The sequence below is a fragment of the Bacteroides sp. AF20-13LB genome, from assembly GCF_003603065.1.
Lineage (GTDB): Bacteria > Bacteroidota > Bacteroidia > Bacteroidales > Bacteroidaceae > Bacteroides > Bacteroides uniformis.
On record NZ_QTMH01000021.1, the window covers coordinates 1 to 57,671 of the forward strand.

The 57,671-nt window shown below is 46.8% G+C and carries 40 protein-coding genes (1 of these 40 running past the window's edge); 19 read left to right on the forward strand and 21 right to left on the reverse strand.

Annotated features, from left to right (window positions below; genetic code table 11):
- Positions 1 to 636: 636 nt before the first annotated feature.
- The 9 genes from miaA to DWX62_RS20010 all read left to right on the forward strand — a co-directional run bounded on the left by miaA (position 637) and on the right by DWX62_RS20010 (position 12,139).
- Positions 637 to 1,554, forward strand: a complete 918-nt coding sequence (miaA, locus tag DWX62_RS19970; RefSeq protein ID WP_005828843.1) for a tRNA (adenosine(37)-N6)-dimethylallyltransferase MiaA — start codon at positions 637 to 639, stop codon at positions 1,552 to 1,554.
- A 66-nt stretch (positions 1,555 to 1,620) separates the two neighbouring features.
- Positions 1,621 to 2,547 carry a YegS/Rv2252/BmrU family lipid kinase gene (locus DWX62_RS19975; RefSeq protein WP_005828845.1) on the forward strand — a complete coding sequence of 309 codons (927 nt, stop codon included), beginning with the start codon at positions 1,621 to 1,623 and terminating at the stop codon, positions 2,545 to 2,547.
- 23 nt (positions 2,548 to 2,570) lie between these two features.
- The gene (gene kdsA / locus DWX62_RS19980) at positions 2,571 to 3,371 is read left to right on the forward strand and encodes a 3-deoxy-8-phosphooctulonate synthase (RefSeq protein ID WP_005828848.1); all 801 of its coding nucleotides are present in this window, start codon (positions 2,571 to 2,573) and stop codon (positions 3,369 to 3,371) included.
- Positions 3,372 to 3,474: 103 nt separating this feature from the next.
- Positions 3,475 to 6,303: a M16 family metallopeptidase gene (locus DWX62_RS19985; protein ID WP_005828850.1), complete on the forward strand. Its 2,829-nt coding sequence runs from the start codon at positions 3,475 to 3,477 to the stop codon at positions 6,301 to 6,303.
- Positions 6,304 to 6,386: 83 nt separating this feature from the next.
- Entirely contained in the window at positions 6,387 to 7,874 is a 1,488-nt protein-coding gene (locus tag DWX62_RS19990) for a DUF5687 family protein (protein ID WP_005828852.1), read from the forward strand.
- Between the two features lie 25 nt (positions 7,875 to 7,899).
- Complete coding sequence (locus DWX62_RS19995) at positions 7,900 to 8,703, forward strand: ABC transporter ATP-binding protein (protein ID WP_005828854.1); 804 nt, start codon at positions 7,900 to 7,902, stop codon at positions 8,701 to 8,703.
- Positions 8,700 to 9,212 (forward strand): C40 family peptidase, encoded by a 513-nt coding sequence (locus tag DWX62_RS20000; protein ID WP_005828855.1) that lies wholly within the window; start codon positions 8,700 to 8,702, stop codon positions 9,210 to 9,212. The genes DWX62_RS19995 and DWX62_RS20000 overlap by 4 nt, the downstream gene beginning before the upstream one ends.
- 77 nt (positions 9,213 to 9,289) lie before the next feature.
- Positions 9,290 to 10,174: a TraB/GumN family protein gene (locus tag DWX62_RS20005; RefSeq protein WP_005828856.1), complete on the forward strand. Its 885-nt coding sequence runs from the start codon at positions 9,290 to 9,292 to the stop codon at positions 10,172 to 10,174.
- 438 nt (positions 10,175 to 10,612) lie between these two features.
- Positions 10,613 to 12,139 (forward strand): ATP-binding protein, encoded by a 1,527-nt coding sequence (locus DWX62_RS20010; RefSeq protein WP_005828859.1) that lies wholly within the window; start codon positions 10,613 to 10,615, stop codon positions 12,137 to 12,139.
- Between the two features lie 78 nt (positions 12,140 to 12,217).
- Here DWX62_RS20010 and DWX62_RS20015 read toward each other — a convergent pair whose 3' ends face one another.
- From DWX62_RS20015 to DWX62_RS20075, 13 genes are all read right to left on the reverse strand, one after another.
- Positions 12,218 to 14,461 (reverse strand): GH92 family glycosyl hydrolase, encoded by a 2,244-nt coding sequence (locus tag DWX62_RS20015; RefSeq protein WP_005828861.1) that lies wholly within the window; start codon positions 14,459 to 14,461, stop codon positions 12,218 to 12,220.
- Between the two features lie 295 nt (positions 14,462 to 14,756).
- A complete protein-coding gene (locus DWX62_RS20020; protein ID WP_005828866.1) occupies positions 14,757 to 15,728 on the reverse strand; it encodes a glycoside hydrolase family 130 protein in 972 nt (323 codons plus the stop codon).
- Between the two features lie 23 nt (positions 15,729 to 15,751).
- A complete protein-coding gene (locus DWX62_RS20025) occupies positions 15,752 to 17,062 on the reverse strand; it encodes an MFS transporter (RefSeq protein ID WP_016272635.1) in 1,311 nt (436 codons plus the stop codon).
- Between the two features lie 21 nt (positions 17,063 to 17,083).
- Positions 17,084 to 19,354, reverse strand: coding sequence for a GH92 family glycosyl hydrolase (locus DWX62_RS20030; RefSeq protein ID WP_005828868.1), 2,271 nt, complete (start codon positions 19,352 to 19,354; stop codon positions 17,084 to 17,086).
- Between the two features lie 166 nt (positions 19,355 to 19,520).
- A complete protein-coding gene (locus DWX62_RS20035) occupies positions 19,521 to 21,503 on the reverse strand; it encodes a DUF1735 domain-containing protein (RefSeq protein ID WP_120173116.1) in 1,983 nt (660 codons plus the stop codon).
- Between the two features lie 38 nt (positions 21,504 to 21,541).
- The gene (locus DWX62_RS20040) at positions 21,542 to 22,696 is read right to left on the reverse strand and encodes a DUF1735 and LamG domain-containing protein (protein ID WP_005828870.1); all 1,155 of its coding nucleotides are present in this window, start codon (positions 22,694 to 22,696) and stop codon (positions 21,542 to 21,544) included.
- Between the two features lie 9 nt (positions 22,697 to 22,705).
- Positions 22,706 to 23,719, reverse strand: a complete 1,014-nt coding sequence (locus tag DWX62_RS20045) for a glycoside hydrolase family 18 (protein ID WP_120173117.1) — start codon at positions 23,717 to 23,719, stop codon at positions 22,706 to 22,708.
- Positions 23,720 to 23,741: 22 nt separating this feature from the next.
- Positions 23,742 to 25,331: a RagB/SusD family nutrient uptake outer membrane protein gene (locus tag DWX62_RS20050; protein WP_005828876.1), complete on the reverse strand. Its 1,590-nt coding sequence runs from the start codon at positions 25,329 to 25,331 to the stop codon at positions 23,742 to 23,744.
- Positions 25,332 to 25,342: 11 nt separating this feature from the next.
- Positions 25,343 to 28,729: a TonB-dependent receptor gene (locus DWX62_RS20055; protein WP_005828878.1), complete on the reverse strand. Its 3,387-nt coding sequence runs from the start codon at positions 28,727 to 28,729 to the stop codon at positions 25,343 to 25,345.
- 303 nt (positions 28,730 to 29,032) lie between these two features.
- A complete protein-coding gene (locus DWX62_RS20060; protein WP_005828880.1) occupies positions 29,033 to 31,309 on the reverse strand; it encodes a GH92 family glycosyl hydrolase in 2,277 nt (758 codons plus the stop codon).
- Positions 31,310 to 31,374: 65 nt separating this feature from the next.
- Positions 31,375 to 32,364, reverse strand: coding sequence for a FecR domain-containing protein (locus DWX62_RS20065; protein WP_005835480.1), 990 nt, complete (start codon positions 32,362 to 32,364; stop codon positions 31,375 to 31,377).
- Positions 32,365 to 32,375: 11 nt separating this feature from the next.
- On the reverse strand, positions 32,376 to 32,969 hold the full coding sequence (locus tag DWX62_RS20070) for an RNA polymerase sigma-70 factor (protein ID WP_005828885.1): 594 nt from the start codon (positions 32,967 to 32,969) through the stop codon (positions 32,376 to 32,378).
- Positions 32,970 to 32,980: 11 nt separating this feature from the next.
- Entirely contained in the window at positions 32,981 to 35,212 is a 2,232-nt protein-coding gene (locus tag DWX62_RS20075) for a GH92 family glycosyl hydrolase (protein WP_120173118.1), read from the reverse strand.
- Positions 35,213 to 35,385: 173 nt separating this feature from the next.
- Here DWX62_RS20075 and DWX62_RS20080 point away from each other — a divergent pair, with 173 nt between their 5' ends.
- The 4 genes from DWX62_RS20080 to serS all read left to right on the forward strand — a co-directional run bounded on the left by DWX62_RS20080 (position 35,386) and on the right by serS (position 39,650).
- A complete protein-coding gene (locus DWX62_RS20080) occupies positions 35,386 to 37,398 on the forward strand; it encodes an HAD-IA family hydrolase (protein WP_005828889.1) in 2,013 nt (670 codons plus the stop codon).
- A gap of 226 nt (positions 37,399 to 37,624) precedes the next feature.
- On the forward strand, positions 37,625 to 37,942 hold the full coding sequence (rplU, locus tag DWX62_RS20085; RefSeq protein ID WP_005828892.1) for a 50S ribosomal protein L21: 318 nt from the start codon (positions 37,625 to 37,627) through the stop codon (positions 37,940 to 37,942).
- Between the two features lie 22 nt (positions 37,943 to 37,964).
- Positions 37,965 to 38,234: a 50S ribosomal protein L27 gene (gene rpmA, locus DWX62_RS20090; RefSeq protein WP_005828893.1), complete on the forward strand. Its 270-nt coding sequence runs from the start codon at positions 37,965 to 37,967 to the stop codon at positions 38,232 to 38,234.
- A 141-nt stretch (positions 38,235 to 38,375) separates the two neighbouring features.
- Positions 38,376 to 39,650, forward strand: coding sequence for a serine--tRNA ligase (serS, locus tag DWX62_RS20095; protein WP_005828896.1), 1,275 nt, complete (start codon positions 38,376 to 38,378; stop codon positions 39,648 to 39,650).
- A gap of 147 nt (positions 39,651 to 39,797) precedes the next feature.
- Here serS and DWX62_RS20100 read toward each other — a convergent pair whose 3' ends face one another.
- The 3 genes from DWX62_RS20100 to DWX62_RS20110 are packed head-to-tail and all read right to left on the reverse strand — an operon-like array spanning position 39,798 to position 43,655.
- Positions 39,798 to 40,499: a LytTR family DNA-binding domain-containing protein gene (locus tag DWX62_RS20100; RefSeq protein ID WP_005828898.1), complete on the reverse strand. Its 702-nt coding sequence runs from the start codon at positions 40,497 to 40,499 to the stop codon at positions 39,798 to 39,800.
- 1 nt (position 40,500) lies between these two features.
- Complete coding sequence (locus DWX62_RS20105) at positions 40,501 to 41,514, reverse strand: histidine kinase (protein ID WP_005828900.1); 1,014 nt, start codon at positions 41,512 to 41,514, stop codon at positions 40,501 to 40,503.
- 5 nt (positions 41,515 to 41,519) lie between these two features.
- Positions 41,520 to 43,655 (reverse strand): TonB-dependent receptor, encoded by a 2,136-nt coding sequence (locus DWX62_RS20110; RefSeq protein WP_034533151.1) that lies wholly within the window; start codon positions 43,653 to 43,655, stop codon positions 41,520 to 41,522.
- Positions 43,656 to 43,851: 196 nt separating this feature from the next.
- Between DWX62_RS20110 and DWX62_RS20115 the strand changes: the two genes are divergently transcribed.
- Together DWX62_RS20115 and DWX62_RS20120 are read left to right on the forward strand one after the other, a co-directional pair.
- Positions 43,852 to 46,158, forward strand: a complete 2,307-nt coding sequence (locus DWX62_RS20115; protein WP_005823564.1) for a bifunctional dihydroorotate dehydrogenase B NAD binding subunit/NADPH-dependent glutamate synthase — start codon at positions 43,852 to 43,854, stop codon at positions 46,156 to 46,158.
- Positions 46,159 to 46,265: 107 nt separating this feature from the next.
- On the forward strand, positions 46,266 to 47,912 hold the full coding sequence (locus DWX62_RS20120) for a S41 family peptidase (protein WP_005823566.1): 1,647 nt from the start codon (positions 46,266 to 46,268) through the stop codon (positions 47,910 to 47,912).
- A gap of 64 nt (positions 47,913 to 47,976) precedes the next feature.
- Here DWX62_RS20120 and panD read toward each other — a convergent pair whose 3' ends face one another.
- Together panD and panC are read right to left on the reverse strand one after the other, a co-directional pair.
- Positions 47,977 to 48,330: an aspartate 1-decarboxylase gene (gene panD, locus DWX62_RS20125; protein WP_005823568.1), complete on the reverse strand. Its 354-nt coding sequence runs from the start codon at positions 48,328 to 48,330 to the stop codon at positions 47,977 to 47,979.
- Between the two features lie 32 nt (positions 48,331 to 48,362).
- Positions 48,363 to 49,220: a pantoate--beta-alanine ligase gene (gene panC, locus DWX62_RS20130; RefSeq protein WP_005823570.1), complete on the reverse strand. Its 858-nt coding sequence runs from the start codon at positions 49,218 to 49,220 to the stop codon at positions 48,363 to 48,365.
- A gap of 246 nt (positions 49,221 to 49,466) precedes the next feature.
- Between panC and DWX62_RS20135 the strand changes: the two genes are divergently transcribed.
- Positions 49,467 to 50,291: a glycogen/starch synthase gene (locus tag DWX62_RS20135; RefSeq protein ID WP_005823572.1), complete on the forward strand. Its 825-nt coding sequence runs from the start codon at positions 49,467 to 49,469 to the stop codon at positions 50,289 to 50,291.
- A gap of 23 nt (positions 50,292 to 50,314) precedes the next feature.
- The gene (locus tag DWX62_RS20140) at positions 50,315 to 51,898 is read left to right on the forward strand and encodes a DUF4270 domain-containing protein (protein ID WP_057282031.1); all 1,584 of its coding nucleotides are present in this window, start codon (positions 50,315 to 50,317) and stop codon (positions 51,896 to 51,898) included.
- Positions 51,899 to 51,978: 80 nt separating this feature from the next.
- Here DWX62_RS20140 and DWX62_RS20145 read toward each other — a convergent pair whose 3' ends face one another.
- The 3 genes from DWX62_RS20145 to DWX62_RS20155 are packed head-to-tail and all read right to left on the reverse strand — an operon-like array spanning position 51,979 to position 56,635.
- Positions 51,979 to 53,394 (reverse strand): glycoside hydrolase family 57 protein, encoded by a 1,416-nt coding sequence (locus DWX62_RS20145; RefSeq protein ID WP_044467536.1) that lies wholly within the window; start codon positions 53,392 to 53,394, stop codon positions 51,979 to 51,981.
- A gap of 17 nt (positions 53,395 to 53,411) precedes the next feature.
- Positions 53,412 to 54,680 carry a glycosyltransferase family 4 protein gene (locus DWX62_RS20150; protein WP_008666090.1) on the reverse strand — a complete coding sequence of 423 codons (1,269 nt, stop codon included), beginning with the start codon at positions 54,678 to 54,680 and terminating at the stop codon, positions 53,412 to 53,414.
- Positions 54,681 to 54,694: 14 nt separating this feature from the next.
- Positions 54,695 to 56,635 carry a glycogen debranching enzyme N-terminal domain-containing protein gene (locus DWX62_RS20155; RefSeq protein WP_005823580.1) on the reverse strand — a complete coding sequence of 647 codons (1,941 nt, stop codon included), beginning with the start codon at positions 56,633 to 56,635 and terminating at the stop codon, positions 54,695 to 54,697.
- Positions 56,636 to 56,805: 170 nt separating this feature from the next.
- Here DWX62_RS20155 and DWX62_RS20160 point away from each other — a divergent pair, with 170 nt between their 5' ends.
- Positions 56,806 to 57,495 carry a rhomboid family intramembrane serine protease gene (locus DWX62_RS20160; RefSeq protein ID WP_005823585.1) on the forward strand — a complete coding sequence of 230 codons (690 nt, stop codon included), beginning with the start codon at positions 56,806 to 56,808 and terminating at the stop codon, positions 57,493 to 57,495.
- Between the two features lie 101 nt (positions 57,496 to 57,596).
- On the forward strand, positions 57,597 to 57,671 hold the 5' portion of the coding sequence (locus tag DWX62_RS20165; protein WP_005823588.1) for a Crp/Fnr family transcriptional regulator. It continues 588 nt past the right edge of the window; 75 of the gene's 663 nt are visible here — the first part of the coding sequence; the start codon lies at positions 57,597 to 57,599; its stop codon lies off the right edge, out of view.

Consider the following 57,671-nt stretch of genomic DNA (forward strand, 5'->3'; position numbering starts at 1 on the left):
TTTAGCACAAGGGGGCAGAATCGCTTGGTTTTAGGGGGCAGCTTACACTGGATTTTCCACCATCCTGCAAATTCATGAATAAAAGGATACACAATCTCTGTGGCAAACGGGTCATCGTTTGCCAGATAGCTGAATAGCTTTATCAAGCAGGGCTATTCGTTGAGCGTAGCTATATACAGAGCTTCATAAGAGGTGAATATGTTTGTTCATTCAATATATAGTGTAAAAATATAGAAAAAAAGTGCCAAAGTTCAGTTTAGGGCATAAAAAAAGGAGTACCGCTGTACTCCAACCTTTGTTAACCTTAAATCTAATACTATGAAAAACACATTGCAAATGTACGGACTTTTGGGACATTGACAAACTTTCCAAGAAAAAAAGCATGTTTCATAACACATTTTAATAAGATTAATGCTCGTTTTCACGTCCTTTTTCACTTTTTCTGCTTCAAAGTAGAAAAGAAGGTATAGCATCACGTAAAAAAATGAGCAAGTTCTTTCCATTATACTCCCAGTTTGCATTATCTTTGCACTAACACGAAGATAAGCTGCACCTCAGCATAAAAAATGAACGAGTTCATTTTATTCTGCATTCGGTTTGCACTATCTTTGTAGTGAGATTAACAAGAACTTATATATGCCAGACTATGATTTAATCGCCATATTAGGGCCTACCGCTTCAGGAAAGACTCCATTTGCAGCCGCCTTGGCCGCCGAACTCCATACGGAAATCATCAGTGCCGATTCACGGCAAATCTACCGGGGGATGGACCTAGGCACCGGCAAAGACCTTGCTGACTATACCGTCGACGGGAAACAGATTCCCCATCACCTCATCGACATAGCCGCCCCGGGCTATAAGTACAATGTTTTCGAGTATCAGCGTGATTTCTTGAATGCTTACGAGACTATTAAACAAAAAGGTTGCCTGCCCGTTGTATGTGGAGGAACCGGAATGTATCTCGAATCAGTACTGAAAGGCTACCGTCTGCTGCCCGTACCCGAGAATCCCGAGTTGCGCACCCGTCTGGCAGACAAATCGCTGGAAGAACTGACCGACATACTGAAAGGTTACAAAAGCCTGCACAATACCACGGACGTGGACACAGCCAAACGTGCCATACGAGCCATCGAAATCGAAGAGTATTATGCCCATACCCCAGTAGACGAACGTTCCTTCCCCCAGATGAACAGTCTCATCATAGGTGTGGACATCGACCGGGAATTGCGTCGGGAGAAAATCACCCGCCGCCTGCACCAGCGCCTGGAAGAAGGAATGATAGACGAAGTGCGCCTTCTGATAGAGCAAGGCATCCAACCGGATGACCTCATCTATTACGGACTGGAATACAAGTATCTGACACTTTATCTCATCGGCAAGTTGACCTATGAAGAGATGTTCACGCAACTGGAAACAGCCATCCACCAGTTTGCCAAACGCCAGATGACCTGGTTCCGCGGTATGGAACGGCGTGGATTTACCATCCATTGGATGAATGCCCGGTGGCCGATGGAAGAAAAGATAGCTTTTGTAAAGAAGAAGTTGGAAGGATGATGAAACGATAAAGTGACCGGGTGATTTAAATCGTAAATAGTAAATAGTCAAATTGTAAATAGAATCATGAGTGCAGAACCCGAAAAGTTGGGAGTAATATACAACCCCAAAGCCGGAACACGGAAAGTGCAGAAACGGTGGAAAGAAATCAAAGAATACATGGACAGCAAAGGTGTGCCTTACGACTATGTGCAGTCCGAAGGGTTCGGTTCGGTAGAGCGTCTGGCAGGTATCCTTGCCAACAACGGCTACCGCACCATTGTTGTAGTAGGCGGTGACGGCGCACTGAATGACGTCATTAACGGCATCATGCTTTCCAATGCACCGGACAAGGAGAATATAGCCATCGGCATCATCCCCAATGGTATAGGAAATGACTTTGCCGACTATTGGGAAATGAGTTCGGACTACAAGAAAGCGGTGGATTGCATCATCAACAACCGCCGCCGGAAAATAGACGTGGGTACCTGCTATTATTACGACGGTGAAAAGCATCTGACACGCTACTTTCTCAATGCCATCAACATAGGCCTGGGAGCCCGTATCGTGAAAATCACCGACCAGTGCAAGCGTTTCTGGGGAGTGAAGTTCCTCTCTTACTTCATGGCACTGCTATCCATTATCTTCGAACGGAAGCTGTACCGCATGCATCTCAAGATAAACGGCGAGCATATACGCGGACGCATCATGACTGTCTGCATAGGCAGTGCGTGGGGATACGGACAAGCGCCTAGTGCAGTGCCCTATAATGGCTGGCTGGATGTTTCCGTCATTTACCGTCCCGAATTGCTGCAACTATGGTCGGGATTGTGGATGCTTATCCAAGGGCGGATTCTGAACCATAAGGTAGTGATGCCCTACCGTACGCAAAAAGTAAAAGTGCTGCGTGCGCAAAATGCCTCTGTCGATTTGGACGGACGTATTCTCGACCGTCATTTTCCACTGGACATCAGCGTACTGCATGAAGCAATAACATTGATTATACCCAATTGAAAATACTTAATCAGTAACAACCTATGATTGAATTAAAGAATAATCCCGCCGGAAACTTCTTCCTACTGGCAGGTCCATGTGTCATCGAAGGAGAAGAAATGGCAATGCGCATTGCCGAACGTATCGTGACTATCACCGAAAAACTGCAAATCCCCTATGTATTCAAAGGGTCGTACCGCAAAGCCAACCGCTCCCGCCTGGATTCCTTTATGGGCATCGGCGACGAAAAGGCGCTGAAGATACTGCAAAAAGTGCACACCACCTTCGGAGTACCTACCGTGACCGACATTCATGCAGCCGAAGAAGCCACCATGGCTGCCGAATATGTGGATATTCTGCAAATTCCCGCCTTCCTCTGCCGGCAGACAGACCTGCTTGTAGCCGCCGCCAAAACCGGAAAAACCATCAACATCAAGAAAGGGCAGTTCCTCTCTCCGCTTGCCATGCGCTTTGCGGCTGATAAAGTAGTGGAAGCAGGCAATAGGAACGTCATGCTGACGGAACGCGGAACTACTTTCGGTTATCAGGATTTAGTCATCGACTATCGCGGCATCCCCGAAATGCAGACCTTCGGTTTCCCCGTCATCCTGGATGTAACCCACTCCTTGCAACAGCCCAACCAGACCAGTGGCGTCACGGGAGGTATGCCGCAACTTATCGAGACCGTAGCCAAAGCCGGTGTTGCCGTAGGTGTAGACGGACTGTTCATCGAAACCCACGAAAATCCCGCCGTAGCCAAGAGTGACGGCGCCAACATGCTGAAACTCGACCTGCTGGAAGACCTGCTGACCAAATTGGTCCGCATCCGGGAAGCAGTCAGATAAATTCCATTTATCCGGAATGGAATCCGAAAAAAACAACAGAAGTTGTGATTTATCCAAGGGCTGTCCGACAGATAGTTCAAGAACAATTTAAATTCATAATAATATGAAACATCTATTACGTGGTTTATGGATTGTAGCGTTAATTCTTTGCTGCAATTTTCAGCAGGTATTTGCACAGCAAATGCCGCCTATCCCGGTCGACAAAAATGTCCGTATCGGAAAGTTGGACAACGGATTGACCTATTATATCCGCAAGAACAGCCAGCCTGCAAACCGGGCCGACTTTTACATTGCCCAAAAGGTAGGCTCCATTCAGGAAGAAGCCGACCAGCGCGGCCTTGCCCACTTCCTGGAACACATGTGTTTCAATGGAACGACCCACTTCCCCGGTGATGCACTGAAGCAATACCTGGAGCGTATCGGGGTGAAATTCGGTGAGAACTTGAACGCCTATACTTCCGTAGACGAAACCGTATACAACATTTCCAATGTGCCGGTCACTACTCCGGGAGCCATCGACTCCTGCCTGCTGATTCTGCACGACTGGAGTAACGATTTGACCCTGGACCCGAAGGAAATAGACAAAGAACGCGGAGTCATCAACGAAGAATGGCGCACCCGTATGAGCGCCATACAACGCTTCCAGGAGAAGATGCTTCCAGTCATGTTCGAAGGAACGAAGTATGCCACTTGTTTCCCTATCGGAACGATGGAGGTCGTTATGAACTTCAAACCGCAAACTTTGAGAGACTACTATGAAAAGTGGTACCGTCCGGACCTTCAGGGTATTGTGGTAGTTGGCGATATAGATGTGGACGCCATCGAAGCCCAAATCAAGAAAATGTTTTCTGATATTCCCGCCCAGCCCAATGCTGCCAAACGCGAGTACTATCCGGTAAACGACAACAAGGAGCCTATTGTATTGGTTTATCAGGACAAGGAACAGTCCAATGTACAAGCCCTCATCTTCAACAAGCACGAAGCCACTCCTGACGAGCAGAAAGGCGACATGGGCTATCTGGTACAGAATTATGCAACCACGCTCATCAACAATATGCTGAATGCGCGTCTGAACGAATTGGTACAGACCGCCAATCCTCCTTATATATATGCCGCCACTTATGACGATGATTTCTTTGTTGCCAAAACCAAAGATGCCTTCACCGGTGTCGTTGTCTGCAAGGAAGATGCCATAGAAAATGGAATAGCCACTCTCCTGCGCGAAACAGAACGCGCCCGCCAATTCGGCTTTACGGAAACGGAATACAACCGTGCCCGTGCCGAATATCTGCGCCAACTGGAATCTGCTTATAACGAGCGTGACAAACGCAAGAATGAAGAGTACGTGGATGAATATGTCCGTCATTTCCTCGATAACGAACCGATTCCGGGCATCGAAAACGAATACGCCATCATCAATCAGATAGCTCCCGCCATTCCGGTTGCCGCACTGAACCAGATGATGCAAGCCCTCGTGACAGACAGTAACCAGGTAGTCGCAATTCTCGGTCCGGATAAGGAAGGATTGAAAATGCCGACAGAAGATGCAATCAAGAAGATTCTGAAAGATATTAAAGCTGAAAAACTGACTGCCTACGTAGACAAGGTGTCGGATGAACCTTTGATGGCCGAAGCCCTGAAAGGCGGAAAGATTGTATCCGAGCAGACAGATGATACATTCGGCACTACAACGCTGACACTCTCCAACGGAGTCAAGGTCATTATCAAGAAGACAGATTTCAAGGCAGACGAAATCCGCATGAAGGGAGTCAGCCTAGGCGGTAGTTCCCTGTTCCCCGACTCGGAAATCATCAACATCAACGGACTGGATGCAGTGAGTGTCGGTGGTCTGGGTAATTTCAGTGCCGTAGACCTGGAAAAAGTTCTGGCCGGCAAGAAAGCTTCCGTCAGCTATGGTATCGGTGACAAGACAGAAACCGTCAATGGCAGCTGTTCACCGAAAGACTTCGAAACAATGATGCAGCTCACTTACTTGACGTTCACCGCTCCACGCCGTGACGACGATGCCTTCGCATCCTACAAGAACCGCAACAAAGCTGCTTTGCAGAATATGGAAATGAATCCCCAGGTAGCGTTCAGTGACTCTGTCTCGGCCGGTATTTACATGCACCATCCCAGAAGAGCCAGAATAAAGGCGGACATGATTGACAAGATGGATTATGACAAGATTCTGTCCATGTATCAAGACCGCTACAAAGATGCCAGCGATTTTACCTTTATCTTTGTAGGAAATGTGAATGTGGAGGAAATGAAACCACTCATCGCCGAGTACCTGGGTTCACTGCCTGCCATCAACCGCAAGGAAACATTCAAGGACAATAAAGTGGACATGCGCCAGGGAGTTTATAAGAACGAATTCGTACGGAAGCAGGAAACTGCCAAAGCGTCGAACTTTGTCCTGCTGAACGGTGACTGCAAGTACGACCTGAAAAATGACATCCTGCTGAGTATGACCAGCCAGATTCTCGACTTGGTTTATACAGCCAAGGTACGTGAAGACGAAGGGGGCACTTACGGTGTATATGTAGGCGGCCAATTAAGCAAATATCCGAAAGAAAAGGCTCTCTTGCAGATTGTATTCGAAACCGCTCCGGCAAAAAGAGAAAAGCTGATGCAGATTATCTTTGCAGAACTCGACAACATCGCCAAAGCAGGTCCGTCGGAAGGAGACTTGAATAAAGTGAAGGAGTTCATGCTGAAGAAACATGCCGAAGACTTGAAGGAGAACAGCTACTGGCTGGGAAGCATTGACGAATACCTGTTCACCGGTATGAATCCGATAAAGGATTACGAACAGATTGTCAACAGCATCACCGTGAAGGACATCCAGAAGTTCACCGACGACTTGTTCAAGCAGAAGAACGAGATTGAGGTATCAATGATCAGTCCTGAAACTCCTGACAAAGAATAAGAGAGCCATACACACAGAAGGCTGCGTTGTTCGATGAAAGGCAGCGCAGCTTTTTTTATACAAACTCTATATATACAAATACTATGAGTCTTTTCTTAGATTTGCGCAAGCACGGAAAACTGGCAGAAAAACGAAATCCGATGTACGAAAAAAGTAAATTCGGAAAATTCTGGATGTACTTCATGTTTGTCTTCTGGGCCGGTTACCTGATATTCTTCGGTACGACCTTTGCATTCGCCTTTGACGGCGGTGCCACAGAAGCCTATCACGTAATGAATTCCGGATTGATATTTGTCCTTGTGCTGGATTTCCTGATACGCCTGCCTTTCCAAAAAACACCCACCCAGGAAGTGAAGCCCTACCTGCTGCTTCCCATCAAGCGGAACCGTCTTATCGACTTCCTGCTGATCCGTTCCGGACTGGATGGCTTCAATCTGTTCTGGCTGTTTCTGTTTGTTCCGTTTTCCATCATCACCGTCACCAAATTCTATGGAATCAGTGGTGTGCTGACCTATTGCATTGGCATCTGGCTGCTGATGGTATTCAATAACTACTGGTTCTTGTTGTGCCGCACACTGATGGGTGAGCGCATCTGGTGGCTGGCACTACCGGTAGTAGTATATGGTGGCATTGCCGCCGCACTATTCATTCCGGACAACAGTCCGCTTTTCGACTGTTTTGTCAATCTGGGAGAAGGGTTCATCACCGGCAATATACTGTCATTCATCGGTGTACTGGCTGCCATCGCCCTCATGTGGTTCATCAACCGCACCCTGATGCAGAAACTCATCTACAATGAACTGAACAAAGTGGAAGATACACGGATAAAACATGTATCCGAATACAAATTCCTCGACCGCTACGGCGAAATAGGCGAATACATGAGACTGGAACTCAAGTTATTGCTACGCAACAAGATTTGTAAGCGTTCGCTCTATTCCATCACCGGTGTAGTGATAATGTTCAGTAGTATCATTAGCTTTTCCGATGTGTATGACGGAGGTCTGAGAGATTTCTTCGTCCTTTATAATTACATTATCTTCGGCATCATGTTCCTCAGCACACTGATGGGTTACGAAGGCAATTACATTGACGGACTGATGAGCCGCAAGGAATCTATCTACTCGCTGCTGCGTGCCAAATACATACTGTACAGCATTGCATTGCTCATTCCTACGATTCTGATGATTCCCGGTATGGTTACCGGGAAGGTATCCGTACTCGGTTGCATCGCATGGCTGATATTCATTCCGGGAGCCGTATACTGCTGTCTGTTCCAACTGGCAGTCTACAACAACAAGACTACCGACCTGAATTCAAAGATGACCAGCCGGCAGAATATAGGCACCGGTCTGCAGAATCTGATTTCAGGAGGTGCTTTCGGCATACCTTTACTGCTGCTTTTTGCACTGAATGCCATCTTTGGCAAAGAGGTCACCCCCTGGATACTTATCGGCATCGGCGTGACATTCATCGCCACTTCCAAATTCTGGCTGATGAATGTATATCACCGGCTCATGAAACGCCGCTACAAGAATATGGAAGGCTTCAGGGACAGTAGACAGAAATAGAAATCATTAAACATCAATCACTAACATGATACGCATCAATAATTTACAGAAGAATTTCGGCACAAAAAAAGCCGTAGATATAGAGAACTACACCATCGGGCAAGGCGATATGCTGGGACTGGTAGGCAACAACGGTGCAGGCAAGACCACCCTCTTCCGCCTTATTCTTGACTTGCTACAGGCAGACCGGGGCAATGTAACCATCAATGACATTGACGTCAGCAAAAGTGAGGACTGGAAGAACTTCACGGGAGCCTTTATAGACGACGGTTTCCTGATAGACTACCTCACTCCCGAAGAATACTTCTATTTCATCGGCAAGATGTACGGTCTGAAGAAAGAGGAGGTAGACGAACGCCTGCTTCCCTTCGAACGCTTCATGAACGGCGAAGTGATGGGGCAGAAAAAATTCATCCGCAACTATTCTGCCGGAAACAAGCAGAAAATCGGCATCATCTCCGCTATGCTACATCACCCGCAACTGTTGATTCTGGATGAACCGTTCAACTTCCTTGACCCCAGTTCACAGTCTGTAATCAAACACTTGCTGAAAAGATACAATGAAGAGCACGGAGCCACCGTCATCATTTCCAGCCATAACCTGAATCACACAGTGGACGTTTGTCCACGTATTGCATTGTTAGAAAACGGTGTTATTATCCGCGATATACGAAATGAGAACAACTCTGCCGAGCAGGAATTGGAAGCTTACTTCAACGTCGGTGTGGAGGAAGAAGCCGTGGTAGAAGAAACAGTAGTAGAAGCAGCCGTAGAAGAAATAACGGAAAAAGAAGATAAAACGGTAGAAGAAAAAAATTCGGAAGCATGAAAAAATATCTTTCTTATATAGTAGCTCTTACCATCATATTGATAGGCTTAAGTTCCTGCCATACTTCCGCGCCACGCCTGGACTACAAAGCCCTGGCGCAAGCATCCGTCCGTTTGGGGGTGGATATTGAACTGCAGGACAACCACAAGCTGTACATCCATGCCTCCGAATGGATAGGCACCCCCTATCGCGCAGGTGGCGACAGCAAACGTGGAACGGACTGCTCCGGACTGGTATCGCAACTGTATAAGAAAGTTTACCACACCCGTCTGTCGAGAAGCACAGACGGGCAACTGAAAGAGAGCAGTAAAATCTCCCGCCGCAACTTGCGTGAGGGAGATTTGGTGTTCTTCACCAGCCGTGCTTCCCGCAAAAAAGTGGCACACGTAGGCATCTACCTCAAGGACGGCAAGTTTATACATGCCAGCACCAGCCAGGGAGTCATAGTCAGCAACCTCCGGGAAAAATATTACACCCAACACTGGCTCTGCGGAGGAAGAATAAAATAATACTAATTTTTCCCTTCTTGTGATTTTCTTTACTCTGTCCCGACTGATAGTCCAGAAACTATTAAAAGAAGAAAACAATGAAGAAACTTTTAGGCATCCTCTTATTCATCAGCATTGCGCTGAGCGCCAATGCACAACTTTTATGGAAAGTATCCGGTAAAGGATTAGAGAAACCATCCTATATTTTCGGTACTTATCACCTCTCTCCACTCAGTATAAAGGACAGCATTGCCGCCATGCCGCAGGCCATGAGCGAAACCGCCCAAGTCTACGGGGAAGTTGTGATGAGCGAAATGGCGACTCCCGCCTTCATGCAAAGCATGCAACAGCAGATGATGATGCCCAAAGACACCACGCTGCAAAGCCTCTTTACTCCCGAACAATACGAAGAAGTAGGCAAAGCCATCAAGGAAAACATGATGGTGGACATTGCCATGCTGGCACAACTGAAACCGGCTGCCATCAACCAGCAGCTTGTCGTCCTGCTCTACATGAAACACACTCCGGGCTTCAACCCGCAAGAACAGCTCGACACTTACTTCCAGCAGCAGGCCGGACAGCAAGGCAAGAAAGTTGGCGGTCTGGAAACAGCCCAGTCACAAATAGACATTCTGTTCAACAGCCAGACGCTGCAACGCCAGGCAAACCTCCTCTACTGCGCTATCAGTGACATCGAGAAAGGTATCGAGCAAAGCAAGCGCCTGATTGCCGCTTATGAAAAGCAGGACCTGGATGCCATGCTGCAACTGATGGAAGAGCGCGACGGCAATTCATGCGACCCGCTGCCCGGAGAGATGGAAGCCATGCTGGACAACCGCAACAAGGCATGGGTTGAAAAGATGCCTGCTATCATGACAGAAGCCCCTACCCTTTTCGTAGTCGGCGCCGGACACCTGCCCGGAGACAATGGAGTGTTGAACCTTCTGAAGCAACAAGGATACACTATAGAAGCCATGAAATAAATCCTCTAACAATTCTCTCTAACAATTTTTAATGGCAAGCTATACAAAGCGTGACGGTCAAATACCATCACGCTTTGTTTGCATATACACTTTATTCTCCTCATCATACCGTACATCCAAAAAAATATACTACTTTTGCACCAAAGTCTTGGCAGTTATAGTGATAACGGCCATTTTTGACTTGATTCGATAAGAACGCAAGAAGCGAAAGTTATTATCCCTGCCTATTCGGAATCTGGAAAATTCAATAAACGTCATGGGATGATAGCAACAGTTTCTTCACGTCTATGTTATTATATACTTAGGCGTGGGGACTGTTGTCTATTTATGACGTGGGCATTTTCCAGAGCCTCGAATGCAGATAGGCAATAACAGTCCTCGCGCTTTTTATATAATAACCTTCGTCAATGGGGACAGACGAAATGAAAGACACCGCGTATGCATCTTACATTATTTGGAGAAGTACAGTTATTTCTGTTAATTGCCGTTACATCTGCAAGCTTTCTATACTGGATAAATCATAAATACAAAAGTCTGAACAGACAGATTATCCGGGCAATAGACATTCCAGTATATCTGCTGAACAGACAAGGTATTGTCGTAAAACTACTTAATACACCTACCGAAAAGGCAAACAGACTTCCGTTCCTGAATCCGGGAGTTCTAAATATCAATAATTTAGTGACAGACGCCGATGAATGCCGGAAATACATGACGTCGCTGTTACGCGTACTGAATACCCGCACTTCGGACAGCCTGACCCTAAAGATAAGAATAGAAAGTGGTGAGAAACTATATATCGCAGTGCGCATGGTCTACCTCAACAGAAATTATGTCATAGCCTTCATACGCGACATTACGGAAGATGAAGTCCAACGCCGGGAAAACGAAAAATACCGTTTCTTCCTTGAAAGTATTCTGGAGAACCTCCCCATCGCCACTACAGTAAAAGATAAAAACGATGAAGGACGTTACCTGATATGGAACAAAAAAGCGGCAGAGATGATGGAAGTCCCCGCTGAGGATATTGTGGGACACTATGAAGAGGAGTTCAACCCCCTAATGCAAGATAATTTCATTCAGGAGACAGACAAAGAAGTTGAAGAGTCGGAAATTCCCCAGTCCTACATCAAACACTTTGTCAATCCCAAAGGCAGAGAGTATATTCTGTCGTTTCACAAAACGCTGGTGTCCTACAACAAAGGGAAAGAGAGGTGGATTGTCAGTTCTGCACTGGACATCACCGAACTGCTGGCAGCCAAAGAGAAAGCAGAAGAAGCCAACCGCCTGAAATCGGCTTTTCTCGCCAACATGAGCCACGAGATACGTACTCCGCTAAACGCCATCGTCGGATTCTCCTCCATACTTTCCGATTATATACAAGACGAAGATACAAAGGAATACATACATATCATCGAAGAAAACACCCAACTGCTGCTGCAACTGATTAATGATATTCTCGACCTGTCACGCATCGAAGCTGGCATTCTCGAATTCACAGAAGGAGATATGGATGTAAACAAGACGCTTGATGAAATGCAGACGATGGCAAAACTGAAACTTCCGTCCGAAGTCAGTATACGTCTCCTGCCCGGTGCGGATTACTGTATTATTCACACAGTCCCCAAACGGGTAAGACAAGTACTGAACAACTATCTGTCAAACGCCCTCAAGCATACGGAAGAAGGTTTCATCGACATTGGTTATCACCTGCCGCAAGAAGACAGGATTCGCTTCTTTGTCCGTGATACCGGTTGCGGCATTCCTCCTGAAAAGCAAAAGGATGTATTCGAACGCTTTGTCAAGCTAAACAGCTTTAAACAAGGCACGGGCCTCGGACTCTCCATCTGCACCATGATTGCCGAGAAAATGAACGGAAAAGTGGGCGTCAGCTCTATTCCGGGGAAAGGTTCCGAATTCTGGTTCGAAATACCCTATCAGCCTGCCGGAAGCCAACCTGCATAGAAAAGCCCGCCACTGACATGAACTCTGTCAACGACGGGCAACCTAAACCATCACCGATGCTATCCTGACTCACAATACCTATCGAAGCCTAAATCGCAGTTTTCCACTCTGCACCAGTTCTTCATGAGTGATACGATATCGGGACAGTTTTTTTCCTCCCAGTTCCATTTCACGGATATAAAGCGACTCTGCCGACGGGCGTTCCGTCTCTATCACCAGTTGGTCGCGTCCCCAATACTTAGGGTCGAGCTTTATGGTCACCTTATCAAATACCGGAGTAGACAGCGTATAAGCCGGTTCTCCGGGACAATCCGGATAAAAGCCCATCATATTGAAGATAGCCCAAGCGGACATCGTTCCGGTATCATCATTGCCGGGAATTCCGTCGGGGGCATTCTTGAAATACTTCTGCAAAAGGCGGTGCAGCTCTTTCTGCGTGCGCCACTCCTCACCCTTGAAATAAGAAAAAAGATGGGCGTATGCAATGTCCGGTTCGTTGGCAGGGTCGTACAGTCCTTCGTCGAACACACGCTGAAGCTTGTCTACGAACGGCTTCTTTCCACCCATGAGCCGGGCAAGCCCTTTCACATCGTGGGGAACATAGAAAGTATAGTTCCAGGCACAACCTTCGTGAAATCCGGGGTTCGGCTCAAAGTTCTCTCCCTGCCTCGGGTCGAAAGGAGCATAGAATTCACCGTTAGGCAGGATAGGACGGAAAGTACCGTACTCCTTACAGTAATAATGCTTGTAGCCCAGCGAACGTTCGTGGAACAGACGGGCATCCTCCTTCTTGCCAAGCGCAGCAGCTATGCGCGACAAGGCATTGTCGGCTATATAGTATTCCAGGGCATGTGAAACGGAATTGTCATACTGCTCCCGCAGGGGCACATATCCCAATGACACGTAGTCGTCATTGTCCGGACGGAGCAGGTTCTCCGCTCCCGGCAGGGTGGCTCCCTTGCGCATGGCCTCGTAGGCCAGTTCTATATCAAAGTCGCGCAGACCTTTCAGCCAGGTGTCGACGATGACGGGAATGGAAGGGTCGCCTTCCATGGTCAGCGTCTCACGTCCGTAGAGTTCCCATTTGGGAAGCCAGCCGTGTTCGCGGTACATGTCGAGCATGGAGCGCACCATCTGCAATTGCCGTTCGGGATATACCAGCGTAAGAAGCTGGTGCACATTGCGGTAAGTGTCCCACAAGGAAAAGACGGTATAACGGTCTCCTTTGGTGGTCAGAATTTTGTCACTCTCCATAGCAGGATATTCCCCGTTCACATCTTGCAGGATATTGGGATGTATCAGCGTATGATAGAGTGCCGTATAAAAGACGGTTTTCTGCTCTTCCGTACCTCCTTCCACAAGGATGCGCGAGAGGTCATCGTTCCAGCGGCGACGGGCTTCCTCCAGCACTTGGCTGAAATTCTTTCCCTGCTGCTCGGTATCCAGATTGAGCCTGGCATTCTCTATACTCACAAAAGAGACTCCCATCTGTACTTCCACTTGCTCGCCCTCTTCGGTATGGAATGTAAGGTAAGCGCCGATGTCATCTCCTGCCAGCTCTTTCCCGTAGCCGGTGTAAAGTTTGTAGCGTCCGTTATCGGGATCCCATTCAGCCTCCACACCGGTCATGGGGCGTTGCTTCTTCCAGTAGCCCGAAGCGGCAGGCTGCTTGTTGACACGCATCACAAAGTAGATGGGGAAAACGGCCTGCGGGTTGTAGCAGAAAGTACCCAGCAGCTTCATACCTTCAAACTCGCACTCACCCGTCCGGCGCAGAAAAGCTCCCGATTCATTAGTCAGGCCTTCGCCCAGGTTCAGCAGCACATGGCTTTGTCCTGCAGGAAAAGTGAAACGCGCCACACCCGTGCGGGGAGTTGCCGTCACTTCCGTCTTCACATTGTAGCGAGTCAGGAAGTTGCTGTAATATCCAGGAGATGCCTGCTCGTCCTTATAGCGGCTTCCATACTCCTTGTAATCCACGGACAGCTCTCCCGTAGTGGGCATCAGCAGCAAAGAGCCCAATTCCGGACAGCCCACACCGCTCAAATTGACATGCGAATATCCGGTGAAGAAACAATTGTGATACTCATAGGGAGTGGACCACCAACGGGCATCTTTATCGTATTTGTTGTCCTCCGAGCCCATCACGTTGAAGGGCACTACGGACATCATTCCGTTGGGACAGACGGCTCCCGGATTCGTAGTGCCGAAGTTGGTGGTACCAATAAAAGGATTCACATAGTCCGTCGGCTGTTTCTCCGCAGCCATAGATGCCGTGAGCATTCCAAAGGAGATGATACAGAAAGTAATCAGTCGTTTCATAATATAGTAAGGATTTGTTCTTTATTAGTTAGTGAGCACGCTACCCATGCCGGTGTCATTGCATGCACTCTGCAAAGTTATTGCAAACGGTCTGCAGTGACACTGCAAACTACTTTGCAGTAGCACTGCAACAGTTTTGCAGTGACGCTGCATCAGCTTTGCAGTGGCGCTGCAACGGCTTTGCAGTAGCACTGCAAAAAGCATGCAGTATCTTTGCAGTGATATTACACTAAGTATAAAGCAGTTACGGCAGGCGCTTTTCAGCAATACCGAGCGCCTGCCAACTGCTTGGTACTTACAAAATACTTGTGCGCTTCGTGAACTCCAGAATCTCGCGGATATACCCAAAGGCAAGCCCCACTACCGTATCGGCTGCACCGTAGTATACAGCTACACGTTCTCCATCTTGCAACGCTGCGCAAGGGAACACCACGTTGGGAACATCACCTTGCAACTCATAAGGAGCAGCAGGCGCAAGCAGATACTCACGGGTGCGGTAGAGCAACTTGGCAGGATTGTCCTTATCCAGAATAGCTGCTCCCATGGAGTAACGGAAACCGTTACAAGTGGTTATCACGCCATGATAGAACATCAGCCAACCCTCGTCCGTGAGGAACGGTACCGAACCTGCCCCTATCTTGGTACACTGCCAGGCACTTTCGGGGAAAGGCGTAGGAGCCATCACATGGCGGTGTTCGCCCCAGAATTTCATGTCAGGGCTGAAGCTAATGTAGATGTCGCCAAAAGGAGTATGTCCGCTATCGCTGGGACGGCTCAAGAGCGCATATTTGCCATCGAACTTCTGAGGCAACAACACACCGTTGCGGTTGAAAGGCAAGAAAGCATTCTCGCACTGGAAGAACTCCTTGAAATCGAAAGTATAGCCGATGCCGATGGTGGGGCCGTAGTAGCCGTTGCACCACGTAATCCAGTAGCGGTCCTCAATCCATGTCACGCGCGGATCGTATTTATATTCGGACTCTATCATGTCCGTATTCCCGGCCTTGAACTTGATTGGCTCATGCTCTATTTCCCAGTGGATGCCGTCCTTGCTGAAACCGGCAAAGATATTCATCTGCACCGCCCGGTTGTCACAACGGAACACACCGGCATAACCATCCTTAAACGGAACCACCGCACTGTTGAAAATGCTGTTCGACGACGGAATATGGTAGCGGTCTATTACGGGATTCTCCGAATAACGCCACATTACATCCTTACAGCCTGCCGGCCGTTCTTCCCAAGGCATTGTGATTTTGTTGCTCATAATTGCTCTATATTATTAATTGGTTATTGTTGTTTCTTCTCATCGGCATACGTAAATGGTATGAAGTACGTAATGAGGAACGCCGGAATGGTGGCAAACAGCGTGAAGGTAAAGAACGCCTCGTACCCCAACCAGTCGCTGACAAAACCGCTGATTGTGCCCGGCAACATCACACCCAGATTCATGATGCCCGAAGCAAAGGCATAATGTGCCATCTGGTGCTTTCCCGGCGCCACCTGCTGCATCATGAACAAAGTCAGTCCCACAAAACCAAAACCATAACCGAAGTACTCGAGCACGATGGCACTACCTATCAGCAACCCGCTTTCCGGCTGGTACATGGCAAGCAGGGTATACGCCACAAAAGGCAGATTGAAGATGCAGCACAGAGAGAACAGCGTCCGCCGCAATCCCCGGTGCGAAATGTAATAGCCTGCCAACAGTGACCCCAGCACAAAGGCGGCCGCCCCATAAGTGCCGTAGTACAAACCTATCTGCTGCTCATTCAGTCCCAAGCCACCTGCCGAACGCTCCGCCTTCAAGAAAAGAGGGACAATCTTCATGACAAAACCCTCGGCAAGGCGATAAAGGATAATGAACGCTATATAGTACCAGATGTGCTTCTTCAAGAAGAAATCCTTGATTACCGCCACCAACTGCTCCCACGTCTCTCTTGCCGACTTGGCGCCGGATGCGGCAGCACCGCCCGATGGCAGCATGCGCATGTGGTAGAAGCCAAGCAGCAGCATCACCGCCGCCAATATCAGCATCACCGTCATCCATGCATGCCGGGTAGCCTCGTGGCGGACTGCCTCTGTGGCACCCTCCACCCCACCGAAACCTACCAGCAAGGCACCTGCCAGCCAGACCAACCCGCCGGACGCCACAATCTTCGCTATATTGTAGAAGGCTCCCTGCCAACCGATATACTTGGCCTGGTCCTGCTTGTTCAGTTCCGACATGTAGACACCATCCGTAGCCACATCGTGCGTGGCTCCGCTGAAAGCAATCACTGCCAGCAGCGCAATGCATATCGCAAAAAAGAACGGTAACTGCAACGCCAAAGCCACCAGAGCAAAACCTGCTCCGGTAACCATCTGCGTCAGTACCACGAAAAACTTCTTCGTCTTGAACATTTCAAGGAACGGACTCCAAAGGAACTTCAGCGTCCAGGGCATCATGATGAGCGACGTCCACAGAGCAATCTGCGCGTCACCGATACCCAGCCCCTTGAACATCAACACAGAAACCATGTTCAGCACCACAAACGGCAATCCCATGGCGAAATATACGGTGGGGACCCACGATATAGGATTATGATTTTTTCGGCTCATCCCTTCTGTATATTATCTGTGTCACTTCAACGGTTCACTGCCCATAGTCAGCTCCAGCGTACCGCCGTCCACTATATCCTGATGCGTGAAGAATGGAGTCTCCAACTTATTGCCGTTCAGCACAATGCTCCGCACATACTTGTTGTCGCGGCTGTTGTTGTGGGCTATCACCTTGAACGACTTGCCGTCTTTCAGATGAACGGTCGCCTCGTTGAACAGCGGGCGTCCGATGGAATATACCGGCTTGCCGGGGCATACCTGATAGAAGCCCATCGCATTCAGAATGTACCATGCAGACATCTGTCCGCAGTCTTCATTGCCCGAAAGTCCGTCGGGGTTGTTGAAGTAAAGCGTATGCAGCACCTCATCCACAATCTCCTGCGTACGCCAGGGCTGGCCTACGTAGTTGTAGAGATGGGCAATGTGATGGCTTGGCTCATTGCCGTGGGCATACTGGCCTATCAGACCGGAAATATCCACCGAGGTCGATTCACCTTCCAGCTTGGAATCGGCCGTGAACAGAGAATCCAACTTGCCGATGAAGGCGTCGCGTCCTCCCATCAGTTCCACCAGTCCGTCCACATCGTGGGGAACGAACCAAGTCCACTGCCATGCCGTACCTTCGCAATAGTCATCGTTACGGTGATTGGAAGCGCGGGGGTTGAAAGGCGTACGCCAGTTGCCCTCACTGTCCAGTCCGCGCATGAAGCGGGTACTCGGATCGAAATAAACTTTATATCCCTCGGCAAAAGCCGCATACTTATCGCGGTTGGCTTCGTCGTCCAAAGCACCTGCCAGTACGGAGATACACCAGTCATCGTAAGCATATTCCAAAGCTTTAGCCACAGATTCATTGTCTTTATCGCAAGGCACGTAGCCAATCTTGTTCTTCCAGTACTTGGCCTGCGGCATCAGATGCGGCACAACCAAAGGATGGGTGATAATACCCGTCGTATCGTATTCTGCCGTACGGAGGCAAGCCTTGTAAGCCTCCTGCACGTCGAAGTTACGGTATCCCTTTACATAAGAATCCGCTATGAGGGAGGCTGCATGATAACCAATCATGGTACCCGTATAGTTTCCGGCCAGTTCCCACATAGGCAGGACGCCGCCCTCGCGGGACTTCTGGATGAGCGAACGGATGAAAGCCTCGTTCAGTTCAGGATCAATAATCGTCATCAGCGGATGATAGGCACGGAAAGTGTCCCATAAAGAGAAAATGGTGTAGATAGGCTCGTCCACCCTGCCTTGATGGGGCTTCAAGTCCATACCAAAGTAACGTCCGTCAGCATCGGTAAACAAGTTGGGCTGCATACCCGTGTGGTAAAGTGCCGTGTAGAACATGGTACGCTGGTCGTTGTCCTTCGTATCGATGTCAATCTTGGAAAGATAAGTGTTCCACTGCTGGCGGGCAGCACGGCGCACACCGTCAAAATCCCATCCGGAGATTTCGGCTTCCACATTCTTGCGGGCACCGTCCATATCCACGGCAGACACACCTACCTTTACCAATACCTCCTCATTGGGCTCCGTCTGGAATTGCAGTAAAGCTTTAGCTGTAGGCAGAAGCGGACCGCCTTCGTCCAATGCCATGGAGTCCGTGACCAGCGTATAGGTGAATGGTTTGGAGAACTTGGCATAGAAGTTGATATACTGGTCGAAAGCCCAATATACAGTCTTCTTGCGTCCACGGATTTCAGTATCGCTGATTACTTCCAGCTCCATCTGTTCATTCTTCTGGCGCTGGATACTGTAATCCAGGTCGAGGATAAAACCTGCATCTTCCGCTTTCGGGAAGGTATAGCGATGAATCGCCGCACGTTTGGTAGAGGTCAGTTCGGCTTTCACCCCGTAGCGGTCCAAAAATACGGAATAATATCCCGGTTCGGCTGTTTCATTCTCGTGGGAAAAGGCAGAGGCGTACGCCATCTGCTGGCTCTTCGAGCCCATGGAGTGGTAATCCTGCCGACCTACAGTGGGCATCAGCAGCACATCCCCGTAATCGGCACAACCCGTACCGCTGACGTGGGTATGTGAAAATCCGTTGATAGTAGTATCTGCATAGTAATATCCGGAGCAGGCATCCCACTCGTAGATACGCGTGTCGGGGCTGGGCTGAATCATCCCGTTGGGAACTACCGCTCCGGGATAGGTATGCCCATGTCCACCCGTACCGATGAACGGATTGACGTAAGACGCATAGTCCGGTGCCGTCTGGGTACAGCTGCAAACCGCCCCCAGCAGAAAAAGTCCGCCCAACAGTATGGAACTAGATTTCATGTTTTTCTTCATATTGTTTATTGTATAAGTAGGTGTATAGCTTCATAATAGAATCTTGTTATATGAGAATGCTTGAGGAGGGCCGCCCTATTACTTTGAGCAAAGCCCTCCTTTGTTTCATGTATGAAAAGGTTCAAGCATCCGTTTTCCGAAACCTCAGTTTACGGAAAACACGGCATCAGCGTACCTTCTTCATCGTATAGTTCTCACTCACGAAGTAAGGAACATCGGGGAAGATGTCGGTCTCAATCTCACCGCCTACATACTTATAGGGATTGATAGCCCATCTGTTGCCTAAGCCATAGATATGCATATCACCGTTAGGAGCAATAGCACCATCCATATAGTAATCATCATAGTTAGGATATGCTTTCCACTGGAAATTCTTGCTGTAAGTACCGAAATGCATCTTGTAGGTAGCAGGGTCTTCAGCATCGCCCTCATGAATGGTTTGCGGATAGATGAGCAGTGCACCGTTATAGTAATCGCAATGCATCGGATACTTACCGGTGATTTCGGGGAAAGTACCCCAGTTGTAAACCACATATCCGGTACCTTCTTCATCCTTCTCTATAATTACATTCTTCTCAAACTCCTGACTGCCTTTCCAATCCCACCAGCGAGGATTACCTTCTTCATCCACATAGGTAAAGAGGGAATTGCTGGAAGTTACCTTCCACTCGCCGACCAAATCTTCATAACCCAACATTTTGCCCTGATAAGCTTCACCGGTACGGCTCCAGTACTTGCCACTCCATTCCACTCCATCATCAAAGAGCACCTCACTTATTTCCGAAAGCAACACGTAATACTGATACATCAGTGGTTTGGGGTTGTAGAACATCTGAATACCATAACCTTCATCCTTCACTTTTTGGAATTTGCTTTTGTCAAATCCGCTCCAGCCTCCGTTCAGCTCATCATTAATCTTCCAGGGTAACGGAGCATACTTGGATTTGGGCAGGTTCTCAAAATGAGACTCTTCACGGCCAAAGGCTCCATTAGGATTCTGATTCTGGTAATAACCGTAGGTCATATAATCCACAATATCACCTACTTTCACACCTTCTACCTCGCCGTCGGGAGAGTCGAGAGAACCATATTCATACACACCAATCAACTTTTTGCCAAACACTTGGCGGCATTCGTAAACCAAGCGCGCGAAGTTGGCACGTGAACGTTTTTCGAAGCCGGGACTGGGATTGGAGTTATTATAACTGGTGTACTCATCATCAAAGTCAATGCCATCCAAACCATAAATATCCAAGTAGGCTTTCAGTTCCTTAGCAAAGTCTTTGGCAGCAGCTTCCGAAAGGTTGCCCATACCTGCCTCGTCATGGTTACCAAGAATAGTCATCACCACCTTAATGCCTTTAGCCTGCAAAGGACGGATGAACTTATCCGCATTTCTCAGCAAGAAGGAAACCTGGTCATTGCAGAAAACATGTACGCGACCGGTCTTGCTATCCACATTGATGTTGGCAGCAAAAATGCTGACTACATCAAAGAAAGGCTTTCCGTTGCTCTTCATGGTATATTCACCCATATTCAAGATGTTCTCGTCATTTACTTCCACAAAGCAATGTGTAAGTATATCACCCTTACTGATACTCTCAGGAATAGCAGCCAAAGGCTTTACCAAGTAAATATATTCCTGATTGTTTGTAGAAACTTCCACACCGTTATTGGCAGATGCAGAAACGGCAACAGCATAAGTCTGTCCGATTGTGCCTCCGGCATTGATATTCAGTTCCACAGAAGCCGACTTCTGTTCGCCCGCCTTGATAGTGGCAGTTCCACCGTTCGCCAGGCTCAGCTTATCGGCGGGATACATTTTATAGCTTGTTCCATTCTTCTTATTGTAAGCCTCCAAAACGTCTTCGTCCACTTTGAAGGTCACCGTAACATCCTGCTCTGCAGCTTTGCTCAGTTCAAAATAGAGATGTCCGGTAGCAACCTTGTCGCCAAAAACAGAAATCGGAGTAAGTTCACGTGCACCGGCGGCAGACTTTACATAGCCATACACGCCATCCACAGTATCCAGCTTGTCACTGTTGCCGGTGTTGATGACAACATCATCTTCACAACCGGTGAAGCATATTCCTGCACATGCAAAAGCCATTGCCAGCAAGCCTGATTTTACATGATTCATATATTTCATAATCAATATCTTTTTATTTGAATTAAGGTATAACTAAATTATTTAGCGGGCAGTTCCACAGCAGTCCAAGTCAATGATTCCACTGCAGTAGCATTGTTCTCATTTCCGCTATAATCGTGAATGGCAGTACCGGCGCCCTCATCGAACTTCCAGTAAGAAACCAGTCCGTCAGCATCCGGCTCTACCTGGTAGAAGTGGTCCTTTGCATTGATTTCTGCTGATGTCAACACCTTGTTCCAGATACGCACCTCTGAGATATTACCTTCCAACCAACGGTCACGATTGTATGAATGGCCAATCCAGAATCCGTTACCTTCATCGGTCATGGTCTGGCCCCAGTTCACGACTCCGCAGTCCAAAGTAGTCTCCAGCATATTCTTACCATTGATGTAGATTATAACTGTTTTTGCATCCGCATCGTAGGTCACAGCGATATGTGTCCATTCGTTTGTCGGAATAACCAGACTCTCATCGGTCACATTGCCGCTACTTGTAGCCACCTGCAACTGGTTTTGAGGAATTCCGGCATCACCGATGCGGAGCAGGAACTTACCTTCGATACCCATAATGGAAGTCAGCATCTTGTCAAACTTGCTTACACGAATCAACGCTTCTGCCGTCAGCTTATTCATATTATTGGCTACATCTGGATTGGTCCAAGTTACGTAAACCAGATTCTTGGTAATATCAGGAACCGTATTAATCAATGCGGCACCCTTCAGCACGTAGTACATGGTACCGGAGCTCTTCAAGACTCCGATGCTTGCCTGGTCTACCGTAACCGGCAATACATATACCTTCTCACGGTCCAGCTCCGTCAAGTTCTTGAAGCTGACAGTGATGTCGTCTGAAATGACAGCACCGGCCAAAATGGTAGCCTGCGGAGTTTCTACCGTATAATAGTTTTCCGGCAGAGCCTCGGCTGTGTCATAATAGGTAGCGTTATAAGTAGCTACCAGTGAAGGGTCCGCCTTCAAGGCAATAGTTATATCCTGCGATTCAGGACGGGCCATTGAAATCCGGAATGAACCTTCCGTATCGGAAACAGTGTTTTTCAACAACACAGTACTGGTCATCGCCGAGCCGTTGATATACACCTGATTATCGAAATTCTCAACGTCATTATCATTACAAGCAGCAAATACACCTGCCAATAATGCCATCGATACTAAATATATACTTTTCAGTTTCATGATATTCTTTTATTTTTTAGGAGCAGGATTCATAATATTGATAGCTTCTCTCACGTATTGATAGGTATTGGTAGCATTGTAATAATCATTCTGCATGTTCTCAATAGCCAGACCAGCTTTTGTAAACTCTGCAGACGGTTCTGTCACCCAATAAGCAGCTTCCGACAGAGCTCTCAAAGCATTGTAATATCCGGTAGTCTTATCTGTTGTATCCAGAGAGACGGTAGATGCCGATACAATGAAGCGGTCAGCCGGAACACCGTCTGCCATCAAGGCCTGAAGCGCTTCTATCCCCAGTTGGGCAACATCCGTGACATCATTTGTAATCAAGATGATATGGTCACAAGAAGAGAGCACAGACTGGCCTATCAGGTTGGCAGGATACCCCTGGAACACCAGTTGCTTACCTGAATTGGCACTCTTCCAGTTGGATATCACACCGAAGAAAGTATCCTGATTTGTCTTTGCTTCAGCCTTGTCGGCTTCGGACATGTAGATAGGATTGCTACCACGATACTCGGCTACAATACCGTCGAAAGGTGCTTCAAGAGCTATCAGTCTGTTCAGCTCAGCCGACAGATAAGCCGAGAATGCAGATGTTTCTGTTCCTTCTTTCACCTTGTCGGTATGTTCCTTCAAGATATTGTCATAGCTGATGGAATAGAATACTTTCGTTCCCTTCTCATGTACATTTGCAATATCTTCCAATTCGAATTCCGCCAAATCGGGAGTAGTTGCGATAATTACGTCCAGGCTGTCGGGAACATCCGACATGTGCTGCCCGCGGCTGAAAGGAACTTTCTCACTATTATCAAACCAGCCGTATACAATCTTATGGTCAGAATTCTTGTATTCCTGCAAGTTCTTCAGATACTTGGCATACAGTTCGGGAGACTGTTCGTCGATTCCGGGTTCTTTCAGTTTAATACTCTCTGAATCCGTCCAGTCGGAGCAGGCAGACAATGCCAATACGGAAAAAGCTGCCAGCGCGATTCCTTTGAATGATTTCTTATATAATTTCATAATTATTCAGCATTTATTGTTATTATTTGCGTGCCCACCATACGTCAGTAGCCATGTTGTCCGGTCCACCCAGATAGCTGTTTACTGCCTCTTGCACGTTTTCAGTATTACTTGTATATTCTTCAGAAGGATAAGGCATACGGCGTGCACCTTTCTCGCTATCAACAATTCCACCACTCAAGTTACCTTCACTGGTTGCAGGCAACAGTTTGGGATAGCCTGTACGGCGATAGTCAGCCCAAGCTTCGTTACCTAACGGCCAATTCGCAATCCACTTCTGGGTAATGATACGTTCCTGTTTTTCTTCCTTGGATGCCCCTTCATTCCACTTGACAGTAATGGCTGAAAGGTTCTTTTCATAAGTATTAAGACCGGCGGGATCTTTGTAAAGAGCAGGTACACTGCTTTCATCAGCCAGATAGCTGTCTACACCGGTAGCTCCCCACTGTTCGAAAGAGAGACGGACACCTTGTTCATAAAAATCAGCAGCGGTTCCTTTCATGTTGAAACCATAGATTGCAGTGGCTTCAGCACGCAAAAAAGCAACTTCTGCCGCATTCATCCAAAGCACGGGATCAGAAGAGGAAATCTTCACACGTGAATAATTGATGAAATACTCCTTCATCTTACTGAGGTTGATACCGCGACGTAATCCTACATAAGTCTCTCCAGGCCATTTTGATTCCTCAAAATAGCTGGCACGACGATTGTCGTTGTAACCGTTCATGTAGCAGATGATGTCGGCAGCAGGATGGGTATCACCACCTGAAGCTTCTTCATTGTAACGTACTGCCACAAACAACGGATTGCTAATTGTACCGAAATACTTCCATGTAGCATTGTCTGCATTTGTTTCAATCAGACCCAACTCGTGATTCACTGCACTTTCAGCCATTTCTTTAGCCTTAGCAGGGCTTACATTGGCAATACGGATAGCCAAACGCAGTTTCAATGAATTGGCAAACTTCACCCACTTCTGTACATTACCACTGTACACGAAATCTGCAGAAGCAACCAACGCCGCATTTCTGTTTTCAGTCAGCACCTCGATGGATTCGTCCAGTTCCTTGAAGAATGCGTTATATACTTCTTCCTGCGTATCATAAGGAATGGTAATCTTGCCATCCTGACCGATTTTAGAATAAGGAATAGGACCATACGCATCAGTCACGCGACTCATGGCAGCAACCTTTATGATTTGAGCAATGGCATAAGGAACCGGATTATTGGTATTCTCCGATACTTGTTTCACTGTGCTCAAGTTACCGTAAAGTGTTGAAATGATACGGTCACTTATCAAGAACACACGCGTCCAGTCATTTGTAGCATTAAAATTGGATATTGTATTGGACCAGCCGGCATTTGAATCGGCAAAATAACCTCCCAACGGTCCACCCAACAAACAATCAGTAAACTGTGCCGTATTGACATCTGATGAGATAACCGTACTTGCCAAGTTACTCATGGCAGAACCCAGTGCATAATCATCCGGAGTCAAATCACCCGGTTGATAAGGATTGGAGTTGATATCCATATAATTGCCGGTACAGGACATAAAGCCCATAACCAACGGAGCAACAATCAATTTATTTATAATATTTTTCTTTTTCATATCGTTTGGTATTAAAATTTAAAGCTCAAGCTAAAGCCGATGTTACGCAAAGCCGGCATCATGAAATAGTCTATTCCCTGATAAAAGTTATCGGTAGAAGCTACACTTTCGGGATCGAAAGGAGCCTTGCTGTAAATCATCCACAAGTTGCGGCCTACCAACGAAACCTTGATATCGCACACATCATTCAACAACTTTCTGGGGATGGTGTAACCCAAAGATACTTCCTGCAGACGAACATTGGTAGCAGAATAAGTGTAGTATTGGGGAACAGACGTGCCGCTACCTACTACACCGTACCATGTTTCGGGGTTTACCTTATCTCTACCATTCACCAACACGTAACCTAAATCACGTGCATCGGCAGAAGCCTCGGACACACCGTAATAGTCCAACATAGCTTGTGTACGTGAGTAAACCACACCACCCAAACGGGCTGAAATCAAGAAACCTGCTGTGAAATTCTTCCAAATGAAGTTATTACGCCAAGCCAAATTACCTTTAGGAAGTACGCTTCCCAACTTGATGTATTTATCCGGGTCCGTTATGGCTTCCGTAGCAACCGTTCCATTTTGGTCCACAAAAATCTGTCCATTGGCATCACGTTTCATATCTCGCAGTGAGTAAAGGTCACCCATGCTCCCACCTTCTTTCAGCAAGAAGCGGGCATCACCTAAGCCACCCATATTCAACGTGCTCAAAGAGAACAGCTCACCGGTAACGGGATTGATGGCATTGTCTGCCAAAGTCAGGATTTTATTCTTGTTACTGGAGAAGGTTATACCGGTATCCCATGTAAAATCTTTCCAGGTATTCTTGTAATTCAGCGACAACTCAATACCGGAGTTACGTACGGCACCAGTCTGGATATACATAGCCGACCAACCGCTGACAGGCAACTGCGGGTTGAATGTCTGGTTCATAGTCTTGGCATTGTAATATGTCACGTCCAATTCAAAGTTCTTGAGGAAACGCATGTTCAAACCGATTTCCCAAGAATTGGTACGTTCAGGTTTCAAATTGTACAACGGATATTGGGTCGTGATACTCCACTGGCCGGAACTTGAATTCCATTCATAGTGAGGATTAGCCAAATATCTGGAGAAAGCACTACCAACAGATGCCCATGAACCACGAACCTTTATAAAAGAAAGATAATCTTTGTTCAAGTTAGGCATTAGCTCAGACAGTACAACAGAACCACCGACTGAAGGATAGAAGAATGATTTGCTGTTGGAGTTGGGACCTGCCAGCTGTGAAGGCCAGTCGTTACGTCCGGTCAGCGTCAAGAAGTAAGTGTTCTTGTAACCAAGCTCAGCCGAAGCGAAGAGAGACTGGGTCTGTTCACGCCATCCTTCCTGCAAACGCTGTGTCTTGCTGGCACTCAGGTTCTGGATGGCAAAGTAGTTGGTCAAACCTACCGGTTCGCCGCTGAAGGCATCGCCACCATCAGCAATCGGACCACGTGTTTTCATTGCATCCGAACGTATATCGGAGAATGAACCACCAACGTTGGCCTGGAGTGACCAATCTTCACCGAAATATTTGTTGATACTCACCAGGAAGTCTGCATACAACTGTTTGTCCTGCATCTTGGTAATACCATAAAGACCTCGTGAAGAGCTCTCGGTGAGCTGTGTATTGGTAGAAGCATAGAACTTTTCTGTATAATCATTGTTGGAGTTATCCAAACGTACACGTCCTGAAACAGTCAGCCAGTCCAGAATCTTATAGCTCAAACCGGCATTCAGCATATAGCGGTCCTTCTTGTTCTGGCGCAGATTGCGGTAGTTAATCCAATAAGGATTCTGCATTACCATACCTTCGTCACCTACCGGCCAGTATTGCGTATAAATCTTACGGGCAGCGTCATAGCGCTCATACATGCTGATATCAGACCAGTCGTTGCTGCGCGGGAACAAATAAGCACCCACCAACGGGTTGTTGTAAGTACCCTGGTTCGTCATGTTCTGGTCATTCTGCAGAATATAGCTTGCACCGAAGTCCAGAGTCATCTTGTCGTCCAGGAAAGTAGTGGTGTTACGTACCGTGAAGTTGTAACGGTTGTATTTGTTGTTGGGAACAATCCCCTTGGAGTTTACTGCAGCAGCCGATGCATACGTCTGATTTTTCTCTGTACCGGTTGACAAAGAAATACTTTCCGTACCTATAATACCCGTCTGGAAATAATCATCTTTCGGGCTGTAATTGTAATTATTGGCAGCAGACAAAGGTGCTCCCCAGCTCATGGCTCCTGAAGTACTCATCACACCACCGGTTCCCGTACCGTAACGGTTTTGGAAGCTCGGCATCACAAACGGATTGGTGAATTCGGTATTGCTGCTGACAGTAAGGCTCACCTTACCTTCTTTACCTTTCTTTGTAGTAATGACAATGGCACCGTTGGCAGCTTCCGAACCATACAAGGCGGCAGCGGCAGCACCGGTCAAGACTGACATAGACTCGATGTCTTCCGGGTTGATGTCGGCAATCGGTTCTGAAGAACCCTGAGAGTCGAACTCCTTACCTCCGGCAGTACCACGTCCGGAGAAAATAGGCACACCGTCAATAACATAAAGTGCATTGGAAGACTGCATGATGGATTTCGTACCACGCATCACTACCTTTGATACGCCACCCACACCGGATGAAGAAGCATTGATATTCACACCCGCTACCTTGCCACTCAATGAATTTACAAAGTTGGCGTCTTTATTGGAAGTAATGGCATCCGTATTCACCTGCTGTACATTGTAGGACAATGCCTTTTCCGATCGCTTGATACCGAGGGCAGTGACCACCACTTCTTCAATCATCTGCGTGTCATTCTGCATCAGTACATTAATGGAAGCTGAACCGGTCGCCGAAATTTCCTGCGACTTATAACCGATATAAGAGAATACAAGTACCGGATTCGCTTCTGTAGTGGTCAACGTAAAGTTACCGTCCAGGTCTGTAATACAACCATTGCTGGTACCTTTTACCAATACGTTCACACCAATCAGAGGCCCCATATCATCTGATACGACTCCGGTAATAGTCCGCTCTTTCCCCTGTTGCTTACCTTCTTGTGAAGTAGCGGTCTTTTCTGAAAGATAAACGATGTTGTCCTCCACTTTATACGAAATGTTCTTCCCCTTGAGAATAACATTCAAAGCATCTTCAATGGATACATTGTTCACTTTAACGTTTTCTACTGACAGCGCAGCCAGCTTGTCGTCATAAAAAAATTGATACTTGGATTGAGACTTGATTTGTTCAATGACTGTCCCCAATGTACCGCGAGACACATTCAGGTTTAACTGGGCAAAGCCCCACTGGATAGAAACTGCCATGAACAACAAAACTAATAAAGCCCGCATGAACGTCGAACTCCGAAAAGCATAATTGTCTTTCATAAACACAATTTATAGGTTATACAATAAATTACTTCGAGAGATTCATTCTCTCGCATTCCTATATAAAACAACAGACAATGAAAATACACTTACTGAAAAAGTATCTTTTTTATCATTAATCCTAAAAAAAAGAGTTACCCCGAAAACAAGTTGATATATCATTTTGCTCAATATTACTAACGAAGTAAATAATTATTTCCACCTGATTCAAGAAAAACACCTATAATACAGATAGTAAATAACAAAATGATATATCAACTTATTTTCGAGGCAACCCTTTTCTTACTATATTATTACTATTCTTTACTTCTTCAGTTCATTCGAGAAAGAATAAGGATAATCTTCCGGCTGCGTACCTCTCTTCATATTAGGCTGGCTGCCCATATCAAACCTCAAGGTACCGCCATTCAGCAAATCGCCATGCGTCAGATAATTCCTGGAATAATCCACGCCGTTCACCTTGAGAGACTCGATATACATGTTCTCCGGTGAGTTATCCGGAGCGTCAATTGTCAGGGACTTACCGTTCTCGAAATGGAGGGTAGCCTTACGGAACAGAGGGGCGCCCAATACATACTCGTCCGTACCAGGGCAAACCGGATAGAAACCAAGTGCAGAGAAGACATACCACGCGGAAGTCTGACCGTTGTCCTCGTCACCGCAATAACCGTCGGGACCGGCAGTATACATGCGGTTCATTACCTGACGAAGCCAATATTGGGCCTTCCAAGGTTCCCCGGCGTAGTTATAAAGGTAAATCATGTGCTGGATGGGCTGGTTGCCATGGGCATAGTTACCCATATTCATCACTGTCATCTCACGGATTTCATGGATTACCTGGCCGTAGTAGCTGTCATCGAACAAGGGCGGGACAATAAATACAGAGTCAAGCATCTCTACGAAAGACTCTTTTCCACCCATCAGGTCTATCAGACCTTGAGGGTCGTGGAATACAGACCAGGAATAGTGCCAGCTGTTACCTTCAGTAAAGGCGTCACCCCACTTCAAAGGAGAGAAAGGAGACTGGAACTGGCCGTCTTGATTACGACCACGCATCAGCTTGCTTTCCTTATCAAATACATTCCTATAGTTCATGGCACGTTCCGCAAAGAGTTTCTGCTCCTTCTTCGGACGGTTCAGTTCTTTTGCCATGCGGTAGATGCACCAGTCATTATAAGCATACTCCAAAGTACGGGCAGTGTTCTCGTTGATTTTCACATCGTAGGGAACATAACCAAGCTTGTTGTAATACTCATAGCCGAGGCGACCCGTAGAAGAGACCTCGGGATGGACATTCTTTGTACCGTTGATGAGACCTTCGTACAACGTCTGCACATCCTCCACCTTCACACCTTTCAGATAGGCATCTGCCAGTACGGAAGCAGAGTTGTTGCCAATCATACAGCCACGGTGACCCGGACTTGCCCATTCGGGGAAGAAACCGCTTTCCTTATAGGTGTTGACAAGACCTTCCTGAATCTGCCTGTTCACCGACGGATACATCAGGTTGAGGAATGGGAAAAGACAGCGGAAAGTGTCCCAGAAACCGGTATCCGTATACATATAGCCGGGCAACACTTGCCCATTGTAGGGACTGTAATGAATCGGATTTCCCGCCTCATCCAGTTCATAGAATGCACGCGGGAACAACAAGGAACGATACAAACATGAGTAGAAAGTACGGTACTGGTCAAGGGTTCCGCCTTCCACATCAATACGGCCCAGCACCTTGTTCCAGGCATCCTGACCTTTCTGAACCAGTGTTTCCAAATTGTCATTGCCAAGCTCCTTCAAGTTACGGTCAGCCTGCTCAAAACCGATGAAAGAAGAGGCTACACGGGCATGTACCACTTCACCCTTACGGGTTTTGAAACCGATAACAGCACCGGCATGTCCGGCTTCCTGCTCAACCTTATTCTCGGTCAAGACGCCATCGGCTACAGACGCCTTATAAGTAAAAGGCTTGTCGAACTCTATCACGAAATAGTTCTTGAAGTTCTCGGGAACACCGCCGCTGTTACGGGTAGTATAACCGATAATACGATTCTGTTCCGGAAGTATCTTCACATAAGAGCCCTTGTCAAAGGCATCGACAACAATGTATGAATGATCATTTTCAGGGAAAGTGAAACGGAACAATACGGCACGGTCGGTAGGGGTGAACTCGGTAACCACATCGTGTTCGGCAAGATATACCTTATAATAATGAGGAAGTGCTACTTCGCCCTTGTGGGAGAACCAGCTTGCACGCTTCTCTTCATCAAACTCGGGTTTGCCAACCACCGGCATAATGGAGAACTGCCCGTAGTCGTTAATCCAGGGACTGGGCTGGTGTGTCTGCTTGAAACCACGGATCTTGTTCGCGGTATAGACGTATTGCCAGCCGTCACCCATCTTACCTGTCTGAGGAGTCCAGAAGTTCATACCCCAGGGACGTGCGATCGCAGGATAGGTATTACCGGTGGAAAGCTCGAAAGTAGACTGCGTGCCGACAAGAGGACTGACATACCGGGTAAAGTCTTTGGCATGCAGCCATAAAGCACTGCTCACAAAAAAAAACAATAGGATTAATTTTCGCATAATATTAGAAAGTTGTTAGTATTAAATAAATTCTTCTCGTCATATCTCGAATTTGTGCGGCCTTCCTACTTCATTGAGGAGAGGAAAACACTGTTCCCCACAATTTTATACTCCAATGGAATGGCATTCTTTATCAGATTCAGCACAGCCCCTACACTCTCTTTTTTCTTCAGTGTACCCGAGTAAGTCTTGCTTACATCTATGTTCGGTGCCAGAATTACCCTCACCCCATACGAATTCTCCAATGTACGCGCAATGGTGTATAGGTCAGCCTTCTCAAAGACAAACTCATTATTGTGCCAGTTTTCGATTCCCGTATCCACCTGCTTCACCACCAGACGCCTAGTCATTCCGTTCAGCTCGGCTTTCTGTCCGGGGGCAAGGATAATCATACCCTCGCCATGATTACCTTTCACCTCTACTTCGCCTTTCAAAAGGGTAGCTACTGCAGACATCTTAGCCTTGTCAGACTTGAGGTTGAAAACAGTTCCCAATACTCTGACCTGCATGACCTCACTCTGTACGACAAACGGTTTTTCCGGATTCCTCATCACCTCAAAATATCCTTCTCCTTCCAGATAAACCTTTCTTCCCTTCCCTGCAAACTCATGTGGATATTTCAGGGTAGTGTTTTTATTCAGCCAGACTTTGGTTCCATCCGGCAGTTTCAGTTCCTTAATCTTATCATGAGTGGTGACAGCCAGTAATGTTTCCGGCTGGCTATAAGTCTGATAAAAAAGATAGCCGAAAGTACCCAAAAGGAAGAAGCCCACAAATACGGCCGCATACCGTATCCACCCAACCATCCTCCGTACCTTGTATTGTTTCGTCTTCTCTTGTTCCAGCCTTTTAAACAATCGCTTTTCGGCCTTTTCTATGTCTTGTGTATTCGAAGTATCCCCCAGTCTCCCCAAGTGGTAAATCTCCTCCAGCCTGAACAATTCGCGTGCATTCTCACCCGACTCTTCCAGCCAGGCGTTCACCTCACGAAGTTCATCTTCCGTACATTCACCCATAAGGAACTTGGCCAATATCTCCTCATTCAACTTATTCATTCTTTCCTTCATTATGATAATAAAACAACGCTGCTCGCAAAAACACTTACTTTCCCGATGAAAAACAGAGCCAACATCAGGTTCAGATACCCCAGTTTATCACGCAGCAACTTCAAAGCTTTGTACATGTGGGCCTCCACCGTACGCAATGACACTCCCATTGTATCAGCTATCTCCTTATTCTTCATATCATGCAGATAGCTGAGTTTGAATACCATCCGGCACTTGTCCGGCAATTCATTGATGGCATCGGACAGCTTCCTCCTGAGTTCGGCATCCTCTATCCGTTTCACCACATCATTGCTGTCAGGTTGATAGAACTCAACCCTCTTTTTATGGATTTCGAGCATGACAGCCTCATAGCCACTCACAATGTCCCGATGCTTCAGAACGTTCAAGGCACGGGTATACACCGCCCTATACAGAAAAGCCTGAATCTGCTCTCCCACCTTCATGGTATCTTTCCGCTTCCACAGCTCCACGAAAACATCCTGTACCACATCTTCCGCATCTTCTTCCCCCACAATGCGTGTGGCATAGAACAGCAGGTTGGTATAATACCTGCGGAAAAGGGATTTATATGTCAAGTCGAAATGTTCATTCATATGTTAGCCGGTTATCGGGGACTGTACCATGCCTGACCTGGCTTATCCCCCATTTCAAATTCGAAAACACTTCCATCCATTATCTGTTCATGCGTAATATAACTTTTGTCATAGTTCTTACCGTTGAGTTTGACAGATTGAATGTAGCAATTTTCCTTGCTCACCGCCGGCGCCAGTACCGTAAAGGTCTTTCCACCGGGCAGGTGCATCTTCATTTTCGGATATAGGGGGGTACCGATTTCATATTTTCCACCAACCGGGTCTACCGGATAAAAGCCCATCGCACTGAACACATACCAGGCGGACATCTGTCCGCAATCCTCGTTGCCGCACAAACCGGCAGGAGTGTTCAGGTAGAGTTCACGCATCACCCGGGCTGCATATTTCTGGGTTTTCCAAGGTTGATCCACAGCATTGAACAGATAGATGACGTGATGGCTAGGCTCATTTCCATGCGCATACTGGCCAATCATCCCGGTGCTGAAAATAGGCAACTCATCATCTGCAGAAGGATTGTAAGTAAACATACTGTCCAGCTTCTGGGCAAACCGTTCCTTACCTCCGGTCAAAACTATCAAACCGTCAATATCCTGCTGCACAGACCAGAAGTATTGCCAGCCGTTGCTCTCGCAGATGTGCGGAGTATAGTCGTCCGGCGAGAAGTTCCGGATAAACTCTCCCTTGTCATCACGGGGCTGCATGAAAGAACTTACCGGATTGTAGACATTCCGGTAATTACGGGAACGCTTATAAAACTCGTCCGCAACCTCCTTATCGCCCAGCTTCTCTGCCATACGGGCTATACAATAGTCATCATATGCATATTCCAGTGTTTTAGAAAGTGACCAGTTTTCCGAATTATACTGATCTGTCACATTATAAGGAACATAGCCATATTTCTTATATAACCCAATGCCACGATAGGAATCGATATTGGCAGTAGCTACACAAGCCTCCAAGGCCTTTTTCGCATCGAAGTCCCCAATACCTTTCAGATAGGCATCTACAATAACCGGCACAGAGTGGTAACCTATCATCATATCTGTCTCGCCCCCCTGAAAATTCCATACGGGAAGGCGGCCGTTCTGTTCGAAGAAGGCGAGGAAGGACTTCACCATATCATTCACCCGTTCCGGCTCAATAAAAGTATAGAGAGGATGAGCCGCACGGTAAGTGTCCCACAAGGAGAAAGTACTGTAATTTGTCCAGCCCTCTACCCGGTGCACTTGCTTGTCGGGACCGTAATAGGCGCCGTCCACATCACTGTAAATGGTAGGAGCAATCATCGAATGATATAAAGCTGTATAGAACTTGACTTTCTCATCGCGGTCATCGCATTTTATTTCTATCCGGGACAATTGTTCGTTCCAATCATCCTGCACAGCAGCCAGGTATTTGTCGAAATCATCATCAGGTACTTCTGCTGCTAGATTACGTGCCGCCCCTTCCATACTTACACCGGAGATGGCAGTACTGACAAGAATCTGTTCTCCTTCCTTAGTCTGAAAGTCGAATCGTGCAATGACAGATGTTCCTATCCGCTTGCCTTCTTTCTCTATGGCAGCTGTATCGAGCTGCATCGCAGCAAACGGTTTGGAGAAACGTGTACGGAAGTAGAGGCGCTGGTCGCGTGCCCAACCGTCAGAGTAACGGTAACCTTGCACCGTTACCGAATCGACGGCTTCTATGTGAGAATCATTGGTAAAATCCCAATTCATGGCTTTCCGCAAATTCAGGAAAACGGCAGCATCGGCTTTTGGGAAAGTATACCGCTGAATGCCACAACGCTCGGTGGCCGTCAACTCTACATTTATATTATAATCTTTCAGACGCACCTGATAATATCCAGCGCTTGCCGACTCTTCCGAATGAGAGAACAAAGAGTGAATGCCGAGCGGAGCTTCCGCCTCCTTATAAGGCAATGTCACCGGCATAAAAGAGATGTCATACAAGTCACCAGCGCCGGTTCCGGAGAGATGGGTATGGCTGAAGCCTGCAATGGTACTGTCCGGATAAAAATATCCGGAAATACGGTCCCAGCCCGGCAGTCCGTTGTCAGGACTGAGCTGCACCATGCCAAACGGCGCCTGGGCACCCGGATAGGTGTTTCCAGTAAAATCTGTACCGATAAAGGGATTCACAAACTCTGTATAAGACACACTCTTCACATCCGACACCTGCGAGGTGCATGCCAGAAAGGATGAAAAGACCACAAACAAACAACAAGATTTTATCAAATTCATAACATTATAGGGTTAACGTGTATAGTATAACAACCTAACCGGATAAAACACTTACACATCTTGTCACTTTTCTACAGAATTCATGCAAACAAAAGTAATACAAAATTCCGATTAATCCTCTTTTTTATTTTGTAAAAATATACTTTACACTATCTTTGTCACAAAAAGTCACAATGAATTACACGACCTATCTTTTCGACTTTGATTATACGCTTGCTGATTCTTCCCGCGGAATCGTCACTTGTTTCCGCAACGTACTGACCCGTCACGGATATACAGAGGTGACGGATGACGACATCAAACGTACTATCGGCAAGACTCTGGAAGACTCTTTTTCCATCCTCACCGGCGTGACAGATGCCGGACAACTGGCAGGATTCAAGGCAGAATACCGAAAAGAGGCCGATACGCATATGACTGTCAACACGGTGCTTTTCCTGGAAACCAAGTCCGTACTGACTGCACTGAAGGACTCCGGCGCCCGCATCGGAATCATCTCGACCAAATACCGATTCCGCATCAAGGAACTCCTCGACCAGCATTTTCCTGAAGATTTTATGGACATCATCGTGGGTGGTGAAGACGTGAAAGCCGCCAAGCCATCTCCCGAAGGGCTACTCCTTGCCATTAAGCGGCTACATGTCAGCAAAGCCGAGACCCTCTATATAGGCGACAGCACGGTAGATGCGGAAACAGCCCAAGCGGCCGGAGTAGACTTTGCTGGAGTCACCCACGGAGTAACCACTGCCAAAGAATTGGAGAAGTACCCACACCGGAAAATAATGAACACCTTGGAAGAACTGCTGGCAGTTCAGGAGGAGTATCCTTCCATATTCAAGATTGAAAATCCCATCCGGCCGGAAAACGCGCATGCCACTTCTCCCCGGAAACAGAAAAGGATAAGCGTCTGGCAAATCCTCCTTCTAGTGACACTCTTCTGGCTGGCTATTGAAGAGCTGGACATGACCGACGACAGCAACTTCTTCCCGGTTGTTTTCATACTGACATTGTGGGGTATCCTCCAAAAAAGAAGGATACTACCCAACAAAGCAAAAACTTTCATCGACTCATGGTGGCACCCCTGCGCAGTACGCTTACGCGCATTTCACATCAAGCTGATACAAGGGAGAAAAACTCCTCCCGCTGGCAACGAAACCTGCACCTGCCTGAATTGTGGCACCACCTATACCGGCAACTACTGTAACCGTTGCGGACAAAGCCGTAACACTCCACGCTATCGGTTGAGCAACGCGCTTAAAAACATTGCCGGAGGCTTCTTCAATATAGATAATGGCTTTGGACGTACCCTTCTGGAACTCCTCTACCGTCCGGGATACATGATTAGAGACTTCATCGGCGGTAAGCGTGTAGAGTATTTTCGCCCGTTCCAGACACTCTTCATTCTTGCAGCCCTTTATATCATGGCTGTACAACTGGTAGACCCGGAAGCTCTGAGCAAAAAAGAAAAGACGGAAAAGACAGAGCAGACAGACAAAGAAGAAATCATTGCCGCTAAAGAGAAGCTTACCAAAAAGATGGAGAAAACCTATAGCAAAGAGGAAAAGCGAGCCCTCGCCATCACTATAAAAAGCCTGGAGAAAAGCTTGAACAAACTGGAAGAGAAGAACGACTCCACTTCTGCCACACAGGTATCCGAACAGAACAGCGATGATGGCGACCTCATCGATGAATTTGTAAACGACACCTCGGAAGTGGGAGACAGACTGGAAAAAGTCTTCCAGAACTCTCCTTTCCTAATGAAAGTATGGAATCTGATGAAGAGCTGGGGACACGGAAACAAGGCATTCCGCATCATTGCCACACTGCCTTTGTTTGCACTTGCCACCCAACTTGCCTTCCGACGCCGGAAATATAAGTTAAACTACAATACCACGGAGCATGTGTTCATACAAGCCTACATAGCTTGCCAGATACTCCTGCTGAGCATCATCGTGCTGCCTTTCAACGGGTACGCAAAGGTAGACGATTTGTATGAGCTGCCTTTATGGCTTATTTTCGTCCTATTCTGTTGGGATTACAAACAATTGTACCGCTGCACCTGGTGGAGAAGCTTTTGGCGCACTATCCTCATGCTGACTTACAGTCTTGTGCTACTCGTCATATTCGCGTGTCTTGTAATGGCGCTGATGCTGGCCGGTATCTATGTTCTGAAATTCATTTTGTAACAGAAACCATCCCTACACGGACTGTTTCTCCTTGATGAAACAGTTTTTCTCCAATAATCTAAAAGTACAATCTGCATTAAAAGAACAAAAAAGCAAAAGAACATTTGTCTATTTAGAATAAAAAGAGTACTTTTGTGCCCGATTATTCCGCACCGGGTTCGACCAAGTGCTTTCTAAGTGATTAGAGACCACCCGACGGAGCTAACTTATACATTATATATAAGAAATGTACGCAATTGTAGAAATCAACGGTCAGCAATTCAAAGCAGAAGCTGGCAAAAAGCTGTTTGTACACCACATCCAGAATGCAGAAAACGGTGCAACAGTAGAGTTTGACAAGGTTCTTTTGGTAGACAAAGACGGCAACATCACCGTAGGTGCTCCCACAGTAGAGGGTGCAAAGGTTGTTTGCCAGGTCGTATCAAACATGGTAAAAGGCGATAAAGTTCTTGTTTTCCACAAGAAAAGAAGAAAAGGTTATCGTAAGTTGAACGGTCACCGTCAACAATTCACAGAGTTAACAATTACAGAAGTAGTAGCTTAATCAATTAAAACAGTAAGAAGAAATGGCACATAAAAAAGGTGTCGGTAGTTCTAAGAACGGCCGCGAATCACAGAGCAAGAGATTAGGCGTTAAGATATTTGGTGGCGAAGCTTGCAAAGCAGGTAACATCATCGTTCGTCAAAGAGGTACTGAATTCCACCCGGGTAATAACATCGGTATGGGAAAAGACCACACTCTTTTCGCTTTAGTAGACGGAACTGTACAATTCAAAGTGGGCAAGGAAGACAGACGTTCAGTTTCTGTTATCCCTGCAGAAAATGCAGAAGCATAAGTTTCCGAACAAGAAATAAGGAAAAGGGATGCAATCCGAATAGGTTGCATCCCTTTCTTTTATGTCAAAAGCAACACTTTATTTGTTTTTTCCATATCTTTGCACTCACAAAACCGAATAACATAAAAACAAGTATAAGATATGCTTACCATCAAACAAATTACAGAAAACACCGACGCGGTTCTCCGCGGACTGGAAAAGAAGCACTTCAAGAATGCAAAAGAAACCATTGCACAAGTGCTGGACTTCAATGACAAAAGAAAAGCCAATCAAACCATCCTAGATAAAAACCTGGCAGAAGCCAACTCACTCTCCAAATCCATCGGACAACTGATGAAGGAGGGCAAGAAAGAAGAAGCAGAAGCCGCCAAAAGCCGCGTGGCCGAGCTGAAAGAAGTCAACAAGGACTTGCAAGCCAATATGGACCAGGCTGCCAACGATTTGCAGACTTTGCTTTATACCATCCCCAACGTTCCCTACGACAGCGTGCCTGAAGGCGTAGGTGCCGACGACAATGTAGTAGAGAAAATAGGTGGTATGGAAACCGAGCTGCCCAAAGACGCCCTGCCCCACTGGGAACTGGCCAAGAAATATGACTTGATAGACTTTGACCTGGGTGTCAAGATTACCGGTGCCGGCTTCCCCGTATACAAAGGCAAAGGCGCACAACTGCAACGCGCACTCATCAACTTCTTCCTGGACGAAGCACGCAAATCCGGCTATACGGAAATAATGCCGCCCACAGTGGTGAACGCCGCTTCCGGCTACGGCACGGGACAGCTGCCTGACAAGGAAGGGCAAATGTATCATTGCGAAGTGGACGACCTCTACTTGATTCCTACCGCCGAAGTCCCCGTAACCAACATCTACCGTGATGTGATTCTGGACGAAAAGCAGTTGCCCATCAAGAACTGTGCATACACACAATGTTTCCGCCGTGAAGCCGGTTCATACGGGAAAGACGTACGTGGCTTGAACCGCCTGCACGAATTCTCCAAAGTGGAACTGGTACGCATCGACAAACCGGAACACAGCAAACAATCCCACCAGGAGATGTTGGACCACGTGGAAGGTTTGCTTCAAAAGCTGGAACTCCCCTACCGCATCCTGCGCCTTTGCGGTGGCGATATGAGCTTCACGGCTGCCCTCTGTTTTGACTTTGAGGTGTATTCCGAAGCACAGAAACGCTGGCTGGAAGTAAGTTCCGTCTCTAATTTTGACACTTATCAAGCCAACCGTCTGAAATGCCGCTACCGTACGGCAGAAAAGAAAACAGAGCTTTGCCATACGCTGAACGGTTCCGCACTCGCTCTGCCACGCATTGTTGCCGCCTTGCTGGAAAACAACCAGACTCCAGAAGGAATCCGCATACCAAAGGCATTGGTTCCGTATACGGGATTTGAAATAATAGACTAAGGCCATAATAGTCACGTGCAGCAATACGCCTTTGACACTTTCTTTCGGGCACGAATTACATGAATTTCACAGTTGCGGTTAGCAAAAAACGTGAAATCCATGTAATTCGTGCCCGGAGTTTTATCATGACAAGCTTCTCCTGCGCAACTACAAAGTATTCTTCAAAATACGTGCAAACACCTCCTCGCGGAAATTACGTGCCACCGGAACAGTATGCCTCCCAACTATAATCCGATTGCCATCTATCATCTCAATCTTTTCCAAATTTATCAGATATGATTTATGGACTTGCTGAAATACTCCACCAGGAAGAGCCTCTATCATACGCTTCATGGTAGAACGTACAAGCAGCTTTGTGCTTTCCGTATAAATACAGACGTAATTTTCCAGCCCCTCCACCACCAGAATATCCTTAAACAACACCTTATGCATCTGACGGTCTGAACGGACAAATATAAAATTATTAGCTTCATCCGGCCATTTCTCCTGCTGCAAAAGACCATGTACTTTATTCACCGCTTTCAGGAACCGGTCAAACGAAATCGGTTTCAACAGATAGTCCGTAACATCAAGTTCATAACCTTTCAATGCATACTGCTCATAAGCGGAAGTGATAATCACATGAGGCGGATGGGCAAGAGATGCCAAGAGTTCAAGCCCCGAAAGATAAGGCATTTCAATATCCAGAAACAACAAGTCCGGCTGCTCAGTCTGCAAAAGAGTGTTCAACTGCATAGTATCTTCACATACACCCATTAAAGAAAGGAAATCCACCTTTTCCACATAGCGTTGCAATCCTTCACATGCAGTAGGCTCGTCATCGGTTATTACACATTTTACCTGTTTCATCCTATAATTCTATCACAAGTTTTACTCTAAACAAAGTATCTCCTCTATTTATGTCCAGCGTATGACGCTCCGGATATAGCAGCTCCAGCCTGCGCCTCAGATTTTCTATGCCGATTCCATGTTTTCCTTTCTGGTGCACTAATGGTTCCGGTATAGAATTTTCAATACTAAAACACAACTTGCCTTCTTTCAGACACATATCCATAGCTATAAAATAGTTCCCTCCCACATATTTGAAAGCATTCTCCACCAACGGTACAAACAACAATGGATAAATCTCAACCTGCGCCTCCATTTCATCGAAATGCACCTGCAACTGCAGCCGCTTCGTAGCACGAAGTTTACATAGGCTGATGTATTGTTTCAGATATTCCACTTCCACACGGACTTGCACTTTCTCCCCATCATTGTATAATTGGTAACGAAGCAAATCGGACAATTGCTCAAGAGTATGCCGCGGAGCCTCATTATTCTCATCTATCTGAAAATAAACCGTATTGAGTACATTAAAAAGAAAGTGTGGATGATATTGCGCTTTAAGGAATTTCAGTTCTGTCTGGAGCTGGTCATTTTTTATCTTCTCCAACTGCAGGCGTTGAGCTTCATTTTCCTTCTGTATCATCTGATTACGCAAGAATATATAAAAGAAGCCGCCAAGCAACATACTGACTATGGCCGGAACAGGCACATCGTATAAATCAAGACTTACCCCCATCAAAAAGCGGATGACCCACATCGTCAGAAGACACCAGACGGGAACCGTCAGGACAACTACCCCGTATTCCTGCCACCATACCAACTTCCGCTTCCGGCACAAACGAAGCCAATACTTCAATAGAAAAAAGATAGGATAAGACATGAAGAGTACCACAAGCATATCCTTCAGCATGAAATTCCACTCATTACTTTCCCAATAGTATTCATGTTTCGGAATATCATTCGCCACACGAATACACAGAAAAAGAATCACGGCAAATAATGCCGGCACCAGCCACTTGTTCCACAGTCTGCCCATAACAGTTACAAATTTACTCTTTTTGTTTCATCTATTTCTTTTTTCCTTCTGCTTTCTTTTGTCTCGCTGCCTTTTTGAAAACGCCAGGCGAAAGCAATACCCAGCACACGTTTGTTGTGCCGTTCGTCAACAAACGCCTGCACACCGGGAGATTGAATATCTACTTTTTGATAATTGGTGTTGAATACATCCTTGGCAAACAAGGTAACGGTGCATCTGTTACGGAACATCTTCTTTTGGATGCCGACATTCACTTCCAGCGCCGGATGTACTGTGGCTTGTCCGTAGGCCATTCGTCCATTATAATTTGCCGAAAGTTCGGCCGACCATACGGAAGTGAAAGCAAACTGGTTCATGCAGCCGAATATCGGGGTAAACATACGGTTTTTCATTTTCTGCCCTTGCTCCGTCCAACCATAATTATTATAAATACCGATAGCGGTCAGATTCACCTTCCAAAAAGAAACAGGTGAGAGGTTGGCGGCATGTACACGCATACCCGTCTGTACATAGGAAGACAGATTCTGGGGCATTACATAGATACGCCGCCCCTCCTGTTCGCGATAGCTCTTCATGATAGCATCATCTGTATGCGAGAAAAAGAGCACTGTCTGAAACCAGTCACGATACACATACCCCAACTCTATATTATCAGAGAAAGAAGGATGCAGCTTCGTATTTCCCCCTTCATGGGTATAGTCATCAAATATATAGGTAAAAGGATTCAAATCACCATAATTGGGGCGGGTAATACGCCTGCCATACGAAAGCTGAAACAGATGTTCCGAAGTCAAACCGTATTGCAAAGCAATAGTAGGAAACAATTGGAAGTAATTCGTTGTAAACGAAGAGTCTTTCTGTTGTGTATTTCCTCCAAAATCCCCGTGTACATGGGTATGTTCCAACCTTAGACCCGCTGAGATTTTCAAGCGGTCTTTCTCATAGCCGACTTGTAGATAAGAGGCATTGATATTCTCATCATATACGAATCGGGAACCAAGTGCCCCATCCGGCAGCCAGCCGGAAACCGACGGACGCATATAACCTGCCGTATTGTCTATCGTAACAAATGAGGTTTTGACTCCGGCCTGTAACTTCCAAACCTCACTCAATGGATAAACCGCATCTATCTGTCCGACATATAAGTCGGTATTTCCCTTCATATCCCCTTTCAATGTATCGGGCTTAAAACTATCCATCAACTGGTTTCCAACACGGTAGTAATGGAAATAATCAAAAGAAGCGCTGAGTTCTCCCCCTTCTCTTTTCAGCTTGTGCACCATACTGGTTCCGGCAGAAACATTATTCCGGTTTTGCTCCGCATGGCTGTAAGTATTTCCCGCAACTCCGGTTTCTCGGATTTCCGTAAACATGCCTGCATTTTCCCTTTGCCGGGAAAAGTTTCCACCCAATGAGACTCCCCAAACTGTCCGCTCATTGAGATAATAATCACATCCGGTACGAAAATAGTGCGAATAATTCCTACGCTTCCGGTAAGAGTCCTGCATCATCCTTCCTCCATCCCGTTCGAACGCACGGTCGATAAACAAGTCTATGACATCCTTCCCCTGATAATACGAATAGTTCAAATAAAGATTGAACTTATTCTCCCGGATATTCATGGAGGCACCTCCATAACCGCTACCCGTCCGTCCAAGACTGCCATTGCCGTTCAAGGCCAGATTCACACCGCGCAGTCTGATTTTTCTTGTACGGATATCAATCAACCCGGAGCTTCCCGCCGCATCGTGGCGTGCGGAAGGCTGGGTTATCAAGTCTATCTTATCAGCATTAGTTGCAGGAGTAGATTTCAACAGACTCATCAATTCATCTCCCGAAAGATAAGTAGGCTTGCCATCCATCAGAATCGTCGCACCGCTTTGTCCGTTCAGCAAGATATTACCATTGGAATCTATCACGACTCCCGGCAGGGAAGCAAGAACATCATAAAGACTTCCCGTACTTTGAGTGACTGACGCATCCATCCGGTAACTTGTTTTACCGGCAGATATTTCTACCAACGGGAGTTTAGCAGTTACCATAATTTCTTCCAAACGCTGGTCGGCAATCGTATCCTGCTGCGACCAAACCACCAAAGGCATACTCAATAAAATTGCCCCTAAAAAAACATTTCGATACATACTCTTCCTCATTTTTTATTTCAAAAGTAGGCAGGCTGTAGAAAGTGAACAAATTATAGTGACAAAGGAATGTTATCCAGTGACAACATGCAGTTTTACCCTATTCTTCTTTTGATATTACCAAATAACCCCTATCTTTGCAAAATCTATCAATCTGACAGTAATTGCGTAATTACACCAACAAAATTATTAGATAATGAATAAAATCATTAGCAAAGAACACTTTTCTGAAAAGGTCTTTAAGTTAGTCATTGAAGCACCATTGATTGCCAAATCACGTAAGGCAGGGCACTTTGTCATTGTACGTGTGGGCGAAAAAGGCGAACGTATGCCGCTTACCATTGCGGAAGCCGACCCGGTAAAGGGAACCATCACACTGGTGGTTCAGGAAGTCGGGCTCTCCTCTACCCGTCTTTGCGAACTGAACGAAGGCGATTACATTACGGATGTTGTCGGCCCGTTGGGACAAGCCACGCACATTGACAACTTCGGTACTGTGGTCTGTGCGGGAGGTGGTGTAGGCGTAGCTCCCATGCTCCCTATCGTGCAAGCGCTAAAAGCTGCCGGTAACCGCGTCATCACCGTGCTGGCTGGACGCACCAAGGAACTCATTATCCTTGAAAAGGAGATGCGCGAAAGCTCCGACGAAGTCATCATCATGACCGATGACGGCTCTTACGGACGCAAAGGACTGGTGACGGAAGGCGTGGAGGAAGTCATCAAGCGCGAGAAGGTAGACAAATGTTTCTGTATCGGCCCCGCCATCATGATGAAATTTGTTTGTTTGCTGACAAAGAAATACGAAATCCCCACGGATGTATCCCTGAATACGATTATGGTAGATGGTACCGGCATGTGTGGAGCTTGCCGAATCACCATCGGAGGAAAGACCAAATTCGTATGCGTGGATGGTCCTGAGTTTGATGGGCACCAAGTGGACTTCGACGAAATGCTGAAACGCATGGGTGCCTTCAAGAGCATCGAACGCGAAGAGATGCACAAACTGGAAGAACCTCAGACCTGCCAAGCCACCCATGAGAACGTGCAGGAAGCGGACGAGAAAAGCCGCAATGCCGCCTGGCGCCAAGAACTACGCAAGTCCATGAAAGCCAAAGAGCGTACCGCCATTCCACGTGTAGAGATGAACGAACTCGATGCGGAATATCGTTCGCACAGCCGCAAGGAGGAAGTCAATCAAGGCTTGACGGAAGAGCAGGCACTGACCGAAGCCAAGCGTTGCCTGGACTGTGCTAATCCGGGCTGCACGGAAGGCTGTCCCGTAGGTATCGACATCCCCCGCTTCATCAAGAACATTGAGCGCGGAGAATTCCTCGAAGCGGCCAAGACACTGAAAGAAACCAGTGCACTGCCTGCCGTCTGCGGTCGCGTCTGTCCGCAGGAAAAGCAGTGTGAATCCAAATGTATACACCTGAAGATGAACGAGAAGCCGGTAGCTATCGGTTATCTGGAACGCTTTGCCGCCGATTACGAACGGGAGAGCGGGCAAATCTCCGTACCGGAAATCAAGGAAAAGAACGGCATCAAAGTTGCCGTCATCGGTTCGGGTCCCGCCGGTCTGTCGTTTGCCGGAGATATGGCAAAGTATGGCTATGACGTTACCGTTTTCGAAGCACTGCATGAGATTGGCGGTGTATTGAAATACGGCATTCCGGAGTTCCGCCTGCCCAACAAAGTGGTGGATGTGGAGATTGACAACCTTGCCAAAATGGGAGTGGAATTCGTCAAGGACTGCATTATCGGTAAGACGCTCAGCGTGGAACAACTGGAAGAGGAAGGATTCAAGGGCATATTCGTAGCTTCCGGAGCAGGACTGCCCAACTTTATGAATATCCCCGGCGAGAACTCCATCAATATCCTCTCGTCCAATGAATACCTGACCCGTGTCAATCTGATGGATGCCGCCAGTGAAGACTCCGATACTCCGGTTCCTTTCGGCAAATGCGTAGCCGTGATAGGTGGTGGAAATACAGCTATGGACTCCGTACGTACCGCACGCCGTCTCGGTGCAGAGCGTGCCATGATTATCTACCGTCGTTCGGAAGAAGAAATGCCGGCACGTATCGAGGAGGTGAAACATGCCAAGGAAGAAGGTGTAGAATTCCTGACCCTCCACAACCCAATCGAATACATTGCCGACGAACAAGGAAAAGTAAAACAAGTGGTGCTTCAGAAAATGGAATTGGGTGAACCGGATGCCAGCGGACGCCGCAGTCCCGTACCCATCCCCGGAGCCACAGAAACCATCGACATCGACCTTGCCATCGTCAGCGTAGGTGTATCTCCCAACCCGATTGTCCCAAGCTCCATCAAGGGATTGGAATTAGGCCGGAAGGGAACGATTGCCGTCAATGATAACATGCAGTCGTCCATCCCGACCATCTTTGCCGGAGGCGACATTGTCCGCGGAGGTGCCACCGTAATCCTTGCCATGGGAGACGGACGAAAGGCAGCAGCAGCGATGAACGAGCAGCTAAAAAAATAAGAATCTGTCATGAAAGGTGGAGACATACGAACTCCACCTTTTTTATTCTACTACAACCTCTCCCTCTACTTGCCCCTTCTAGCATACAATTTAAATATTTCAAGAATATGAAACGTATTTATCTATCCCTCCTTCTCTGTTTGGCTTACCTATTGGCAAGCGCCCAAGAGCCCCTAAACGGGGATTCCCTTGCCTCAGACTTTCGGTATCTGGTAAAAGAACTGGCAGCAACCCATCCCGACCCTTACAGCGGCTTCGGAGGAAAAGTATTCTTCTACGAACAAGCTTTCCATCTGGAGAACGAGTTACGCCGGACTCCCGGTACGAAACAGACCTTTTTTGACAAGGTAAGCATTTTCCTATCCAATCTGCAAGACGGACATACCTACCTTTTACCTCCCACAGCCAATCAACAAGCAAATCAGCGTTACCTGGCACTGGAAGTACGCACCATCCCCGACGGCATTATACTTCAAGGAATCCCTGAAACGTACAAAGACTTGTTAGGTAGCCGTATCACAACCATCAACGGAGATTCTTTAGAAGAGGTACTGGCCCGCACTGCCGCTATCCAAGCCAGTGAAAACCTATATGACCGTTATGCCAATCTATGCAGGTCCATGCCTACGGAACATTTCTTGAGACAGCTTTTCCCTGAAATGAAAGACAACCTTCACCTCTCACTTCTTACTCCCGACGGCAAATCAAGAGGATTAACCCTTCCCTTATTGTCAAGGCAGGAAGTGCAAAACACACCCATGCAACACAATAACAGTTGGAAAGCTTATACAGACAAACAACTGGCCTATCAGTTCATAGACAACGACAAGCAAATAATGCTCATCAATATCAACAGTATCATGGCACGGGATAATTTTGAGTATATGCAAAAACAAGGGCTGAAAGATTTATACCGGCAAATAGGATTCTATTATCGGGATATCCTGAAACAAGATATGCCCGCCGATACCCTGCAAGCCATTCGGCAACTCCCGTCCCTTTCCGAAGTTTTCGCCCATATGCTGAAAGAGATGAAGAAGGAAGCCTCCTCCACCCTCATCATAGATTTGCGCAACAATAGCGGCGGCTGGACTCCAATTGTCCTACCCACACTTTACCAACTGTTCGGCGACCACTTCCTGCAAACGGATATGGATATAGAATTCTATCGTATCATCTCTCCCCTCTACATGCAAAAACTACAGACAAACTTACAGGATTTCAACCAAGCATACGGAACAGACTATGCCTACGGTGACTACACTTTTAGTACGGACGAAGCAGACACCACAAACATAGAACAGCGACGGACCGACTTCATCGAGAACTGCATGTCCAGTGTGCCGGAAGAACTGAGAAAGCAACAAGGAAAGGCGCTCTATACTCCGGAACACATTTACGTCATTACCAACGAACGTACCTTCAGTGCAGCTTTCCACTACACTTTCTATCTGTGGAAAATGGGTGCTACCCTTGTAGGAATACCCAGCGGACAAGCCCCCAATACCTACATGGAACAAACCTTATTCCGGCTACCCTATACCGGTATGCAAGGCTCTATCTCCAACTCCATACAAATATGCTTTCCGGGCAAAGACCGGTGTGCCCACACACTTTATCCAGACTTGATACCCACCTATCAAGATTACCAAAGATATAATTTTGATGTCCAAACTGAGATTCTGTATTTACTCGACAAGATTAAATCGGCTCCTCATTCTCATACGAACCCTGCGGAGAAGAATCAGAAGTAAAAACAAAGCCCCGTTTACAGATAAATTGCAAGCGGGGCTTTATTTCCATATTTCAATAAAGAGACTACTTCACCACCTTGTTCGTTGCCGGGTCGGGGAAAATCACCGTCGGCTTGAACGACTTGGCTTCTTCAAAGTCCATCAGCGCGTAGGACATGATAATAACGATGTCATCAGGTTGCACCTTACGGGCTGCCGCACCGTTCAGGCAAATTTTGCCAGAGCCACGCTCGCCCTTAATAATGTAGGTTTCAAAACGTTCACCGTTATTATTGTCGGCTATATACACCTTCTCGCCGGCAATCATGTTGGCGGCATCCATCAAATCTTCATCAATCGTAATGCTTCCCATATAGTTCAGGTTCGCTTCCGTGACGCGGGCACAATGGATTTTCGACTTCAACACTTCAATCATCATATCTTTATAAATTACGAATTACTAATTATAAATTACAAGGCAGCAGGCTCTTTGTACTTGATATTGTCAATCAGACGGACTTCCCCACAGAATACTGTGATGCAACCCACAGCATAAGAAGTTTCCTCCCAATCGGTAATCTTCTGTAAGGTATTGCCATCCACCAGCTCAAAGTATTCCAAACGCAATCCGGGGGCGGCTGCGATGGTGTCTTCCACAAACTTCTGTGTCTCAGCTACCGTATGTGAGGCTCCAAAGGTACGACTTTCAAATAAAGTCTGCGAAATTCTCAGTGCATTTTTGCGTTCTTCGGCAGATAAACGGGCATTGCGGCTGCTCAGAGCCAACCCGTCTTCCTCACGGACAATGGGACAGCCTACAATTTCCAAAGGATACTTCATCTGGCGGACCATCTCGCGAATAATTGCCAGCTGCTGGAAATCTTTCTCGCCGAAGTAGGCACGATCCGGCTGCACAGCATCAAACAGTTTGCTCACAATCTGGCAAACACCATTAAAATGTCCCGGACGGAATGCCCCTTCCATCACTGTGTCCAGCGGCGCATAGCTGAAACGGCGGGTATCCGGTTCCGGATACATCTCCTCCACCGAAGGAGCAAAGACAAATGCCGCTCCACACTCCTCCAGCAAACGGCAATCAGCCTCCGGTGTACGGGGATATTTCACTAAATCATTCTTGTCATTAAACTGGGTCGGATTTACAAAAACGCTTACTACGGCAGCGTCATTTTCTGCCACACAACGTTTCACCAATGAGGCATGACCGGCATGCAAGGCACCCATCGTAGGTACCAGACCTACCTTCTTTCCTTGGGCTCTCAAAGCCGAAAGTCCGGCCTGCAAGTCCTTGATAGTATGTACTATTTCCATTTTAATTGGTTATATAATAACTTGGTTGTTCGCAAAAGCGGTGCAAAATAAACCATTATTTAGCATATAAAGAAGAAATATCGCAAATTAATGCAAAACTCAGTACACTTTCCGGCAATTCCAGAAGCAGCTGTTTCGCTGAATAACAAGCAGTTAACAATTCATAAGGAATTATAGACGGGCTCCGTTTGCTTTATTGCCCGATTTTTTTTATATCTTTGCAGAATAATTGAGAACATTGTTATTATGACAAAGGCGAACAAGGTTTTATTTATAACCCAAGAAATTACCCCTTACGTTTCAGAATCCGAAATGTCCCTCGTAGGCAGAAACCTACCTCAGGCTATTCAAGAAAAAGGCAGAGAAATCAGAACGTTTATGCCCAAATGGGGAAATATCAACGAACGCAGAAACCAGCTGCATGAGGTGATACGACTCTCCGGCATGAACCTCATCATTGACGATACCGATCACCCGCTCATCATCAAGGTTGCCTCTATCCAATCTGCACGTATGCAAGTATACTTCATCGACAACGATGACTACTTCCAGAACCGCTTGCAGGTAACAGACGAAAATGGTGAAGAGTATGAAGACAATGATGCCCGTGCCATCTTCTATGCCCGTGGCGTACTGGAAACGGTGAAGAAACTGCGTTGGTGTCCCGACATCATCCACTGCCACGGCTGGATGACCGCTTTAGCGCCTCTGTACATCAAGAAAGCCTATAAAGACGAACCTTCCTTCAGAGATGCCAAAGTCATATTTTCCCTTTATGAAGATGACTTCAAACAACCTTTCCACGCAGACTTCTCTAACAAGCTATTGTTGAAAGGCATCGCCAAGAAAGATATTGCAGGATTGAAGGAACCCATTGACTACACAGCACTTTGCAAACTGGCTGCTGACTTCTCCGACGGCATTATCCAGCAAAGCGAACACGTCAATGAGGAAGTACTGAACTATGCCCGCGAATCCGGAAAACCGGTATTGGAATATCAATCTCCCGAGAACTTTGCTGAAGCCTGCAATGACTTCTACGACAAGGTATGGGAAACAGAACAAAAATAAAATCGATTTAGACAGTTAAAACTATGAAAGTAAGATACCTGGGAACATTGCTTTTGGCAGTCCTGACTTTCTTTGGATGCGATGACAACACCGGAACATTAGGTCTGGGTATGTTGCCCGATTCTGACGGCATGTCAGCGCATACTACTACTTTTAATGTAACAACACGTTCATTTGCCGTTGATTCCGTATTTGCCAAAACGAGTACCGGCTATATAGGCAAGTTTTCCGACCCGGAATTCGGTTATTACGAAACAAGTTTCCTTACGGAGCTGAACTGTACGGAAAACTTCTCCCTTCCGGAAGTGTATAAAGTGACCGAACGGGACAGTGAAGGAAATCCAATCAAGGCAACTGGTACAATGACTGCCGACTCGGTAGTTTCAGTGCAACTGGCAGTCTATTATTCCAGTTGGTTCGGCGACTCCCTGAATGCATGCCGGATGAGTATCTATGAACTGGACAAGAAGCTGGACAAAAATCGCTATACCAATATCAATCCAGAAGAATACTACAACAAGTACGACCCCAAGTCCCTGCTCGGACGTAAGGCTTATTCAGCTTTCGATACGTCTGTTCCGGATTCTGTGAGATTTGAAAAGGACAATAATGGTTATTATACTTTCTATCCCAATGTGACGTTCCCATTGGACAAGAAAACTTTCGGCGAAGACAGAATATTGAAGGTTTATCGCGAGCATCCCGAATACTTTAAAGACGCCGCAACTTTCATAGACAAGATTTTCAAAGGAGTATATGTAAAGAGCGATTACGGAGATGGAACCATCCTCTATGTGGATTATGTGGCTTTGAATATGCAATTCCGTTTCCACTACGTAAATGATACTACCGGTGTAGCACTGAAGAAAAAAGATGGTACAGACTCTTTGTTCTATAGCATGCAGACTGTATTTGCCTCTACCAAAGAGGTTATCCAGGCAAACCAGTTCCTGAATTCAGATTTGATAAAGGAAAAGGCTGCCGAATCTCAGCACACTTACATTAAATCTCCTGCCGGTATCTTCACCGAAGCTATCATGCCATACGATTCAATATACAACAAACTGACCAATGACACCCTGAATGCCGTGAAACTGACTTTCACGAATTACAATATAAACAGTGACTACGAATATAGCATGAGTGCTCCCAATGACGTGCTGTTGATACGTAAGCAGGAGTTGAAGAGCTTCTTTGAAGAGAACAAAGTCAGGGATAATATTACCTCATTTACAACCACCCACAATGCATTTGCTACCAATCAATATGTATTCAGCAACATAGCCCGGTTGGTTACCACTTGCATCAACGAAAAACAAGCTGCCAAGAAAGCCGCCAAAGAAAAGGCCGGCAGTTCTTGGAATGAGACAGAGTGGGAAAAAACTTGGAACAAAGAAAATGAAGACTGGGATAAGGTATTGCTGATTCCGGTTTCCATTACCTATGACAGCAGTACAAGCAGCAGCGGCAACAAAACCATAACCGGTATCCAAAACGACCTCAAGCCGGGATATGCCAAACTAAAAGGCGGCCCGAAAGAGAATGCAAAAGGCGAAGTGGAATCTCCGCTGAAAATAGAAGTTACATACACCAGTTTCAACAAGTAACTGACAGATATTCCATAAAAAAGCCTTCCGCTCATTGTAGAGCGGAAGGCTTTTTTGATTGATGGGATAAGCTGCCGATATTATTCAGCAGCCTTTTTAGTTATTTTCTTTGCAGCAGGCTTTTTGGCAGGAGCCTTGGCCTTTGCCGGTTTTTCTGCGGCAGATTTAGCTGTAGCCTTGCTCTCTTTCTTTTCTGCAGCCTTTATCTTCTCCAACTTGGCCTGTGCTTTCTCCAATTCCTTATGCAGTTCCTCTATCTCGGCACCTTGGTTCTGGATAGTGGTCAGCAATGCATTCAGTTCTTCGTTATCTATATCCACCGGATAGAGAGAATCGACACGTTTGATAAAGTCACCAAGAATATTCATATAATTGGTGAAAGCATCAAAAGGAGATTCATAAATGCCACGGTTCAAGCCGACACCGCTTTGCTTGGTAGTCATGAAACGGAAGTTGTTACTTGCCTGCAGATAATCCCAGTCCTGCTTGATACGGCGGTCATCGCAAAGATGGACACGTTCGGCAACACTATACAACTTGTTGAATGCTTCACGCTGCATCACGTTACCCAGCCAGCAGCTGGTATCTCTTTCTTCGTCCACCCAAGACATCGGATATGGAACGTCCAACTGGGAAACAGATTTCAGTTTGGTAACAATTTCCGTCGGTGTGGAGAAAGTAATCCCCTTTTCTTTGGCACAGTATGGAAGTGCCTTCAGGAATTCCAGAATATTGGAAGACAACGGCTGTGCCATGCCCAGAGCAGAGAGTTCCATAAAGATGTTGATGACCTGCTCTTCCTGCGGTAAAGCATCAATCCAGTTGATGTACTTGTCGGCAAACAAAGGATACTCGTTCCACTCGGAGTTGGAGAAGCGCAGGCTGATGTCGTCAGACAGCTTAAAGTCACGCAACAGCAACTTCAAGTTAGGATTCATGGAGCAATGGTATACATAGTGCGGACTCTTCCAACCCAAAACATGCTTGGCTCCTTCCGTCAGCATACCCTTGAATCCCAAAGCTGCCACCATCGCACCAATCTCGTCATTATAAATCAGACTGGAATTACGGAACACCTTCGGTGCCTTACCGAACATTTGCTTCATCTTAGCGCTCTGACGCATCACCTCTTCCTTGAAGCAATCCTCGTTGGCCAGAGAAGAAAGGCCATGGGAATAAGGCTCGGCAAGGAACTCACAGCAACCGGTATCATTCAGCTGGTGCAACAAGTCGATGACAGCCGGCGCATATATTTCCAACTGCTCCAGCGCAACCCCCGAAATGGAGAAAGCCACTTTAAACGCACCTCCGGAATTCTTCACCATTTCAATCAGGGTGTTCAATGCCGGGATATAAGAGCGTTCGGCTACATCATTGATACTGGTTTCATTGGCATAATCATCGTAGTAATAATGATCGGTACCTATATCAAAGAAACGGTAACGTTTCAGATGAATGATTTGATGTATTTCAAAATAAAGACAGATAGTTCTCATTTCTATTATTGTTTTTGTTATTTACCATAGTTTCTTAACACATCCTCGTAGAGGGCGCGGATTCTCAAACCTACTTTTTCCCACGTGATTCCATCCACTTCCTTCTTGCCTTCCTCCTGCAGATATTGGAAGAGAGCGGGATTGGTGCAGAGAGAATAAATGGCATCGGCCATTGCATGAATGTCCCAATAATCGGTCTTAATGACCTTATCAAGAATTTCACCGCATCCCGACTGCTTGGAAATGATGGAAGGAGTTCCACACTGCATGGCTTCCAGCGGAGCGATACCGAAAGGCTCGGAAACGGAAGGCATAACGAATACATCACTGTTCTTGTAAACCTCATATACCTGCTTTCCCTTCATGAAGCCCGGGAAGTGGAACCGATCGGCAATGCCCCGCTCGGCCGCCAAATTAATCATGGCATCCATCATATCTCCCGAACCGGCCATCACAAAGCGGATGTTGCGGGCACGCTGCAATACCAGCGAAGCTGCTTCCACAAAGTATTCCGGCCCCTTCTGCATGGTGATACGGCCCAGGAATGTCACAATCTTTTCTTTGGAATGGTCGGGACGCGGAATGTCCTGGTATTCCTGCGAGAGAGGATAGACGGCATTGTGCATGGCAAACACCTTCTTGGGGTTCTGATGGTACTGCTCAATAACCGTGCGGCGGGTCAGTTCGGACACGCACATGATGCAGTCGGCATAATCCATACCGTTCTTCTCCATAGAATAGACGGTAGGATTGACTTTTCCGCGCGAACGGTCAAAGTCCGTAGCATGGACATGGATACAGAGCGGCTTTCCGCTCACCATCTTGGCATGCACTCCGGCAGGATACGTCAGCCAGTCGTGGGCATGAATAATATCAAATTCCTGCTGGCGAGCCACTACTCCGGCAATCACCGAGAAGTTGTTTATCTCTTCGTGCAGGTTGCCGGGATAACCGCCGGCAAAGTCCATGCAGCCTATGTCATTGACGTGCATATAAGAGAAATCCGAATAAATATGGTCGCGGAAAGAATAATAATCTTCCGGCGTCATGTTGCGCGTCAGCCTCGACTTCAAATAATTGTAATCGACATCACGCCACACGATAGGCACCTGGTTCATGCCCACTATCTTCAAGAAGTCCTCTTCTTCGCCCGTCGGCTTGGGCATGCAGAAAGTAGTTTCCACATCACCCTGCAAACTTAATCCCTTAGTTATTCCATAAGAAGCAACCGCAAGACCACCATATATTTTGGGAGGAAATTCCCATCCAAACATTAAAACTTTCATCTTCGTTCCTCCTATTATAAATTATACTTAGACAATAACTTCAAGATACGCAGGATTTCCGCCGTATTCATGGCAAATGACACCGCCCCTCTTCCAACAAACGGAGGATTACCATCGAAGAGTTCGGGCAATGCGCCAATACAGTGGGAAGTCATTTCATCTTCCATACCGATGAGGTATCTCTCTACAAACGACACGCCACTCACTTTATAGATACGCAGATATGCTTCCATGTAGAAACCCATCAGCCACGGCCATGCCGTACCCTGATGATAGGCATAATCTCTTTGAATCTGAGGACCTACATAATTCGGATTGTATCCGCCACTCTTGGGGCTCAGTGTACGCAAGCCCTTCGGAGTCAACAGTTCTTTCGTCACAATATCAAGCACCTGTTTCTTCTGGGCCCTATCCAACGGAGAATAGTCAAAGGCAACGGTAAATATCATGTTGGGACGTACGCTCCAGTCCATCATATAACCATCCACATAGTCGAACAGATAGCCATACTCATTGCGGAAGACGTCTACGAAAGACTTTCCGGTGATTTCTGCCTGAGCGTCCAGTGTATCGGCAAGAATTTCATTGCCCCCCTCCCGAACCATATCGGCTACAAAACGCAGGGCATTGTACCACAGTGCATTCACTTCTACAATGTAGCCCGTACGTGGAATAACCGGGCGGCCATTGGCGGTAGAGTTCATCCAGGTAACCGCTTTCTCGGTGCCATTGGTATACAACAGTCCGTTTTCGTGCAGGAAGAGATTGTCATGCCTGCGTTCATGGATATAGTCAACAATCTCCTCGAGAAGATTACCGTACATCTGCCGGCAATTTTCACGCGAAGTCTCCTTGGCATACTGCTGTAAAGCCCAGACAGCCCACAGCAGCACATCCGGATGCTCCATCTCGTATATCTTATAGGAGGAAGGTTCTCCATTGATAAACTCACGGATAGCCTTTTCGGCTGTTTTCATCACGTCTTCAAATTCATCTTGCTCGCCTAAGGCCAAAGTAAGACCCGGCAGGGAGATGAACAAGTCACGGGCGCGACACTTGAACCAAGGATAGCCTGCAAGCACATAATGCTCCTCCCCCTGCTTGTTGTGAAACTGGTGCGCCGAGTTTTTCAGACAGTGGTAAAAACTGTCACGCGGAGTGCGGTCGGCCACCTCGGACTCAAAAGTCTGCTTCAGCTTGCGGGGAGAAATCTCGGAGATACCGGCGGAGAAGACAACGCTTTCCCCTTTCTTTATATCCACTTCAAAATATCCCGGCACATAAAGGTCTTCGTTGAAGTCATATCCGCGTTCCTGTTCTTTGGGATACTCGATACCACGATACCAGTCAGGCTGGAAGTGGAACTCATTCTTTTTGTTGAGCTGCATGAACAACTCCGGATAACCGGGATACATGCAGGTTTTAATGCCATTCTCTACCAACTGGTAGTCGCGGCTTGCCTGCGCATTTTCGTGCGTGTACTCGCGCACACTGCGGAATGCCAGGAAAGGGCGGAAACGAAGTGTGGTTGCCGAATGGGCATCGACCAAGGTATAACGAATCAGAATCCGATTTTCATGGTGTACGAAAATCTTTTCCTTACGAAGGATGACGCCTCCTACACGATAGGTAGTTGTGGGGATATTTTCACAGTCAAACTCTCGGATATACTTGTGCCCGTTAGGACTGAAGTGGTTTCCTTGATACTTATGCAACCCCAGGTTGAACTCCGCACCGTGCTGAATTACAGTTTCATCCAAAGAAGACAGCAGCACATGGTTTTCATCATCGAGGTTGGGGACCGGTATCACCAACAGACCGTGATATTTGCGTGTGTTACAATCTACAATTGTTGTACAATGATAGGCTCCCGACCTATTCGTCCGCAATATCTCCCTTGGCAAAGATTCTTGCAGATTAATCATCAGGGTCTTGTCAAATCGTAAATAACTCATAGTTGTGCATTATTTAAAGGTTAATTATTTCGGTATATGCGCTACAAGCCATGTAGCGATGCCCAAAAATACGAATTAAAGCTTATAGGCAAAATAAAAAGTCAGTTTTTTTTCGGTTTTCGTCAAATATTCCGTAGTATTGTACAAAAATAGCAATCACTGTACGAAATATGAAGCATGATATACGCAGAATGGCATTGGCGGCGGTTATACCCCTATTCCTGCTATTCATTTTATACATTTTAAAGTTTTTGGAGACAGGCATGGATTGGAACTTCACACGACTGGGAGTATATCCGATGGAACAGCGGGGCGTGTTCGGAATTTTCGCACATCCACTGGTACACAGCAGTTTCAAGCATCTGTTCGCCAATACGATTCCACTCTTTTTCCTGATGTGGTGTCTGTTCTATTTCTACCGGCATATAGCCCCCTACATCTTCTTTGCCATTTGGATAGGATGCGGTGCGCTTACCTTTCTTATAGGGAAACCGGGATGGCATATCGGAGCCAGCGGCATCATATACGGACTGGCTTTTTTTCTGTTCTTCAGCGGCATTCTGCGCAAACATGTACCGCTTATCGCCATTTCACTGTTGATAACGTTCCTATATGGCGGCCTGGTATGGAATATGTTCCCACAATTTGCCAAAGCCACCACTTCCTGGGAAGGACACCTTAGCGGAGCCATAGCAGGCACGCTATGCGCCATAGGCTTTATGGAATACGGTCCCCAACGGCCCGATCCGTTTGCCGGAGAGGAAGACGAAGAGGAAGACGAAGATGAGGAAAACAATGAGGATGAGGACGATAAGAAGGAAGAGGAGAAGGATGAGGATTCGTCTACAAGGATTGAATAGCACGTTTAAGAAACAATAAAAAAAACAAAAAGAGGGGCAAAGAGTTTACAGTACACCTTGATAATATCTACTTTTGTTTCAAAACAAGAAGAAAAAGCATTATGAATACAATGTTTGATACATTACTGCAACTGCCACTCTTTCAAGGACTCGCACAAGAAGACTTTACCAATATC

Coding starts and splice junctions, on each gene's coding strand:
- DWX62_RS20060 (WP_005828880.1), bottom strand. CDS start 31,309: ATGCGAAAATTAATCCTATTGTTTTTTTTTGTGAGCAGTGCTTTATGG.
- DWX62_RS20050 (WP_005828876.1), bottom strand. CDS start 25,331: ATGAAAAAGAAAAATATTATAAATAAATTGATTGTTGCTCCGTTGGTT.
- DWX62_RS20020 (WP_005828866.1), bottom strand. CDS start 15,728: ATGAGCAACAAAATCACAATGCCTTGGGAAGAACGGCCGGCAGGCTGT.
- DWX62_RS20005 (WP_005828856.1), top strand. CDS start 9,290: ATGAAGAAACTTTTAGGCATCCTCTTATTCATCAGCATTGCGCTGAGC.
- DWX62_RS20035 (WP_120173116.1), bottom strand. CDS start 21,503: ATGAAATATATGAATCATGTAAAATCAGGCTTGCTGGCAATGGCTTTT.
- DWX62_RS20075 (WP_120173118.1), bottom strand. CDS start 35,212: ATGAATTTGATAAAATCTTGTTGTTTGTTTGTGGTCTTTTCATCCTTT.
- DWX62_RS20115 (WP_005823564.1), top strand. CDS start 43,852: ATGAATAAAATCATTAGCAAAGAACACTTTTCTGAAAAGGTCTTTAAG.
- panC (WP_005823570.1), bottom strand. CDS start 49,220: ATGGAAATAGTACATACTATCAAGGACTTGCAGGCCGGACTTTCGGCT.
- DWX62_RS20030 (WP_005828868.1), bottom strand. CDS start 19,354: ATGAAGAAAAACATGAAATCTAGTTCCATACTGTTGGGCGGACTTTTT.
- DWX62_RS19990 (WP_005828852.1), top strand. CDS start 6,387: ATGAGTCTTTTCTTAGATTTGCGCAAGCACGGAAAACTGGCAGAAAAA.
- DWX62_RS20145 (WP_044467536.1), bottom strand. CDS start 53,394: ATGAGAACTATCTGTCTTTATTTTGAAATACATCAAATCATTCATCTG.
- DWX62_RS20105 (WP_005828900.1), bottom strand. CDS start 41,514: ATGGGCAGACTGTGGAACAAGTGGCTGGTGCCGGCATTATTTGCCGTG.
- DWX62_RS20110 (WP_034533151.1), bottom strand. CDS start 43,655: ATGTATCGAAATGTTTTTTTAGGGGCAATTTTATTGAGTATGCCTTTG.
- DWX62_RS20135 (WP_005823572.1), top strand. CDS start 49,467: ATGACAAAGGCGAACAAGGTTTTATTTATAACCCAAGAAATTACCCCT.
- DWX62_RS20080 (WP_005828889.1), top strand. CDS start 35,386: ATGAATTACACGACCTATCTTTTCGACTTTGATTATACGCTTGCTGAT.
- DWX62_RS20155 (WP_005823580.1), bottom strand. CDS start 56,635: ATGAGTTATTTACGATTTGACAAGACCCTGATGATTAATCTGCAAGAA.
- DWX62_RS20070 (WP_005828885.1), bottom strand. CDS start 32,969: ATGAATGAACATTTCGACTTGACATATAAATCCCTTTTCCGCAGGTAT.
- DWX62_RS20120 (WP_005823566.1), top strand. CDS start 46,266: ATGAAACGTATTTATCTATCCCTCCTTCTCTGTTTGGCTTACCTATTG.
- DWX62_RS19995 (WP_005828854.1), top strand. CDS start 7,900: ATGATACGCATCAATAATTTACAGAAGAATTTCGGCACAAAAAAAGCC.
- serS (WP_005828896.1), top strand. CDS start 38,376: ATGCTTACCATCAAACAAATTACAGAAAACACCGACGCGGTTCTCCGC.
- DWX62_RS20055 (WP_005828878.1), bottom strand. CDS start 28,729: ATGAAAGACAATTATGCTTTTCGGAGTTCGACGTTCATGCGGGCTTTA.
- DWX62_RS20025 (WP_016272635.1), bottom strand. CDS start 17,062: ATGAGCCGAAAAAATCATAATCCTATATCGTGGGTCCCCACCGTATAT.
- DWX62_RS20150 (WP_008666090.1), bottom strand. CDS start 54,680: ATGAAAGTTTTAATGTTTGGATGGGAATTTCCTCCCAAAATATATGGT.
- DWX62_RS20015 (WP_005828861.1), bottom strand. CDS start 14,461: ATGAAACGACTGATTACTTTCTGTATCATCTCCTTTGGAATGCTCACG.
- rpmA (WP_005828893.1), top strand. CDS start 37,965: ATGGCACATAAAAAAGGTGTCGGTAGTTCTAAGAACGGCCGCGAATCA.
- DWX62_RS20140 (WP_057282031.1), top strand. CDS start 50,315: ATGAAAGTAAGATACCTGGGAACATTGCTTTTGGCAGTCCTGACTTTC.
- panD (WP_005823568.1), bottom strand. CDS start 48,330: ATGATGATTGAAGTGTTGAAGTCGAAAATCCATTGTGCCCGCGTCACG.
- DWX62_RS20040 (WP_005828870.1), bottom strand. CDS start 22,696: ATGAAACTGAAAAGTATATATTTAGTATCGATGGCATTATTGGCAGGT.
- DWX62_RS19985 (WP_005828850.1), top strand. CDS start 3,475: ATGAAACATCTATTACGTGGTTTATGGATTGTAGCGTTAATTCTTTGC.
- DWX62_RS20065 (WP_005835480.1), bottom strand. CDS start 32,364: ATGAATAAGTTGAATGAGGAGATATTGGCCAAGTTCCTTATGGGTGAA.
- DWX62_RS20010 (WP_005828859.1), top strand. CDS start 10,613: ATGCATCTTACATTATTTGGAGAAGTACAGTTATTTCTGTTAATTGCC.
- kdsA (WP_005828848.1), top strand. CDS start 2,571: ATGATTGAATTAAAGAATAATCCCGCCGGAAACTTCTTCCTACTGGCA.
- DWX62_RS20045 (WP_120173117.1), bottom strand. CDS start 23,719: ATGAAATTATATAAGAAATCATTCAAAGGAATCGCGCTGGCAGCTTTT.
- DWX62_RS20160 (WP_005823585.1), top strand. CDS start 56,806: ATGAAGCATGATATACGCAGAATGGCATTGGCGGCGGTTATACCCCTA.
- DWX62_RS19975 (WP_005828845.1), top strand. CDS start 1,621: ATGAGTGCAGAACCCGAAAAGTTGGGAGTAATATACAACCCCAAAGCC.
- DWX62_RS20100 (WP_005828898.1), bottom strand. CDS start 40,499: ATGAAACAGGTAAAATGTGTAATAACCGATGACGAGCCTACTGCATGT.
- DWX62_RS20000 (WP_005828855.1), top strand. CDS start 8,700: ATGAAAAAATATCTTTCTTATATAGTAGCTCTTACCATCATATTGATA.
- miaA (WP_005828843.1), top strand. CDS start 637: ATGCCAGACTATGATTTAATCGCCATATTAGGGCCTACCGCTTCAGGA.
- rplU (WP_005828892.1), top strand. CDS start 37,625: ATGTACGCAATTGTAGAAATCAACGGTCAGCAATTCAAAGCAGAAGCT.